Source organism: Pseudomonas sp. Q2-TVG4-2, assembly GCF_013620795.1.
In the GTDB taxonomy this organism is placed as follows: Bacteria; Pseudomonadota; Gammaproteobacteria; order Pseudomonadales; family Pseudomonadaceae; genus Stutzerimonas.
The window spans coordinates 563,984-621,654 of sequence record NZ_LGLW01000004.1 but is presented as its reverse complement, the minus strand read 5'-3'; the positions used below and the strand labels follow the sequence as shown (position 1 = coordinate 621,654).

Sequence of the window (57,671 nt, the reverse complement as noted above, 5' to 3'; positions counted from 1 at the left end):
TGTACATGAGCGCGGTGGAGTCGGCGGCCTGCTTGTTCAGCACCGGGTCCTCGGCGTTCTGCGGCAGCTGGTTTTTTACCGAGTTGGCCTGGCTCAATAGCTCCGTGTAGAGTCGGTCGGTGTCAGCCCCGATACGTGCGTAAACCGAAATGGTCGACACGTTCTGCTGGCTCACCGACGTCATGTAGTCGACCCCCTCGGCGCTAGCCAGGCTCTGTTGCAAAGGTTGGGTGATATAGCCCTGGATGGTTTCCGCATTGGCGCCGGGATAGGCGGTGGTCACGGTAATCAGCGCGCTTTCCATCTGCGGATACTGACGAATGACCAAGCTGTGGAATGCCTGGAAGCCGAGCAGCACGATCAGCAGGCTGATCACGCTGGCCAGCACCGGACGGCGAATGAATGGGTCGGTAAATGCCATAGCGATTTATGTCCCTGTGGTCGGCGCCTCAGCGGGCGCCGGATCCGTTGTCTGTATCGAGCTCGAGCGTGCGCTTCTCGGCGATGGCGACGTGGGCACCGGTGTCCAGCTTTAGCTGGCCGGCGATCACCACCTGCTCGCCAGCTTCGAGTCCTTCGAGGATCACCACCTGACCGTCGCGACGCTCGCCGGTCTCGACGAAACGCCGCTCCACGACCAGATAGGGTTCGTTTCGCCCAGAGGCTTCGGTGTCTTGCTCGGTGCCTTCCTCGGGTTCGGGTGCTTGCCCTTCCTTCACCACGAGCACCGAATTGCCATAAAGCGTGTAGGTAATCGCAGTTTCCGGTACTACGACCCGCGGCTCCTCACTGGGCAACAGCACCTGCAGGTCGGCGAACATGCCGGGCAGCAGGCGCTCGCCGGGGTTGGCCAGCTCTGCGCGGACCTGCACGTTACGGGTGGTAGTTTCCACCTTGGGGTTCAGCGCGACGATCCGGCCTTCGAAATGCTCATCGGGAAACGCAGCTACCCGGACTCGCACGGACTGCCCGATGGCGAGCAAGGGCACCTGCTGTTCGGCCAGGTAGAAGTCAACGAATAGGGTCGACAGGTTCTGCAGCGTCGCGATAGGCGTGCCGGCGGCAACGAAGTCACCAATGTCCACCTGGTTGATGCCGATGGTTCCGGAGAAGGGCGCGAGGATGCGCTTCTTTGCCAGGCTGGCCTTCAACTGCGCGACGGTGGCGGCGGCTTTCTGCGATTCGGCATTGAGCCGATCGAACTCGCTGCGCGAGATTGCCTGGCGGTCGACTAGACTGCGTGCCCGCTCGAACTCCACCTTGGCCAGATGCAAGTCGGCCTGAGCCGCTGCCAGGCTCGCCTGTTCGATCTCGCTGTCGAGCAGAACGACCGGTTGGCCCTCGCGGATCTTCTCGCCCGAGCGGAACTGCACATTGCTGATGATGCCAGCGATCTCCACGGACAGATCAATGCCCTGGGATGCCGTGAGCGTGCCGATAGCCGGGAGCCGGCTCTGCCAAGGCTGACGACTGGACTCGGTCACCTCGACACCTATCGGCGGTTGCGGTGCCTTGAATTGCTGGATCTGTGAATAAATCGAGTTGAACTTAAGGGCGGCGAGGATCAATACCACGACGATCACCGCGCCCAGCATGAGCAGCATGCGGCGCAACATCTTCCGTATTCCTTGGATAGGGATGAGCCGGCTGGCTACTGCCATGAAATGAGGCAGCCGTTCAGGTGAACGAGCGACCGAGTAGCGACCTGATGGGGCCTCGGCCTATGGTTGTTCCGACCAGAACGGCCGGGAAGCAGCGAAAGTAGCTCCGAACCTGGCGTATGTAAAGGGATAGGTAGAGGAGTCTTTGACGTGCTTCGCAGGGCGGCTAACGGCGAGGTAGAGCCCGCCAAGGCAATGCGCAGCAGTGCTTGCCTTTCAACGGCCCCACCGTCGGAGCAGCCGTTGCGGCGGAATACTATGTCAGCCTGCGAGGCGGTGCGTCACTTCGCTGAGCTGGGCCGACAACCCATGCAGGTTTTGGCTGGCTTTCTCGGTGCGCTCGACATTTTCCTGGTTGGTCGTGGCGATGGCGGTAATCTCGGTCAGGTTGCGCGAGATATCTTCCGCAACGGAAGTCTGCTCCTCGGCCGCAGTGGCGATCTGCCGATTCATGTCGCGGATCGCTTCGACCTCCTGGGTGATGCGCTGCAGCATGCTGCCCGCTTCCGTCACCTGCTCCACGCCCTCGTCGCTGCGAGACTGACCGCCCTCGATTGCACGCACCGCATCCACCGCCCCGGTCTGCACGGTATCGATGATTTGATGAATCTCGGCAGTCGAATCCGCAGTGCGCCTGGCCAGCGTGCGCACCTCATCGGCAACGACCGCAAAACCGCGGCCCGCATCGCCGGCGCGAGCGGCTTCGATGGCCGCGTTCAGCGCCAGTAGGTTGGTCTGGTCGGCAATGCCGCGAATGACCTCCAGGACCTTGCCGATGCGTCCGCTGTCGGCCTCCAGGCGGCGAATGACCTCAGCGGTGTTGCTGATCTCACCGCGCATCTGAGTGATCGTGTGGATCGTCGAGCGCATCATGCTCTCGCCTTGCTGCGCCGACTGATCGGCCGCATCTGCGGCGCGCGCGGCGTCGGCTGCGTGGCGGGCCACTTCCTGAGATGTGGCGGACATCTCGTGCATGGCGGTCGCGACTTGATCGGTGCGCGAGAACTGTTCACGAGCACCCTGGCCCATCAGCATGGCGATGGCGTTCAGCTCGCCGCTGGCGCTGTCCAGGTCCGAGGTGCTGCGTTGCAGGCGGGTAAAGGTGTCCGCAAGGAAGTCGCGCAAGATATTTGCGGCCACTGCGAGACGCCCTAGTTCGTCGGCACGAGACGTATCGACGCGTTCGCTGAAATTACCCTGACTGAGCTTGGCGATATGATCGATCAGCTGGCGGATCGGGTCGATCAGGTTGCGGTTGACCAGCCACAGGCTGATCAGCGCAATCAGCGCGCCGGCAGCAAGCATGATCAGCGCGCCAGTGGCGATGGCCCTGTCGGCGGCGGAGCTGATCTCATCGGAGCTACGCAGCGCTGACTCACGCAGCTCGGCGACCAGCGCGCTGAGCTGATCGCTGGTGGCGCGGTCGATGCCCTTGACCGCAGCGTCCCCCGCGAACGGGTCATAGCCAGCAGCAATGTACACATCACGACCGGCGCGATAGGCGACGCCGAGACTGCGATGTTCTTCGCGTAAACCCTGGACCCGGTTGGCAAGGGCGGTGTCCCGATTGCTTAGCTGCTGCACCAGAGTGCCAAGCAGATCCTGCACTTTGTTCTCCTGGGTCTCAAAGCTTCCCCAATATTTAGCAAGGTTGTCGGGGTTCTTGCCACGCAACAGGACGTTTTTCCACTCCTGCACCTGTACCTTGAATTCCAGGTTGGTTTCGTCGATCAGGCGCGACGCTTCGATGGGCCCTTTCAGCAATTTCTGGTAAGCGGAGATGTCATCGGACAAAAAGGAAAAGCTGGCGAGGGCGATTGTCAGCATCAGTAGCAGGCTGCCACCGATAAGCGCCAACAGCTGAGCGCGCAGGGATTTTTTCAGAAACATCAGAGCATCCTCGCATCGAATAGGAAGCGCTTGCGTTCGTCGCAAGTATGAGCCGAGCGCTCAGGCCATTGACCGATCGGTCAGCGGTTATCGACGAGCCGATTCGATACTTGAGAAATTTTCAGACCAGTCGCAAATGGTTATCCCAGAGCCCAGCCGGCAACTGCAGCGGAGTGCTGACAAAGTGCTCGCCCGTGCAATCGACGAGTCTGCAGCGTCCCTGACCGGAACTCACCACGAAGCCCTGTTCGACCGCAGCGACACCGGCGCAGTCTGGCAGGTGAATTTCATCGCGTAGTTCGGCGCTGTCCAGATCCCAGAAGAAAACCTTGTTGCCGCGCGGCGCGGTTACTGCCAGCAGACGCAGGCTGTCGTGTATGGCCAGGCTCGCGGTGTATTGATTCATGGTCTGGCGTTGCGCCTCGCCCAAGGGAAATGCCTGGAACGGTTGGCCGGGACGTTTGATTGCCAGCAGCGGTGCGCGGTCCATGGGGTCGCCTTCGTATTGCTGGCCGGACACTACCGTGCCGTCGGCTGCTACGGCGAGATGACGCACGCTGTTCATCTGCTCGGGCAGCTGCTCCTTGCTCATCAGCGTGCCGTCACGATGCAGTAGTACAAGGCTCGGCTCCATGGCGTCGATGTTCATCATTTCGCGACTGTCGGCTTCGGTGCGGATGCCACCGTTGGCGACCACTAACGTCTCGCCATCCGGCATCCAGAGCAGCTGATGCGGGCCTATGCCATGGGTCGAATGTTCTTCGGCGCGGACCATCCGGCGCGCTTCGACGCGATAGACACCAAGCACGCCGCGGCCGGGATTGGCAGTATCGTTCTCGGTGGCATAGAACCAATCGCCGCTGGCGTGAAATACGCCGTGGCCATAGAAATGTCGATCGGAGGGCGAGGCCAGCACTTGTAGCAACGTGCCGTCACGGCTGTCGATCAGATAGCTCTCACGGCTCGGTCGGCGCCCGACGAACACGGCTAGCGGCAGGTTTGGATGGGCATAGACATCATGGCAGCGCTCGCTGACTGGGGTGGCGAATACACGCGTTCCGTCGAGCCGGTAGCCCACCGCGTAGTGACGACCATCAGCATCGTCGCGCGCGGAAAGCAGCAAGGGGTGCTCGGTGTTCCGGGTAAGCGTCCAGCCGCCGACGGCCGTCGCTGCGACCAGGGCACTGCCTAGGCCGAGAAAGACACGGCGCTTCATGATCAATCTCCGTCGTGGGCGTTGAAGCCGATCTGTACGCCCAGCGCCCGCGCCAGTTCGTTCTGGTGCAGGCGGTGCAGGACGTCGATCTCCTGGTACAGCTCGCTCAGCCGTGCGCGTCCTGCTTCATCTGCAATCAGTTCGCTGAAAGGCAGCATGATGTCGGCCAGCTGTTGGCGGGTTGTGGCATAGGCGACATCGATGCGCTCGATCAGCTCGGTTTGTTCCGCGGGGATCAGCTGCTTGAGGCCATTATCGTCACTGCCTTGCCAGAGCTTTTGAGCACCCGCGAGGGCTGCATCGATGCTGCCAAGCGTGGCATCGCTGCGCCAAGCCTCGGCTTGGAAGGGCTGCGGGAAGCCCTTGCTCTGGCGGCCCAGCGGAGCGCCGAGCTTTTTCTTCAAGCCATCCAGTGCGGTGACCTGCACACGCAGCAGATCGGCGATCGCTTCCTGCGAGTCGGCGTAACGTTCGTTGGGAAACTCGCTCAGTTGGGCGGCCATGCCGTCTTCGCCTTCCCACTCCAGCAGCATGTTGGCGGCGAGCTTTTGTTGGTGCTCTCCGATCGCTTCCAGCAGTCGGCAGTAACGCGCCTTGGCCTGGCTGTCGCCGAGGTCGACCGCCTTGTCGTAGAGCACATATTCATATGCCGAAAGGCCCTGTAGAACGACACTACCGTTCTCCAGATCGGCCTGGGTCAGCTCGGGTTTGTTCTTCAGCAGAGCAGTGACCTGACGCCCCACCAGGTTTTTCTTGTCCGGCCAGAACTGCACCTGCCAGGCTCGGTTGCCTTCGCCCATCGGGCCGACCAACAACGGCTGCAGGCCTGCCCAGGCGAACTGCGCCTGCAAGAAGGCTTCACGCGCGCTCTCCAGCTCTTCATTGCCGGCGCAGAACGCGATGCTGCTGGCGGCCATGCGTCGGTTGGTTTCGGCCCATTGGGTGTACGTCGGAAGCAGGACTTCATCGGCCAGCGTCTTGCTTGTCTCGGCAAGCGGATCGGATGGCGCGCAGGCACCGAGTAGCAGGCCCAGTGCGGTGGCGGTGAGGGCTGAAAGATAGCGATTGGTGTACATATTGCTCCTCGGCAAGGCCGGACAGCGCTGGCTGTTCCGACGCTAGAGTGATTCGAGAAAGGCCAGCAGGGCGCTGCGCTCGTTGCTGTCGAAGCCGAGCACGGACTGCTTGGCCTGTTCCGCTTCCCCGCCGTGCCAAAGTATGGCTTCGAGCAGATTGCGGGCACGTCCGTCATGCAGGAACTGGGTATGGCCGCTCACCGTTTCGGTCATGCCGATGCCCCACAGCGGTGGCGTACGCCACTCGCTGCCGCTGGCCTCGAACTCGGGGCGGTGATCGGCAAGCCCTTCACCCATGTCATGCAGCAGCAGATCAGAATAGGGGCGAATGATCTGATTGGCCTGTTCCGGCTCTGCGGCCTCGCCCGTCGTGAATGCCGGCACATGGCAGCTCTGGCAGCTGGCGCGGTGGAACAGCGTCTTGCCTGCAAGCACCTGCGGATCGCCGACGTTGCGTCGCGCCGGTACGCCAAGGTTGCGGGTGTAGAACAGTACCAGTCCGAGAATGTTGTCGCTGACTTCAAGGTCGCCGCCGTGGGGCATTGCACGACAGTCCTGCTGCCTTTCGGTGCAGCTGCTGCCTGTAAAGAGGCTGGTGGTAAGGCCCATGTCGTTGAAGAAGGCGTCGGCGTTCTGCTGGTTCAGATTCGGTTGTCCGGCCTTCCAGCCAAAGCGGCCGATCGCCGTCTCACGTGTGCTTTGGTCGAAGACTCGGTTGGGGCGGCCGGAAATACCGTTGCCATCGCGGTCGTCCGGATCGGCGTTGGCCAGCAGCGCGGATTCTGGAATCGCTTCCAGTAACCCGAGGCCAATCATGGCCGGCGCCACCCGGACGGAGAATTGAGTGTGTGGATGCATCGGGCCGTAGCCCAACTCGGTTATGTCGAGGTGTGGGACTCGCAGCTCGACTTCAAAACCGTCGGCGAAGCGCTCGGTCCGTGTGCCATAGTTGAGCCGGACCTTGCCTTCGGGCGCCACGCCGGGAATCGCCATATCCTGCAACTGGCCACCGTAAGTGGGCTCCGGCGCGATGCCGCGCTGCCTGACGACTTCAGCATGCTCGGCGCCAGCAGGAATCGATAGCCGCACCAACATCGATACGGCATTGCCGCGCTCGTCTTGTGCCGGACGACCACGCCCGTCCTTGATATGACAGCTCTGGCAGGCGTTGGTGTTGATCAGCGGCCCAAGCCCGTCGCGAGCGGTGGTGGAGGCGGGGGCAATGACCCAGGGATTACGAAAAAAGCTGTTGCCGACACTGAAGTCCAACCGGCGCACCGGCGACAGATTGGCCGATGGCATCGAAAAGGCATTCTGATCGAATTTCATCACCGTGGCGTCGCCTGCGGAAAATGCCTCTCCTGGCTCGGCCTGTGTGAAGTGCGGCGTCTGCTCCCCGCAGCCGACCAGGCCAAAGGCCAGGAGCAAGACAGTAGCGGAGCGAAAAAGCGGGTGCATCGGGTAATACCAGTGCCGTAACAGGGCGGTGATCTTAGCAGGCTAATGGAGCTTGAATAAGAGGGATTTGCATTTAAGGGTATGCTTGGCGGGTCGAACGAATGCTGGACGCGGGCGTTGTAGCGGTAAAAGAGGGGGCGGCATTGCGCCGCCCTCTCTCGTCTTCGCGAACGCAGATCAGAACTGGTGATCGGCCGTGTCCGGGTTCAGATCGCTGATGCCCAACGCGGCAGCGGCTTTCTCGATGGCTGCGGTCTGTTGTACCAGCGCGGCGATCGCGGCACGGACCTTTTCCTGACCCTCACTGTTGTCGGGACCGATCAACTGATCGAAGGCTTCGCCTCCCTCGGCACTGGTGACCAGTGTTTGCAGCTTGGCTTCGGTGGTTTCCAGATCAGTTTTCAGTGTGTTGTTGAGTTGCGGATCGGTGCCTTCGACCAGCGATGCCAGGCTTGGGCCGCTGAGCGTGCTGCCGTCCACGCGCTGATACTCGCCGAGGTAGACGTTACGGATGCCTTTGGCGTTATAGAAGTGCGAGTTATGCGTGTTGTCGCTGAAGCAATCGTGCTCGTCTTCGGGCGAGTTGGCTTCCAGAGCGACCTTCATGCGTTCGCCGGCCAACTCGCCGAGCGACAGGCTGCCCATGCCGAAGAACATCTTGCGCAGGCCGTTTTCGGCAGACTCGCTCTCCAGGCTGGCGCGGTAGTTGTCAGCGACGCCGGCTTTCCACTCGCCGACCATCTCTTCCAGGTCACTGACCAGTAGTTCAGTGGCGGCTTTCAGATAAGCACGGCGACGGTCGCAATTGTCGCCGGTGCAACCCTCACCTTCGATGAAGTCACTGACGGGACGCTCGCCCGCGCCAGCATTGGTGCCGTTGAGATCCTGCCCCCAGAGCAGGAACTCGATGGCGTGGTACCCGGTGGCGACGTTCGCCTCCGAACCGGCCAGCTCGTTCAGGCTGGCCAGCTTCTCGCCGGTGATTTCGCTGACGTCGACCTTGTCCTCGCCAATCTGCAATTCCTTGTTGGCGATGATATTAGCGGTAGCGCCAGGGTTGCCGAGGGCATGCTGATAATCACCCTCGACGTAGTCGATCATGCCTTCGTCCAGCGGCCAGGCGTTGAGCTGACCTTCCCAGTCGTCGACCACCGGGTTGCCGAAGCGGAACACTTCGCTCTGCATGTAAGGAACACGCGCGGCCAGCCAGGCGTCCTTGGCCGCCTGCAGGGTTTCCTCGGTCGGATTGGCGAGGAGAGCGTCGATGGCTTCCTGGAGCTTCAGCGCGGTGCTATGGGCATCGCTGAAGATGGCATGCGCCATGTCCGCATAATGCTTGACCACGGCCTGTGCGGCCTCGTTGTTGACGGCCTCTTCTGGAGCGCTTGCTGCCGCCGGCTCGCTCTGCGTCGTCGCTTGCGGAGCGGAGGCCTGTTCGGCGGGCGCTTTGTCTTCACCGCAACCAGCGAGTGAAATGGCAACAGCCAGAAGGCTGGCAGTGGCCCAGACGGGAGTGCGTAGCATGGCGGGTTCCTTTGCTTACAGGGTGGTATGAGGTGTTCAGCAGCGTGGCTGCGATAAACGGTTGCAGACCATAATGCGAAAGATTTGCATTTTGTGCAAAGAAATCGGGTGGAGCAGATCCCGTATCCCGTTCTCGGCGTGACCTTGTTAACGTCCCTGTTGGTGGGATAAAGCCAGGATGCCCTCGGCGATAGTTGCCGCTTTCAAACACCTTTTCCGCTAATGGCTGGGTCGATTGATGCATCGTTATGCTTCGCTGACCGCGGTGCCTGCCCGGTGGTTGCTTGACCTGGCTTCGCCTGGTACATCGCCTCATCGGCATGCTTGAGTAACGACGTTTCGTCAGTGCCGTTTTCACGAAAATACGCGACTCCGATGCTCGGCTGAATCACCAAGCTCAGCCCCGCCAACTCGATCGGAGCCTGCATGGCGGCGCGAATGTGCTACCACGACCGCCGTATCGGCTTCTGATGGGCTGGCTTTCCAGCAGCACGACGAATTCATCGCCGCCCATCCGTGCAACCGTATCAGCCTCCCGGGTGTTTTGTGTGAGCCTCCCCGCGAAGATTTGCAGCAGCAGATCGCCGACGCAGTGACCATGGCAGTCATTTACCTGTTTGAATTTGTTCAGGTCCAGGTAAAGCAGCGACAAACGCTCGCCGTTGCGACGCGCACGCGCCAATGCGGTTTTCAGCCGGGCAAAGAGGAAAGCGCGATTGGGCAGGCCAGTAAGCTCGTCGTACTGTGCCATCCGTTCGATACGTGCCTGCAGCTGCTTACGTTTTATGACCGTGTCTTCATCGTGCGTACCAGTGAGAGCTGCACGGACAACAATCGGAGCGGACGCTGATTCGTGTGTAGCGGAGCCAAACCAACGCCGCTCAGGAACAGTGGCGTTATGGCATCTGCTTGCTGAGGCGTGATCAGGACCGCTTTTCGGCAATCCAGATGGTATGGCGTGTCCCCCGGTTACCATGAGCGAACACCTGAACCTCCTCGGCCTTGAAGCCCGACTTGTTCAGCCGCTGGGAGAATGCGCGGTCGGCGCTGGCCGACCACACCGCAAGCAGGCCGTTGGGACGCAGGGCCTGGGCGCAGGCGTCGAGGCCTGTTGATGAATACAGCCAGCTGTTGCTCTTGCGGGTCAGCCCTTCAGGGCCGTTGTCGACATCAAGCATGATGGCATCGAAGCCGTGCGGCTCGCTCTTCAGTACCTCGGCAACATCGCTGAGTAGCACCCGTGCCCGTGGATCGGCAATCGGCATGCCGACCTTCTCGCCCAGTGGGCCGCGGTTCCAGTCGATTACGCCTGGTACCAACTCAGCGACCTGAACTTCGGCGTCATCGCCTAGATGCTTGAGTGCTGATGCGAGGGTAAACCCCATGCCCAGTCCACCGATCAGCACGCGTACCCCTGGACGATGAGCGATCCTTTTGCAGGGGATTTCTGCCAACGCATCCTCCGAACCGTGGGTGCGGGTGTTCATGAGCTGATTGCCATTGCCTCCCTGAATCTTGATGACAAAGTCGTCACCATAGGTAAACAGGCAGAGGGCGCCGCCGTCGTCTGGGATTTCGGCGGTGTCGGTCAATACAAAACGCTTCATGCGTATCGCTCGTGGCTGGCAGTAGGGGAGGGCGGCGCGATGGCTACCGCGTTATAGCGGTTCCGAATTGAGTCTGTGCTCGAAACGTAGCGATTGCTGCAGCAGGACGGTCAGTTCAGCCGCCGGCAAGGGCTTGCTGTAGTAGTAACCCTGGCCTTCATTGCAGCCTTCTTCGATGAGATAGCGTTCCTGCTCGGCCGTTTCAACGCCCTCGGCGATCACCAACATGCCGAGGCTTCTGCCTAGCTGGATGATGGCTCTGACGATGGTTGTATCGCCTTCATCCGCTGACATGTCGCGGACGAAGCTCTTGTCGATCTTGATCTTGTCCAGCGGCAAACTTTTCAGATAGCTGAGCGAGGAATAGCCTGTGCCGAAATCGTCGATCGCGATGAGCGCTCCGGAGCGGCGCAGGCTGTGGAGGTTATGCGTGGCGGCTCCGATGTCTTCCATCAACCCTGTTTCGGTCACTTCGAGTTCCAGCGTTTCTGGCGGCAGGCGATGAGTGCTGAGCAGGGTGCTGATCATCAGTGGCAGTTCGGCGTGATGCAGTTGCACCGTGGACAGGTTGACGGCCATGCGCAGGTCGCTGAATCCTTGCTGATGCCATTCGCGCAGCTGCCGGCACGCCTGGTCCAAGACCCACTCGCCGATGGCGATGATGCTGCCGTTCTGTTCGGCCAGCGGGATGAAAATGTCTGGCGGAACCATCTTTCCGCTTGGGTGGGACCAGCGCAACAGCGCCTCGACGCCGGTGATGCGTTTCAACCGATAATCGATTTGCGGCTGGTAGACCAAGTGGAACTCGTTCCGTTTGATCGCTTCAGCCAGGTCGTTCTGCAATTCCCGGCGCGTTCGCATCTCGCTGTCGATACTTGCTACGTAAAATTGGTAACGGTTACGCGAGCGGTTCTTTGCCAGGGTCATGGTCTGTTCGGCTTTCTGCAACAGCTTCTCCGTGTTGCCGCCATCTTCCGGATACAACGTGATGCCGATGGTGGCACGCAAGCGTATGTTCTGCTGATCGAGGGGCACGGGCCGCTCCAGATCGTCGAGTACTTTTTGCGCCAGCTCGGCCGCCTCGTAGGGTTGTTCGAAGCCGAACAGTACCAGCACGAACTGGTCCCCACCCAGACGGGCAAGCGCTCCGACACGACCGCTCAAGCTGCGTAGGCGATCGGCCAGCGCGACTAGCAAGCGGTCGCCGTTCTGGTAGCTGAACTGCTCGTTCACGCCCTTGAAATCATCCAGCCCGAGACAGAGCACGGCCACACGGCGCTGCAGTCGGGCAGCCTCGCTGAGAATATTATCGAGCTGCTGTTGGAGTTGTAGACGGTTGGGCAAGCCCGTGAGCGAATCGTACTGGGTCATGCGCTGCAGGTTGCTTTCCGCTGCATGGCGCAACTGCATATTGTGTTCGATGGAGGCGAGCAGGCGATTGGCGGTTTGGACCCAGAGCCCCAGCTCATTTCGCTCGTGCCCCCTTGGCATCGGCAATGAATGCTCGCCGGGGCGGCCAGGATTAATACGCGAAAGATGGTCGATCAGCTTGGTCAGCGGCCGCGTCAGCAGCCACTCGTAAATAAGGTAGAGCAACAGGCCCAGCACCAGGGCGCGGAGAATGCCAACGACGAAGATCACCACCGAATCGCTTATGAATTCCTGTCCGTACGGCGCGGTATCGAGTGTGATGCGAAGATCACCGTAATACTCGTTGTAGGGCGGGCGACCGATCAGCGGGATCGAGAATTCCTGATCCCGGCCGAGTATCGGGTCGGTCAGCCAGCGTGACGGCAGGGACATAAGTGGGCGCGACTTGTGAGCAAGCGCCTCGTCCCCTGCATGGCCTATCGACGCCTTGCGAATCGACTCGTGCTGAAACAGCCCTTCCATGACTTGGGCGCCCATTTCCCGGTCCAGGCTGTAGATCGCCTGAGTAGAGGGATCGCGGGTCATACGCAGAATTCGCTGCGCCTCGGTATTAATCAGCTGGCGAGTCTTGTAAGCATCGAAAACGATCTGCGCACAGCTTAATACCAATCCAACGGCAAGCGCTGACAGCAAAACGATGCGGAGCAGCTTTCGTGACAGGCTGTTGCGCAATGCGGTCAAAAGAATTTCCTTTTTCCGAGCGGATGCCCAGCGCAAGTAGTAGTCGTCATAGATCAGGCGTCAAAGGCGCGATGCCGCTTATAAGGCAAAACGTTATCAGAACGATGGCTCGCATGGAGCACCTTCCGTCGACCGTTCTTGCCGTGCACAGTATGCCCCAAAGTACGATGCTAGACAGGCTGAAGCCATATCGGCTGGTCCATGTTGGCTCAGGTGATCGTCGGTTCTTCCTTGACCTCACAACCCTTGATGACCATACGAATGATCGTTTCAGCGGCCGCTTCGTAATCGGCATCATCGAGTGCGGCCTTGCCCGTTACGGTGGAAATCTGCCAGTCGAAATCGGCATAGGTCTGGGTCGCAGCCCAAATGCTGAACATCAGATGATGGGGGTCGACCTTCGCCATTAACCCCTTATCGATCCAGTGCTGGATGCAGGCGACATTGTGGCTGGCCTGCGCGTTCAGCTGCGCGGCCCGCTCGGCTGGTAAATGTGGCGCGCCATGCATGATCTCGCTTGCGAATACTTTGGAGGCACAGGCGTGCTCACGTGAAATGCGGATCTTGGTACGGATGTAGGCGCGCAGCACATCGGCCGGTTCGCCAGGCTGATTAAAGGGCGCGGACGCCTGAAGCAACGGCTCGACGATGCTGTCGAGCACCTCACGGTAGAGGTTTTCCTTGCTTTTGAAATAGTAGTAGACGTTGGGCTTTGGCAGCCCGGCGCGGTTGGCGATATCGCTGGTCTTGCTGGCGGCGAAGCCCTTCTCGGCGAACTCTTCGCTGGCAGCGCGCAGGATCAGTTCTTTGTTGCGCTCGCGGATACTGGACATAGGGCCTGTTCGATTCACGACCACCCAGCCTGGTGGCCTGCCGCGGCATGCTAGCACTGGCATCTCGTCTCTCTCAAGGCGTCGCGGTATGCGCAGCGTGTATCGAGGTTCCTCATATGTTGTATACAAAAATAAAGGCATTCTGATACTGTTTTTTAAACTGCCGCAGTTGCTTCGTTGCCCGAAGATGCAGGGTCGGATTGCTGAAGCATCTCATTGGCACAGCAGCGCGTGCGTGGCGGCAACCAATAAAAACTACAAGGAGTTCCCATGAAACGAGTTCTCGCCAGCGTATTGTTCATGTGTCCATTCCACGCCTTCGCCCAACAGACCTATGTCGTCGGCGTCGAGGAGGCCTCCTTCATGCCCCATTACAGCGTGGATTCCGAGGGCAACTACAAGGGTTTCGCGCGGGACTTGCTCGATATGTTCGCCGAGCAGAGCGGCGTGCGGCTCGCCTACAAACCTCTGCCTGCAGACCGTTTGTTGCCGGCGCTGCTCGAAGGCGAAGTGGACTTCAAATATCCCGATAATCCCAACTGGGCTGCTCCTGCGAAGGCGGGCTACCAGCTGCATTACAGCCAGCCGGCAGTCGATATCGTCGACGGGGTGATGGTTGCGCCGCGACGGGTAGGGCTTGGGCTCGAGCAGCTCAGGCGTCTGGCGGTGGTGGATGGCTGGACGCCCTGGGGCTACGAGGCGCGAATCAAGACCAACCAGATGCTGTTGATAAGCAGCGATGATCTGCCACACATGATGCGTCAGGCTCTGCTCAAAGATGCCGACGGTGCCTACTACAACATCGTGGTGGCGACGCATTATCTGGACAACGTACGCGCAAAGCCCGGAGCGCTGGTATTCGATCCGGATCTTCCGCATACACGCAGTACCTACAATCTTTCGAGTATCAAACATCCTGAGCTGATGCGACGCTTTGACCAGTTTCTCAGTGCACGTCAAACGGATATCGCAGCCCTTAAGGCCAAGTATCGAGTGGAGGAAAACCTGTCCTCTGAGTACATCGGCCTGGAGCAATGGAAGATCGACTTCCTCGAGCGGCAGAAGGCTAAGAAGGCTGCAGGGGGCTAGTGTGGCGCGTCCTGCGGAGCGGACGCCGCGGCCAGGCAAACGCGGTTGCGCCCTCCGCTCTTGGCGCGATACAGCGCCTGGTCTGCATTGTGCAGAAGGCTGTCCAGGCTGCCCTGTGGCTGTAGCTGGGCGACGCCGATACTCACCGTGACGCCTAGTGCCGTTCCGTTGAAATCGAAGGCTTCGGCTTCGGTGTGGTTGCGAATCTTTTCCGCCAAGGCCAGCGCGACGTCGAGGCCTGTTTCCTTGAACATAACGACGAATTCCTCGCCGCCCCAGCGCGAAACGACATCCGCCTGGCGAACCTGTCGAGCCAATAGCCCGGCGAAACTGCGCAGCAGGAAATCACCGCCTAGGTGGCCGTGGGTGTCGTTGAAGGTCTTGAAGTGATCCAGATCGAGGATCAACACACATAAGCTGCTGTGCCGGCGACGAGCTTCGAGCAGAGCCTGTTCGGCAACCAGACCGAAGCCGCGACGGTTGAGCAGTTCGGTCAGGGCGTCGTGAGTTGCCATGGCTTCGATGCGCTGCAGATAGCGCCGACTGATCAGGCCCACCACACCGAGTACCGTCGCGGTGACGCTGAGGCAGATCAGCAAGTTGACCCAGAGCGTGCGCCGCACCGGGGCCATGACGCCGCTTTCCTGTTTGTCGACCATCAGGTACCAGTTCAGCTCGGGGAGGTAGCGAATATTGATGAAGTGCTGTTCGCCCTCGCTCTGATACTGGAACGCGCCGGGTTGCAGCTCCGGCAGCTTCGCGTTGAGGTCAGCTAGCGCTGCGATGTCGTCCAGGTGAGCTTCACGAGCCGCGCCGGCTGGCCCGCCCTGACTGCCCGTTGCGACTATGCGGCGTTGACCGTCGACAAAGTAAATGTTGCGTTGGTAACGCCGCTGATAGTTATCCACCAGTTCGAGGACCCGCGTCAGAGTCAGGCCCACCCCGGTCACGCCGAGGAAGCGACCATCGGCTGTGGTCATCCGATAATTGATGAACATGGTCAGCCGCCGGACATCCACCACGACCTCCCATTGCGTGCCGCTTTCTTCGAAACGGTAGAACCAGCCATGCGCAGGATCGTCCGGCTGCATCCGCTGGGTTTCATTGTCGGCGTAGTAAATCTGCGAACGATCGGAAACGAAAAACACAGTAGACGCGTTGTAACGTTGCTTGATGGCCTGCAAATAGCGGGTGATCAGTGATTCATTGCGTTCGCCCTGTTCGACCCAATCGAGGACGAAGGGGTCTTCAGCCATAGCCGATGAAACCTGGACAAGGCGTACCAGATCTTTCTGGATTTCTGAGGAGATGACGTCCGCGGTCAGGGGTAGCTCGGTGTTGATGATGCTGTTGCGGATCGTCTCGCGCGAGGCGTAGTAGCTGCCGAGTGTGGTCAGGATAAAGCCCAGTCCGATGATCAGGCCCAGCAGCGCGAGCAGGGTTGGTTGCTGGAGCTTCAAAGTCGGCAAAGGCATCGGTTACTCCGGCCAGGGTCAAGTGGCTCACACCAGGCGGTTTGCCCTCGCGCTCCAGCATAAGGCCTAACTAGCCAATCGCCCACCCGCCGGACGGTAGCTCAAGATTGAGTGCGCTTGGCCGCTACGTTGATGAAACCTGTAGCTTCATAAATGTATGCACAATGCCATCATTATTGTGTACGGTAGTGATGCGAAGATTAATACAAAAAGGATCGCAGCATGTCTTTCTTACGGCGTAGTATTCAGTGGCAACTGATTGTGAGTATGGGAGCAGCTCTCCTAACCAGCATCTTGATCGTGATCCTTGTGTATTCCTCGGCGGTCAACCGGCTCGCGGAGCGCTACCTTGTAGGCGAGGCGCTGCCGGCCAACATCAGTGCTATTCGTAACGACATCGAGCGCACCCTGACGGCGCCTATTACCGCGACGGCGGGCATCGCCGGAAACGCACTGGTGCAAGACTGGCTAATCAATGGCGAAAGTCCGGAACTGGGCGCGGCGATGGGGCGCTATCTTGACGGTGTGAAGACCCAGCAGAATGCCTTGACCACCTCCATTGCCGTGCTCGATAGCGGCAACTATTACTCCGAGAAAGGCCTGTCGCGCACCCTGCAGCGCCGTGCGCCGGGTGATAGCTGGTTTTACAGCTTGATCGACAGCGGTATCGATCGCCGTTTCGAGATCGACATCGACAAGTCTTCGCGGCTGCCGACATTGTTCATCAATCAGCGCATCACGGCGGGCGGCAAGACCCTTGGCGTTGCCGGACTGGGTTACAGCCTGAAAAGCATGTCCGAGCTGATCAGCAACTTCCGTTTTGGCGAACGAGGCGAGGTGTATCTGATCGATGCTGGCGGCCGGATCAAGGTCCACCCGCGTACCGAGCACAACGATCGCACCGAATTGAGCGCGCTAATTGGCGAAGACGCCGCGAGACGGCTGCTGGCGGGAGAGCAGAAGACCGTAAGGTTCGAGCGCGATGGCGAGGCTTTTCTGGCGCTGGCGCAGCCGCTGGCCAGCCTGAACTGGGTACTGGTCAGTACGGTTCCGGAAGCTGAGATTTTTGCTGAAGCACGAAGCACCCTATGGACCATCAGCCTGATCGCAGCCTGTATTGCCCTTTTCTTTCTGGGACTGGTAGTGCTGCTGGCGCGTGGGCTGGTCAAGCCGATCCGCCAGGTGACTTCGGCGCTGGTGGAGATTGGCGGTGGTGGTGGTGACCTGACCCGCCGTTTGGACGAGAGCCGTGCCGATGAGCTGGGCGATCTGGCGCGTGGTTTCAACCGCTTTATTGGCAGCCTGCGGGGCCTCATTGGCGATGTGCTGAATACCAGTCAGCAGTTGCGCGCCGCAGTAGGGCAGGTGGCCGAAGTGGTTGATAACACGGCGACCCGTGCCGGGCGCCAACATGAAATGACGGACATGGTCGCCACCGCGGTTCACGAAATGGGGCTAACGGTGCAGGAGATCGCCCGTAACGCCAGTAGCGCCGCTCAGGCTTCTCAGGGCGCGCGTGATGAGGCAGTGCAGGCGAGCAAGGTGGTAGGTGATTCCATCACGCACATCGAAAAAATGTCCGGTGAGATCGGCCACGCTGCCGAGTCTGTTACCGATCTCGCGCAGCAGGTCGCGTCGATTGACAAGGTGCTAGCAGTGATCCGCAGCATCTCCGAGCAAACCAATTTGCTCGCTCTGAACGCCGCTATCGAAGCGGCACGTGCCGGAGAAATGGGCCGGGGCTTCGCAGTTGTCGCTGATGAGGTGCGAACCCTCGCCAGCCGCACCCAGGGATCAACCGACGAAATCCAGCAGATGATCCAAGGGCTCAAGAGCGGCGCGGACAGCGCCGTGAGCTCGATGCGTGCAGGACAGGCAGCGACCGGCACAGGTGTCCAAGCCAGTCAGCGTACCGGCCAATCACTCACCGCCATCACCCAACGGGTTGAAGAGATCAGCGATATGAATGCTCAGGTTGCCACCGCGACCGAAGAGCAGAGCAGCGTGACCGAGGAGATCACACACAACGTCCAGGGCATCGCCGACCTCGCTCAGGCGACGGCAAGCGAGGTGCAAAGCTGCCGTGAGGACTGTCTGGCGCTGAGCCGGCTGGCTGATGACCTGAGCCGGCAGATGGGCAGCTTCAAGTTGTGACTGCTGGTGCGCGCCCCGCTCAACGAGCGTCGGCGCGCAGAAACTTCATATTGGTGTAGCGCTTCAGGCGCAGTGCGGGCGCTTCCACCAGCCGCCACGACAGCACGGCAAAGCACAGGGTGACGGCCATGCTCGACAGGGCGAATACCGCCAGGTTTATATCGGCGCCGAACCAGTGGATGATCAGTTGCTGGACCGGAAAACCGAAGATGTACATGCCATAGGAGAAATCCCCGTGCTTGCCGAAATGCGCCACCTTCGGTAGCCGGGCATAGGCGAGGTAGATCACCAGATAGGGCAGGGTGAGCATGTGCACGACGAACCAGGCCGAGCTGCCCAGTGCGAACACCGAGGCGGCCAGCAGCAGCAGGGCGATACGCCCATCCCAGAGAACCTGGTCCTGATAGAAATAGAGCGCTGCTCCGAAGTAGAAGAACAGGCCCAGTCGGAACAGCTTGAGGATGGTCACGCTTTCAATGCCTAGCGCCGGTAGCAAGAAGAAGTGCCCGACCATCAATACGCCTAGCCCAAGCAGCACCATCTGGCGCTTGAGCAGCTTCAGCGCACCGAGCAGCAGCACGCTGCAGTACATCAGGCCCTCCAGGGGCAGCGTCCAGAACGACCCATTGACCACTTCCGGAAACGGATTGCTGGCAAATACGCCCGGCAACTCGTAGCGCGTCATTAGAAATGTGTTGGTCAGGAAGGCCGCCGTTTCGCTGTCGCTGAAGTACTCACTCAGCGGCAGCGGTGTGGTCAGCGGTCCTATCACCAGCAGCGCGAATATCACGGCGAAGGCCAGCCCTGGGAAGATGCGCAGCGCGCGCTTGAGGATGAAGCTGATATTGCTGTTGCCGTGCAGGTACGAGGCTGTAATCAGGAAGCCGCTGATGACGAAGAAGGCATCGACCGCGAGGTCCGCCATATCGGTGCCGCCGGTCAAAGGGCGCAGCGGCTCTTCTGGCAGACGCCCGCTCAGCCAATAGCAATGGCCCATTAGAACCAGCGTTGCAGCCACGAAGCGCAAAAAATCGAAGTTATTGTCCCGAACGCCCAATGACAGCTTTTGCATGGGTACTTCCTTGTTGTGATTGTTTCTATCCGGTCAGCAGTGCCGTAGCTGCCTAAGCTGCGGACTGAATCTCTTCGAGGGTGATACCCGCTAGGGAGTTCCGTTAAAAACAATATCTTTTGGCCATAGGCCTTTAGGCCGTGTGGGTATCGGAAAGCGCCAATACGCGGCTGGGTTGTAAGCAGAACAGCCTGAGCGAAAAAAGGCAGCCCGAGGGCTGCCTTTCGTTCATTCGCATTCGAATTAGCGTTAGAAGTGGGCTTTAACCAACAGACTGGCGGTGTTCTGGTCCGTGGCGCCGACGAAGTTGCGGCTGACGAAACCGCCATCCTCGATGCCGTACTTATCGGACCAATAATCGTATTCGATACCCACATAGAGCTTGCCGGGCTCACCGTCCAGGGCCTTGCCCAGGTCGTATTTGATCTGCGGGTTGATGTGCAGGTTTTTCGAGATGAAGTCACCGCGGCGCTCGGAGCCGGCGTCGTTGACCACCCAGTCGATGAAGCCGTCGAAGAGGATGTCGGACTTGCCGACGGGGAAAGTCATGGCCCAAGTCGGCGTGACCTGCCACTGGCCGCTGGGCTTGCCGGTGGTACCGTCAGGCTTGCGGTAATAGATGTTGATCGCCAGACGATCGAAGCCGGGCACATCGAGATCTACGGCCGGTCCGAGCAGGTAGTTCTGGTTGGGGGTGCCGTCGGCCAGGCTCTCGCCGCGCTCGTAGGTCGCCGCGAGTAGCACGTCCTTTACCGGGCCGAATGACATGCCGCGTCCACTGATCTTGCCCAGCGACAATCGCGGGCTGAACTCGCCGTAATAGGTATGGCCTTCGCCGCCGGAGAGGCCGTTGTACCACTTGTTGTCGACGAACAGGAACATGTCGCCCCAGCTCCAGCCGCTGGCGTGCTCGAAGGTGATGGTCTGCTGAACTTTGCCATCGTCGACTTTGAAGTTCTTGCCGTATAGATAGCTGAGGCTGTTGTTCTGCCAGTGCATCATGCCGTCGGCGAAGGCTGGCGCAGCGAGCATGCAGCCGGCCAGCGCGAGCGAAAGAGGAGCGAGTCTAAGGTTCATGTGGGTGCCCTTTGGTTTTGTTGTTGTGATGAACAGTGTTGCGCCTGGCACCGTGGCAACCAGGCGCTGGTGGCGGATCAGCCCGAGGGGGTGAGATGCTGCGAGGGGTCGTCGGTGGTCGCCTTCGAGGCCGGTTGGGTGTAGCTCGGGATGTTGACCGCCAGGGTGTTGGTGCCAACCGAGTCCTCGATCAGGTTGTCCGGATCGTAGTCATCCAGTTCTTCCGGTTCGCGCGGCAGGAAAAAGTTGAGCAGGATCGCGCTGAAAGCACCGATGGTGATTGGCGAACCGAAGATGTTTTTCAGCACCTCGGGCAGGTGGTTCAGCACATCCGGCACGGCGGCCACACCCAGCCCAAGGCCCAGCGAGATGGCGACGATGAGCATGTTGCGGCGATTCAGGCCCGCTTCGGCGAGAATCTTGATTCCCGCGATCGCGACGGTACCGAACATGATCAGCGTGGCGCCACCGAGGACCGGCTTGGGCATCAGCTGCAGCACGCCACCCACTACCGGGAACAGCGCCAGCAGAATCAGAATGCCGGCGATGTACAGGCCGACATGGCGGCTGGCGACGCCGGTCAGCTGGATCACACCATTATTCTGGCTGAACGTGGTCATCGGCAGGCTGTTGAAGGTCGCCGCCAGCAGAGAACTGCAACCGTCGCCAAGGATGCCGCCCTTGATCCGCTGCATATACAGCGGGCCCTTGACTGGCTGCCGCGAGATCATCGAGTTGGCCGTCAGGTCGCCGGCGGTTTCTAGCGGGGTGATCAGGAAGATCACCGCGATCGGGATGAAGGCCATCCAATCGAAGGCGAAGCCGAACTTGAACGGCTGTGGCACGCTGACCGCCGGAAGTGCGGCGAGGCTGGAAAAATCCACCATGCCCATTGTCCAGGCGGCAAAGTAGCCAACCATCAGCGCGACGATCACAGCGGACAGCCGCAGCAGCGGGATGCCGAAACGGTTGAGCACGATGATGGTACCGAGCACCAGCCCGGCCAGCGCCAGGTTGGGCAACGCGCCGGGATCCTCGGCCCCGTACCCGCCGGCGATATCCGTCATCGAGACCTTGATCAGCGACAGCCCCATCAGGCAAATGATGGTGCCGGTGACGACCGGCGTGATGACCCTGCGCAGCCGATTGATGTACCGGCTGACCGCGATTTCCACGAAGGCGGCACAGAAACCGACCCCGAACAGGGTGGCGAGAATTTCTTCTGGGCTGCCGCCGCGGTTCTTGACGATGAAGCCAGCCGCCAGAATTACGCTGAGAAAACCGAAACTGGTGCCCTGCAGGCAGAGCATGCCGGCGCCGATTGGCCCGACGCGTTTGGCCTGGATAAAGGTGCCGAGACCGGAGACGAACAGCGCCATGCTCACCAGATAAGGCACGTACTGACCTAATCCGAGCACGCTGCCGATAATCAGGGTGGGAGTGATGACGCCAACGAAACTGGCCAGCACGTGCTGTATCGCGGCAAAGGTAGCGGGGAGCGGACCCGGGCGATCCTCGAGTTGATAGATCAGGTCCTGGTTGGGAGCGTCACCGCTCCTGGATTCGGTTGCGGTCATGGTCAAGCCTGCCATTAGTTATTGTTCGGTCATGGGCTTTCGAGGCTGCACGGACCTCTCTCACTGATCGCCGAAAAGCTGTTCGATCGGTCAGGATGCATCCGACTATAACAATCTGTGGACAGGCTTTAAAACAATTAATTTACCAATTGTGCACAATTCAGATGAGCGCCACGTAGGGCTGGTGGCGGCAAGGGGGTAGGAGCATAGCGCTGGCTCAACGCTTGCCGAGCAGTTCCTGGGCCACGTTTTCGGCGAGGCCGGCGCCGGCTTCGGACATGGTGAGGTAGGTGCGGTCGGCGCCCGCCTCTTCGATCTGCTGGGCGATGTCTTCGTACAGCGCATGTGAGACGACCAGGCCATCGAAGCCCTTACCGCGCAGCTTGCGGGTGGAGATGATCTTGGCCTCTGCGTCGTTCATCGCCAGAATCACCGCCTGTACCTTGTTCATCTCCAGGCTCTCCCAGAACATATGATCCTCGGCATCGGCGAAGAGGACGTGGCGGCCATTCTCGCTGCTCTTTTCGACCGTGACGGGGTCGGAGTCGAGACTGATCAGGCGCCAGCCCTTACTCTGCAGATGATCATAGGCGGCGCGCCCGGTACGGCCCATACCCATGATCAGGATCTGCGCATCCCCCAGCGAGACCGGTTGTTCGTCCGGGTGGCGGGTGTTGCGTTCGAGCGGAATCAGCCGCCTGGCCAGCCGATCATAGAGCGGATGGGAGACGCGGTTGAGCTGTGCGGATACGACGAACGACAGCGCTACGGTGATGGCCAGCGGTGTCAGCCATTGCGGCAGCACCACGCTGGCGACGATGAGGCCGAATTCGCTGTAGTTGGTCAGGCTCGAGGCACTGAGAAAGGCACTCCGCGCGCGCAGGCGGAATAGCAGGAAGAGGAAGAAAAACAGCGCGCCTTTTAGCGGCAAGAGCACCGCCATCGCCGCGGCGAAAAGCATGGCGTCCGTATCCGGCAGGCCGCCGATGCCAATCTGCAGGAAAAACCCGACGAGGAAGATCTCCTTGATCGACCAGAGCGAGTTGGACAGTTCGGTGGCGCGCTTGTGCTTGGCCAGCATGGCGCCGAAAGCCAGGGCACCCAGTTCAGAGCTGAGCCCCAGATGCTCAAAACCGAGACCGCCAACCACCAGCGCTAGCGCTAGGCCCAGCAGCACCATCAGCTCTTCGTGACCGCTGTGGTCGAGTAGGCGGAACAACAGCGGACGCAGCAGCGGCAGCCCTAACACCAAAAGTGCCCAGGCCGACGGTACCTTGCCGCTGGCCACGCTCATCACCACCAATGCGATCAGGTCCTGGATGATCAACACGCCAATGGCGACCCGCCCATGGAAGGCGCGCAGCTCGCGCTTACCTTCCAATACCTTGGCTGCCAAAACGGTACTGGAGAATGACAGCGCGATGGCCAGCAGCAGGCTCTCGCGCCAGCCCGTATCGAGAACAAGCAGGAGGATGGGCAGCACCAGAAGGCTGGAAATCAGGAAGTGCAACAGGCCGCCGCCGATGACTTCGCGGCGCAGCAGGTTACTCAGCTTGAGCTTGAGGCCCACGGTAAACAGCAGCAGCAACACGCCGAGATGGGCGAGGTGCGCGAGAATTTCGCTGTCCCGCGGGCCGACGCCGAAGTGACTGCCAAAGCCGGCCAGGGCGAAGCCGGCGCACAGATAGCCGATCAGCGGCGGCAAGCCGACAGTACGAGCGAGGAGGCCGAGAACGAAGGCGAAGGCGATCCAGCTGGCTTCAATCATTGCGAGGTTCTTGGGGCGGGCGGGCCTGCATTTTAGCGGGGGCGAGAGGCTTGTCGAGTTTCGCCGTGGCTGTATACGACGAAACCCGCACAAGGCGGGTTTCATCGAGGTGCAGCGGCTACGGACCAGTTCGGTGCGGCGTTCTGCTATCGATCAGTGCTGAGCCGCACCGGTCAGCGCATTGCGCTCCGGCCCGCCGAGTACGTTGAACAGCAAGTTCAAGGTTACCGCGCTGAGGGTCGCCACAGCGATGCCGCTATGGGTGATGGGCTCCATCCAGTGCGGCAGATGCGCGAAGAACTCAGGACGGACCACCGGCACCATGCCCAGACCGATGCTCACCGCGACCAGCAGCTGGTTGCGGCGGTCACCGATATCGGCTTCCTGCAGGATTTTGATGCCGGTCGCGGCGACCATGCCGAACATGGCGATACCGGCACCACCCAATACCGCGGCGGGAATCGAGGCGACCATGAAGGCGGCCTTCGGCAATAAGCTCAGGCTGATCAGAAACACCCCGGCAATGGCCGTCACGTAGCGGCTACGTACGCCGGTCATCTGCACCAGGCCGATGTTCTGGGCGAAGGACGAATGGGTGAACGTGTTCATGAAGCCGGCCAGGAACGTGGCGCCGGCATCGCACAGCAGGCCGCGGCGCAGCTGGCTGGGGTCGACTTCCTGCCCGGTGATCTTGCCCAGCGCGAGGAACATGCCGGCGGACTCGACGAAAATGATCACCACCACCAGGCACATTGAAAGGATTGGCGCGAGCAGGAACTGCGGTGCACCGAAGTGATTCGGTGTGACCACCTGGAAGGCGGGCGCCGCGCTGATGCCGGACAAGTCGACCATGCCCAGGCTGCCGGCCAGCACATAGCCGAGCGCCATGCCGATAAGCACCGAGACGTTGACCCAGAAACCGCGCATGAACTGATTGATCAGCAGGATCACGGCGAGCACCGCGGCGGCGACGCCGAGGTAGGGCAGGGCGCCGAACTGGCCGGCACCGGTGCCACCGCCCGCCCAGTTCACTGCAACCGGGAACAGCGAGAGGCCGATTGCGGTGATCACCGTGCCGGTCACCAGAGGCGGGAACAGCCGCACGATTTTGCAGACGAACGGGGCGATAAGCAGGCCGAAGAAGCCAGCGGCGATGGTCGCACCGAAGATGCCGGTCATACCGACACCTGGCATGCCGGCCATCACTACCATGCTGCTGACAGCGGCAAAACTGGCGCCCATCATGACCGGCATACGGATGCCGACCGGGCCGATGCCCATGGACTGAACAACCGTAGCGATGCCGGCCACCAGCAGATCGGCATTGATCAGGAAGGCGATTTCCTCACGTGAAAGCCCGGCGGCCTGACCGACAATCAACGGCACGGCCACCGCGCCGCCATACATCAGCAACACGTGCTGCAGACTCACCAGCAGCATCTGCAGCAGGGGCAGTCGCTTTTCCGTAACGGGCGCGGCTTCCCGCTTGGTCACTTCGTTCATGCAAAACACCTCGGACGCTTTTGTTATTGGATGGTCGCGGTAGCCCCGCTGAACGTGCGGGGCTGGTATTCGTGGTGTGGTTCCGGCCTGGGCTGAACCCTGTCACGGTGTTATCGCTGGTGGTTTCTCCTGATTCGTTGGTCGGCTCGATTGGCTTACGCCGTATCGAATGGGCGAAAAAAAGCCGCGCTCGGAAGCGCGGCCTCCGGGCAGCGATCACTCGATCGGCGCGCCCTTGTCGATCCAGGCGCCGAGCAGATCGCGCTCTTCCTGAGTCATGTTGGTCATGTTGCCCAGCGGCATGATCTGGCTGGCGACGGCCTGCGCGTGGATCTTCGCCGCCTGCTGCTGGATCTGCTGGGGCGTATCGAACATCACGCCAGCCGGTGGGGCGCTGAACAGCGGGCTGCTTGGCTGCGCGGCGTGGCAGACGGTGCAACGCTCGTCGATCACACTGCGAACCTTGGCGAACTCACCGTTGGTGCCTTGCTCGGCGGACGCAGCGGCCTGCTGGGCCTCTATGCTCTGCTCGCGAGGGCTGGTGGGAACGGCATTGGGCACGCCGCCCTGGCGATTCGGTGCGGTGACGAAGGCCAGGCAGATCATGCCGACCGCGGCGGCGGGCAAAGCCCAGGCGAAACGGTTGCTCTCGTGGCGGGTGTTGAAGTAATGCCGTACCAATACTGCCAGCACTGAAATCCCTGCCAGGATCAGCCAGTTGTACTGGCTGCCATAGGTGCTCGGGAAGTGGTTGCTGATCATGATGAACAGCACCGGAAGCGTGAAGTAGTTGTTATGGCGCGAACGCAGCAGACCCTTGGCCGGTAGGACCGGGTCCGGGGTGCGGTTCTGCTCGATAGCCGCGACCAGTGCACGCTGTGCCGGCATGATGATGCGGAACACGTTGCCGACCATGATGGTGCCGATCAGTGCACCGGTGTGGATGTACGCCGCGCGCCCGCTGAAAACCTGGGAATAGGCCCAGGCGGCGAAGATCACTAGCACGAACAGCACCAGGCCGAGCAGCGCCGGTTTCTTGCCCAAAGGCGAGTCGCAGAGCAGGTCATAGACGAACCAGCCGACGATCAGTGAACCGAAGCCAATGGCGATCGCCATGGCCGGTGCCATGTCGCTACCAGGTGCGATCAGATAGAGAGAAGGGTTGAGGTAGTAGACCACCATCAGCAGGGCGACGCCCGATAGCCAGGTGGTATAGGCCTCCCACTTGAACCAGTGCAGGTTATCCGGCATCTGGGGCGGGGCCAGCTTGTACTTTTCCAGGTGGTAGATGCCGCCGCCATGAATCGCCCAGAGATCGCCCGACAGGCCGTCACGAGGATTGGCGCGGTTGAGGTTGTTTTCCAGCCAGACGAAGTAGAACGAGGCACCGATCCAGGCGATGCCGACGATCATATGAATCCAGCGAATACTCAGGTTCAGCCATTCGGTCAGATGTGCTTCCACGATAATTACCTCTTGCACGGCTGGCGTACCAACCGTTGTTTCTTCTTATTCGACTCGTCGCAAGTGTCCCGCTTGTTCTGAAGCATGCATGCCCGGTGTCGGCTGTTGCACTCAGCCGCGCTGGGAATGGCCTCGATGATCAGTCGGTCGTTTACTCGGAGTCCCGGTGGGGGTCGAGGAGAACCAGCTCTTCCTCGGTGAAAAAATGCTCGTCGCAGTTGTTGCCAGAACCGCTGCGATCGACCACCAGGAATTCATCCCGCTTTTCGATCGTCAGCACCGGGTGGTGCCAGACGCCGCGGTGGTAATTGACGCCCTGCCTGCCGTTGCTGCGGAAGGCGCGGACGTTACCCGGTACAGGTGCATCGCCAAATGGCGCGACCACGACCAGAAAAGGGTTGCCGAGCAGCGGAATGAACGCCTGGCTGCCCAGCGGATGCCGTTCGAGCATGCGAATGATCAGCGGCATTTCCAGCGCGTCGGCAGCAAAGATGCTGACGATGGCCTGATCGTCCGGCTGCGCGGTCTCGACCGTCGCCAGCTTGTGATAGCGGCGGGTGGAACCGTTGTTGATCATGAAGTAGTCGCTGCCTTCGGTTTCGATCACATCACCGAATGGGGCGAAGGCTTCTTTGGTCAACGGTTCAATCTTGAGTGTGCGCATGCTGTGCTCGTTATTTGAATTACTAAGTTTGTAGGGTGGCCCACCCTATAGCTGCTCTGTTGTAGCCGTAACATGGGTGAAACCCATCGACCGGGCGTTACGCCGGGCTACTTCAATCGTTGTTCTTTCGTCGTGTCGTTCGGGGGCTTGCTCACATCGCCTGCAGACGGAACAGCGCGATCTTGTTGATCTCGGCCAAGGCGCGGGCGAATTCTTGCTCCGGGGAGTTATGCATGCGCTCCTCAAATGCGGCCAGGATCTGGTGCCGGTTGCTGCCCTTGACCGCCATGATGAAGATGAAACCGAACCTGTCCTTGTAGGCGTCGTTCAGCTCGGTGAAACGGGCGAATTCTTCCGGCGTGCATTCGTGAATGCCGGCACCGGCCTGCTCCGCAGTGGAGGAAGCGGTCAGTTCGCCACGTACGGCGGCCTTGCCGGCAAGGTCCGGGTGCGCGTTGATCAGCGCCAGTTGAGTGTCATGAGGGGCCGTCAGCATGGCCTGGGACATGCGCTCATGCATCACTTCGACATAATCGAGCGTCTCGTCGACACCGGCCTGGTAGACGGTATCCGCTACCCATGGCGAATGCTCGTAGACGTCGGCGAAGGTGGCGATGAACGCGTCGCGGTCGAGGGTGGACGGCTTGATGGTCTTGAACGGTGTCATAGGCTGCGTTCCTCGGTAATGGGGTGAGCCGAGTGCCAATGGCGGGCGATGTCGACGCGGCGGGCGAACCACACCTGCTCGTGGCCCTTGGCGTACTCGATGAAGCGCTGCAGTGCGGCCATGCGCGCGGGGCGACCCAGCAAGCGACAGTGCATGCCTATGGACAGCATTTTCGGCGCGCCTTCCGCACCTTCGGCATACAGCACGTCGAAGGCGTCCTTGAGGTACTCGTAGAAGTCGTCGCCCTTGTTGAAGCCCTGCGCCTGGGTGAAGCGCATGTCATTGGTGTCCAGGGTATAGGGGATCACCAGGTGCGGCTTGTCCGGTGTCGATTCCGGGTCCCAGTAGGGCAGATCGTCGTCGTAGGTGTCGGAGTCATACAGGAAGCCGCCTTCCTCGCGCACCAGACGGCGGGTGTTCGGGCCTGTGCGTCCGGTGTACCAGCCCAGTGGGCGCTCGCCAGCGATATCGGTGAGGATGCGGATGGCTTCGAGCATATGCTCGCGTTCTTGCGCCTCGTCCATGTACTGGTAGTCGACCCAGCGATAGCCGTGACTGCAAATCTCGTGACCGTCGGCGACCATCGCCTTGATCACGTCCGGGTGACGCTGCGCGGCCATGGCCACGGCGAAGACCGTCAGCGGGATGTTGTGCTTGCGGAACAACTTGAGCAGGCGCCAGACACCGGCGCGGCTACCATATTCGTAGAGCGACTCCATGCTCATGTGGCGCACGCCTTGCAACGGCTGGGCGGACACCATCTCGGAGAGAAAGGCTTCGGATTCCTTGTCACCGTGCAGTACGCAGCGCTCGCCGCCTTCTTCGTAGTTGAGCACGAAGGACAGTGCGATGCGGGCGTTACCTGGCCATTGCGGATGGGGTGGGTTCTCGGCATAGCCGATGAGGTCACGAGGGTAGTCGGCGCTCACTGTTCTTATTCCTTTGTCGATCGCTGGTCGCTGCCTTGGATGGCAGTGCGACCGTCATGGCGTAATTGTATACAAAACGTTTTGCGCTTTGTAAATCGCAATTCGCTGATTTCTTTCATTGGCGACTGACGGCTTTCCTCATTACGCATCGTTTCCAAGCTGCTACGATCCAGCCAGACGCATCTCTGTGAGCCATCGGGGGAAAAGCGGTTCAGCCAGTGCTGAATTATTGTGTACAATTTCTAAGAAAACTGTCTTTTAAATTTGTTTGCGCATGCTATGCTCAAACCCAGTCCACACCAATCAGAAGAGGAGGCGGGCGTCAGCAGGGATCTGCGGGTGCCGGAATCTATGGGACGTTTGACTACTCATGTACTGGATGCTGCCCACGGTTGCCCAGGCAGCGACATCCGCGTCGAGCTATATCGGGTCGAAGGCGAGCGCCTCGACCTGATCACGACGCGTCAGACCAACGCCGACGGCCGTTGCGATTCACCGCTGCTGGAAGGCGATGACTACCGCTCCGGTGTTTACCAGCTTCAGTTCAGCGCGGGAGACTATTACCGTAGCCGCGGCGTTCAGCTGCCTGAGCCGGCATTTCTGGATGTGGTCGTACTGCGCTTTGGCGTCAGCGCCGAGCAGGATCATTACCACGTGCCGCTATTGATTTCGCCTTACAGCTACTCGACCTATCGGGGTAGCTGATGGCACCTGTCGCGTGCAGCGACGCGGCAGTGACTTCTCCCATGCGTAAACCTTGACTCCCCTGAGTCGTCGGCCCGCCTTTATGGCGGGTTTTTTTTGGCCGGTGGGCAGGACAAAACGTGGCTTCGGTCCGAGGCCGCGACGTCATTGCGAAAAATCCGCCTGGTAGGAGCCAGCTTGCTGGCGATCAGCGGCGTTCAATGCCACCCCGGATCGCCAGCCAGCCGGCTCCTACGAAAAGCATGGTGTTTGGCGAGGGTGGTGCCGGTCTCGATTCATTTCGCCGGAAAGCGCTAGCGGACAAACTCGCCGCCTACCCGATGCGCTGGCGGCTTATCGGCTCAGCAATGACGCGGTCCCCGCGCCCCCGAACAGGGCGGCACTGATGCGGTTGAACCACACTTGCCCCTTACCTGTGCGCAAGTAACGCGCCGCGCCATGAGCGCCGAACCCGTAGGCCAGCTTGCAGCACAGGTCCAGCATCGCCCAAGTCAAAATCATTGCCAGCAACTGCGGCATAAAGGGGCGTTCGGCATTGAGGAACTGGGGGAGAAAGGCTGCGAAGAACAGGATGTCCTTGGGATTGCTGGCACCCAGACCGAACGCATGCCAGAACAGCTGGCGAAAGCGCGGGCTGACCTCAGCGGTGATAGCACTCGGGCCGCTCTGCGAGCGCCGCGATTCCTGCCAGCTCTGCCAGGCGAGATAGAACAGATAGAGGGCACCGATGATTTTCAGTAGGCCGAACAGCTGTTCTGATGCCAACAACAGCGCGCCGAGGCCCAGAGCGGAAGCGCTGAGCAGGCAGATCGACGCACTGACGCCACCAACGAATGCCGGCCAGGAGCGGCGCACCCCATAGTTGAGGCTGTTGCTGATCATTAGCAGCGACAGCGGGCCGGGGATGAGAATCACCACCAGCGCTGCGCTTGCAAATAACAACCAGGTTTCCAGGCTCATTTCGGTGACCCTCGGCCATGACAGGGTTCAGGTGTTTCATCCCGCGTTCTACGCGATGGCAATGATACGGGCCATGGCGCTTTAGAAATAAAACAGGCCCACCGCCGACGCGATGGGGCCCGATCATTCGCCCCGCTTTTAAAGGAAGGCAAACTTGGCGATGAAGATTATGCACAGTACATAAAGACTGATCGATACTTTGTCGCGCTGACCTGTCAGTACCTTCAGCGTCGCGTAGGTAAGAAACCCGAGTGCGATGCCGTTGGCAATGGAGAAGGTCAGCGGCATCATCACCACGGTGACGATCGCCGGAATGGTGTCGGTATGGTCCTTCCAATCGATATGCGCCAGGCCGCTCATCATCAGCATGGCGACGTAGATCAGTGCGCCGGCGGTCGCATAGGCAGGGATCATGCCGGCCAAAGGAGCGAAGAACATGGCGATCAGGAACAGGACCCCGACGGTCACCGCGGTCAGACCGGTACGACCACCGGCGGCGACGCCCGAAGCGCTTTCGACATAGCTGGTCACCGGAGGGCAGCCGACGAAGGCGCCGGCGACGCTGGAGGTGCTGTCGGCTTTCAGAGCGCGGGACAGGTTCTGAATCTTGCCATCCTCGTCCACCAGATTGGCTCGGTGCGCAACGCCCATGAGTGTGCCGGCGGTGTCGAACATGTTCACGAACAGGAATGCCAGGATCACGCTGACCATCGCCACATTCAGGGCGCCGGCAATATCCATGGCGAGCCAGGTCGGCGCCAGGCTCGGCGGCATCGAAACCAGACCGTTATATTCGACCAGGCCCATGCCCCAGCCGATACCGGTCACCACCAGCATGCTTAGCAGGATCGCGCCGAACACGTTGCGATGGCTCAGTACTGCAATCATCAAAAAGCAGATCGCGGCCAGCAGTGCAGTGGGTTCGCTGAACGAGCCCATGGTCAGCAGGGTTGCCGGGCTGTCGACGACGATGCCGGCGGTCTTCAGGCCGATCAGCCCGAGGAACAGCCCGACCCCGGCTCCCATCGCAAAACGCAGGCTCATCGGGATGCTGTTCAGCAGCCATTCGCGCAGGCGCGATAGGCTCATGATCATGAACAGAATGCCGGAGAGGAACACCGCGCCCAGCGCGATCTGCCAGCTGTAGCCCATCTCGCCGACCACCGTATAGGTGAAGAACGCATTGAGGCCCATGCCAGGGGCCAGGCCTACCGGCCAGTTGGCATACAGGCCCATCAGCAAACAACCCAGCGCCGCACCGATGCAGGTCGCGACGAATGCTGCGCCGTGGTCGATACCTGCATCGGCCATGATATTGGGGTTGACGAAGATGATGTAGGCCATGGTGACGAAGGTCGTCAGGCCCGCGAGCAGCTCGGTCTTGACGCTGGTGCGGTGGGTGCTGAGTTTGAAGATCCGGTCGAGCAAACCAGCGTTCTTCGGTTGCAGCCCGAGGGTCTGCTGTTCCTGCTTTGTGGTTTCCACAAGGTGTTCCTCATCGTTCTTGTTGTCTATCACCTAGAGCGGCGCTCTCGAGGGCAGGTGATGGTGAGGGCTCTTTCTGCTCGGTTTTTTGACCGAAAGGTCAGGAAGGCTTGACGCGATTATGCTTTTGTATACAAGAATTGCAACTCAGATTTGCAGCTATTCGCGCTTTCAGACGAATACAGAAGGTTGATGCCGTCCCAGGTGTGTTTCGCTTCAGCTAAGGCGGCACATCGTCAGATGTGGTTGTTCGCCTGATTGTGCACAATAAATAACGATTTATTTCTATGTTTTACCTTCGGCCACTGCCAGCAGGGTGTCGAAAGGCAGTAAAGTTCGATCTGCCGATACTTCCGACGCGAGTCACCATGAACGAACAGTTGCAGCCTTTAAAAAAGCCGACACGAAACGGCAAGGTCCGGAGCGGGACCCAGGACGACATCGTTTACGCCCATATTTTCGACGCCATCCTGGAACAGCGCCTGGCGCCGGGCACCAAGCTCAGCGAGGAAGCGCTGGGCGAAATTTTCGGCGTGAGTCGGACCATCATCCGCCGCGCGCTGTCGCGGTTGGCTCATGAAGGTGTGGTGCTGTTGCGGCCGAACCGCGGGGCCGTAGTGGCAAGTCCCAGCGTCGACGAAGCCCGACAGATATTTTTCGCTCGACGGATGGTCGAGCGGGCCATCACCGAGCTGGCGGTTCAGCACGCCAGCGCCGAACAGCTGGCGGAGCTGCGGCAGATGGTGACCGACGAGCAGGATTGCTTCGCTCGCGGTGATCGCGGCGCGGGTATTCGCCTTTCCGGGGAGTTTCACCTCAAGCTGGCCGAGGCGGCGAAAAATGCACCGTTGGTGAGCTTCCAGCGCAGCCTGGTTTCCCAGACCTCACTGATCATCGCCCAGTACGAGAGCGGCAACCGCTCGCATTGCTCGTTCGACGAACACAACCAGTTGATCGATGCCATCGCCGCACGCGACAGTGAGAAAGCAGTGAGTCTGATGATGCATCACATGGATCACATCGACAGCAAACTCAATCTCGACGAAGACAGTGCATCGGATGACCTGCACGCGGTGTTTTCCCACTTGGTGCTTGGCAAGAAGAAGTCGCGTACCGCTCGGTAAGGGTTCTGCCATTCGGCGCTGGCGCGTTCTGCACCGGCGCCGTCGTCATCGCTCGCATCAGCGGCCCTGGCAACGATTAACCCCGCTAAGCAAGCTGTGCCAGTTGGCCCCTTCACAACAGCCGGGGCGCATCTGACGCTTGCGGCGCGCATAAACATTTTCAGCCATAGCGCGCACGTCTTGAGCAAGCTGTCGCGGTAGGGTGGGCTTTAGCCCACCGTGATCAGGCCCATGCTTCGCCGTCGTGGGCGAAAGCAAGACGTCGCCCGATCCGCTTTGGCGCCGCAGCGGGCCGAGCTAGTCGGGCGGACTTGAGCCCGCCAGATTCAACCCCAACACGCTGCCAGCGCTGTTGCCGTCTTTATGCTTTCTTGTGCACCGAACGGCCTGCCGCGTAGGTTTCTTTCACTGCACGGTCGTCGCCAAGCATGATCAGCGCGAACAATCGCTCTTCCAGCGTCTTGGCCTGCTGCAGGCGATAGTCGATCAGCGGCGTGGCTTTATAGTCGAGCACTACGAAATCGGCATCCTTACCGGGCTGCAGGTTACCGATTCGATCATCCAGATAGAGCGCTCGGGCACCGCCTAAGGTGGCGAGGTAGAGGGACTTGAACGGGTCCAGCTTCTTACCCTGCAATTGCATCACTTTGTAGGCCTCGTTCAGTGACTGCAATTGGGAAAAGCTTGTACCAGCGCCGACATCGGTACCCAGGCCGACGCGCACGCCATAGCCTTCTACCTTCTCCAGGTCGAACAGGCCGCTGCCCAGGAACAGGTTAGAGGTGGGGCAGAAGGCTACCGCCGAGCCGGTCTCACCCAGGCGCTGGCACTCGTCGTCGCACAGATGCACGCCGTGGGCGAATACCGATCGCGCACCAATCAGACCGTGGTGGTCGTAGACGTCGAGGTAGCCGCGTTGCTCAGGGAACAGCTCGCGCACCCATTCGATCTCCTTGCGGTTTTCGGACAGGTGGGTGTGCATATAGAGATCCGGATATTCCTTGTACAGCTTGCCGGCCAACGCCAGCTGCTCCGGCGTGCTGGTAGGGGCGAAGCGAGGTGTGACTGCGTAATGCAGGCGACCCTTGCCGTGCCAGCGTTCGATCAGCGCCTTGCTGTCGGCATAGCCGGATTCGGCGGTGTCGGTGAGATAGTCCGGCGCGTTGCGGTCCATCAGGACCTTGCCAGCGATCATTCGCAGGTTCAGTTTTTCGGCCTGCTCGAAGAAAGCATCCACCGATTCCTTGTGCACGCTCCCGAAGACCAGCGCCGTGGTGGTGCCGTTGCGCAGCAGTTCGCCCAGGAAGACGTCGGCCACTTCGCTCGCGTGGGTCTTGTCGGCGAACGCACGCTCGGTGGGGAACGTGTAGGTGTTTAGCCAGTCCAGCAATTGTTCGCCGTAGGACGCAATCATGCCGGTTTGCGGGTAGTGAATATGAGTGTCGATGAAGCCGGACGTGATCAATGCATCCGGGTATTCGATCACCTCGGTGCCGGTCGGCAGCGAGGCCAGCAGCGATTCCGCCGCGCCTAGCTGAGCAACCTTGCCGCCCTCGACCACGAGCAGGCCGTCTTCGAAGTATTCATAGGATTTCTCCACGCCTACCTCTCTCGGATCGGCGAGGCTGTGGAGGATGGCGGCACGGTAGGCTTTGCGTTGGGACATGGTTGTTCTCGGAATCGTTGTAGATGGAAATAATGTGGGAGGCTCACCGTCGGGGCGCAGCCTTCGACTCTGGCGGGCCTGCTGTCCGCCTTGCCGCGGGCGCGCTTCCGGCAAAAAAACCGCGGCGCTCGATCAGGCCCGAGATGGCGCTAACTCATCGAGCCTGAGTAAAGATTGCTCGATAGGACGGCACCCTTCCTACGGGTTTGGTTCTGACGCTACGATCGCGGTTCATCCTCGACGCGAAGCAGGGACCAGCATGGGTACCGGTTTTTCGCCGTCGTGACTTTTTTCGCCGAAATTGGCGTTGTAGGTGGCGATCACTTCGCCGGCGATGGATACGGCGATCTCGATCGGCAGCTTGCCCTTCACCTCGGCAATACCCATCGGGCAGCGCATGCGCTGGACCGCTTCGGGTTGGAAACCACGATCGCGCAAGCGGTGTTCAAACTTGACGCGCTTGCTCTTCGAGCCAATCAGACCGTAGTAGGTGAAGTCGTTGCGCTCGAGAATCGCCGCAGTCAGTTCCAGGTCGAGCTGGTGATTGTGGGTCATGACGATGAAGTAGCTACCGGCAGGCATGTTCTCCACCTCATCGACCACGTCCTCATTGACTACCTTTTCCACACCTTGCGGAATCTGCTCAGGAAATTCATTTTCGCGCGAGTCGATCCAGCGCACCTTGCAGGGCAGGCTGGCGAGCAGCGGCACCAGCGCACGACCGACGTGGCCGGCGCCGAACACGGCGATATGCGCCTGCGGCTGACCCATGGGCTCGAACAGCAGCACGGTCGCACCACCACAACACTGGCCCAGGCTGGCACCCAACGAAAAGCGCTCAAGGCGTGTGTCCCGCTCGCGGTTTTCCAGCATGTCGCGGGCGATCTGCTGTGCCTTATATTCCAGGTGACCGCCGCCGATGGTGTCGTACAGCCGCTCACGGCTGACGACCATCTTCGAGCCGGCATTGCGCGGCGTCGAGCCGCGCTCTTCGATGATGGTCACCAGCACACAGGGCTCCCCTTGGTGCTGCAGATCGGCGAGCGCTTCGATCCAGGCCGTGTTGCTCATGGTTTTGTCCTTCATCGTACGGATGGCCGTTCCGTGGAAAACCGCGAAGCGTTTTTCCCCAACCGAAACGTTCATGTTGTTCCCGGTGGGCTGAAGCGGAACGCCGCCCGGCCCACACTACGCCTTCGCGAGCACTCTCGCTCCTGAAGGCCACGCGGAGAGGTCGGCTGCCACCGTAGGATGGCCGGACGACGTTCTGCTTCTGCTTGTAGGGGGCTTTAGCCCACCATTCCGGCTCGCCCATTGCTGGGCTGAAGCGGAGCGTCGCGGCCACCCCGCGTCAGGCCGGTGCCGTTTCCGTGACCACTCGTGTTGCGGCAGCCCGATTCAACCTGCGCATCTGCTCCACGCCCCACAGCACCCGCTCGGGCGTTGCCGGTGCATCGATCTTCGGCTGCACCTTGTAGTCGGCCAGGCTGGCGACCGCATCCTTGATCGCGCACCAGACCGAGATACCGAGCATGAACGGCGGCTCACCGACGGCCTTGGAGTGGAACACGGTGTCTTCTGGGTTCTTGCGGTTTTCCACCAGCTTGACCCGCAGATCCAGCGGCATGTCCGCCACGGCCGGCACCTTGTAGCTCGCAGGGCCACTGGTCATCAACTTGCCCTTGTCGTTCCACACCAGCTCTTCCATGGTCAGCCAGCCCATGCCCTGTACGAAGCCGCCTTCCACCTGGCCGATGTCGATAGCGGGGTTCAGCGAGGCGCCGACGTCGTGCAGGATGTCGCTGCGCAGCATCTTGTACTCGCCGGTCAGCGTATCGACGATCACCTCGGAGCACGCCGCGCCATAAGCGAAGTAGTAGAACGGCCGACCACGTGCCTGGCTGCGGTCGTAATAGATTTTGGGCGTGCGGTAGAAGCCGGTAGATGACAGCGACACCTGGCCGAAATAGGCCTGCTGAATCAGTTCATCGAAGGAGACGTACTGGTCGCGGATACGGACCTGGCCATTTTTGAACTCGACGTCTTCTTCGGTGACCTGGTAATGGCGCGCGGCGAACTCGGTCAGCCGCTGCTTGATGGTTTGCGCGGCGTTCTGTGCCGCCTTGCCGTTAAGGTCGGCGCCAGAAGAGGCCGCCGTCGGCGAGGTGTTCGGCACCTTGTCGGTGTTGGTCGCAGTGATCTGGATTCGCTCGACGTCGACCTGGAACACCTCGGCCACCACCTGCGCGACCTTGATGTTCAGGCCCTGGCCCATCTCGGTGCCGCCGTGGTTCAAGTGGATGCTGCCGTCGGTGTAGACGTGTACCAGTGCGCCGGCCTGGTTAAGGAAGCTGGCGGTGAAACTGATACCGAACTTCACCGGCGTTAGCGACAAGCCCTTCTTCAGAATCGGACTGTTGGCATTGAACGCGCGGATTTCCTCGCGACGACGGGCATATTCGCTGCTCGCCTCCAGCTCGGCGGTCATCTCTTCGAGCATATTGTGCTCGACGGTCTGGTAGTAGGGCGTAACGTTGCGCTCGGTCTTGTCGTAGTAGTTGCGCTTGCGCACGTCCAGCGGGTCCTTGCCAAGCTCTCGTGCCACCGCATCCATGATTTCTTCGATGGCGACCATGCCTTGCGGGCCGCCGAAGCCGCGGTAGGCGGTGTTCGAGGCCAGGTTGGTCTTGCAGCGATGGCCGTTGATGGTGGCATCGCCCAGGTAATAGGCGTTGTCCGAGTGGAACATGGCGCGGTCGACGATGGAGCCGGACAGGTCCGGCGAATAGCCGCAGTTACCGGCCAGATCGATCTCGATCCCGTGCAGCAGCCCGTCATCATCGAAGCCGACGTCGTACTCGACGTAGAACGGGTGACGCTTGCCGGTCATGGTCATGTCTTCCATGCGCGGCAGGCGCATCTTGGTCGGCCGACCGGTGAGGTGCGCGATCACCGCGCACATGCACGCAGGGCCTGCGGCCTGGGTTTCCTTGCCGCCGAAGCCACCGCCCATGCGACGCATGTCGATGACGATCTTATTCATCGAGACGCCGAGCACCTCGGACACAAGCTTCTGGACTTCGGTGGGATTCTGCGTCGAGGTATAGACGATCATGCCGCCATCTTCGGTGGGCATCACCGAGGAAACTTGAGTCTCAAGGTAGAAGTGTTCCTGCCCACCGATATGCAGGCTGCCCTGCAGGCGACGCGGGGCGGTCGCTAGCGCGCCAGCTGAATCACCGCGCTTGTGGGTATGGCTGTCGAGTACGAAATGCTTCTTGCGCAGCGCGTCGACCACATCGATCACCGGCTCCAGGTCTTCATATTCGATGATCGCGGCCATCGCCGCCTTGCGCGCCGTTTCCAGGCTGTCGGCGGCGACGGCGATCACCGGTTGCCCGACGAATTCGACCTTTCCGTCAGCTAACAGCGGATCGCCGGGCATCACCGCACCGATGTCCAGCTGCCCCGGCACATCCTTCGCGGTGATGGCGATGGCGACGCCCGGGACCTCGTAGCAAGGCGCCGTATCGATACGCACAATGCGCGCATGGGCGCGGTCGCTCATGCGGGCGTACACATGCAGCTGGTTCGGGAATTCGAGGCGGTCGTCGACATATACCGCTTCGCCGGTGACATGCTTCGGTGCGCTGTCATGCTTGACGCTTCGGCCCACGCCGGTCACCAGATCCTGGGTGAACAGCGCAGCAATTTCTTCCTGAGTCTTGGTTGGCTTATGCATAGGAAGTAACCCTCGTCTCATATGCCGGCGCTTGTTGTTCGTGGAAGCACTTGCGCAGCAGGTTCTGTGCGACCAGCAGGCGGTACTCGCGGCTGGCACGGAAGTCGGTTAGCGGCGTGAAGTCTTTTTCGAGTGCCAGGCAGGCTTGCTCGATGGCCGATTCGGTAAAGGGCGCGCCGATCAGTGCGCGTTCACAGGCAACCGCGCGTTTGGGAATGGCTGCCATGCCGCCGAAGGCGACGCGGGCATCTTCGATGACGCCGTTCTCGATTTTCAGATCGAAGGCTGCGCAGACGGCCGAGATATCGTCGTCCAGGCGTTTGGAAACCTTGTACGCGCGGAACACCCGGTTTGGCTGAGCGCGCGGCACGATGATCTTCTCGATGAACTCGCCCTGTTCGCGTGCGGTGACCTTGTAATCGATGAAGTAATCCTGCAGCAGCAGGGTGCGGCTGGTGGTGCCCTTGCGCAGGACGACCTGCGCACCCAACGCGATCAGGAGCGGTGGGGAGTCGCCGATGGGCGAGGCGTTACCGATATTGCCACCGAGGGTGCCTTGGTTGCGGATCTGCAAAGAGGCGAAGCGGTGCAGCAGTTCGCCGAAATCAGGATATTCGTTGGCCAGCGCTTCATAGCAATCAGTCAGCGGGGTCGCAGCGCCGATCTCGATGCTGCTGTCGGTCACCTCGACCTTCTTCATCTCGGCGATATGGCCGACGTAGATCATCACCGGCAGCTCTCGATGGAACTGGGTAACCTCAAGCGCCAGGTCGGTGCCGCCGGCGAGCAGACGAGCATCGGGGTTGGCGCTGTAGATATCGGCCAGATCGCCCACGGTCAGCGGCGACAGGCAGCGCTTGTCGCCGCTGTTCAGCTCGGCGGTCTCGCGTGGTTCGATGGCTTTCAACTGAGCAATGGTTTCGGCTTCGCGGGCGTCGAACTGGTCCGGCTGCTTGGCGCAACACGCCTGCTCCGCGGCGTCGAGAATCGGGCGATAGCCGGTGCAGCGGCACAAGTTGCCAGCCAGGGCTTCATGGGTATCGGCTTTATCGAAACCGTCCGCTGATTTTTGCAATGCGAACAGGCTCATGACGAAGCCCGGCGTGCAGAACCCGCACTGCGAACCGTGGCAGTCGACCATTGCTTGCTGAACGCTGTGAAGCTGACCCTGATGCTTCAGGTCCTCGACAGTGATCAGCTGCTTGCCGTGCAGGGCGGACACGAAGGTCAGGCAGGAGTTAAGGGTGCGATAGCGCAGACGGTCACCGTCCAGCTCGCCGACCACGACGGTACAGGCGCCGCAGTCGCCAGAGGCGCAGCCTTCTTTGGTGCCGGGTTTGCCGCGATATTCGCGCAGATACTCCAGCACGGTGGTATTCGGATCGAGTGTCTGCTCACGGCGCAGTTCTCGATTGAGTAGGAACTGGATCAAAGAGGGCCTCCGGGGATTTATTGTTCTGGGCTCTGGTGTGAAAATTAGCGTTATCTGACTTTCTGGTCAACAAATACCTGACCCAAAAGTCAGTGCGGCCGACGAGCGCAGGTATCAGCGGTGATTGCGTAGGCCGCTGCCGGTGGATGTTCTTGATCACGAGTATGGATCAGGCGGGCAAAAGTGGCTGCGCGCGGCGATGGACGTGGATTCTGCGAAACGAACTTAGATAGCCGGTTAGCGAATTCAAATGATGCCTGGGTGGGCCGTGAGGTCCCGGGAATACGGTTGGAACCCCACGTGCAGCAGCGCATCAGCCAGCGATCAACTCCCGCGCGGCCTGACTGTGATCGGCAATCAGCCCGGCGATGTCGAGGCCCTCCACCTGACCGTCGATGACGCGCCACCGTCCGCCGACCATCACGCGGTCGGCCCGATCGGCTCCGCACAATAGCAGCGCCGAGACGGGATCATGGCTACCGGAGAAGCGCAGCTCATCGAGCTTGAACAGCGCCAGATCGGCCTGCTTGCCGACCGCCAGCTCGCCGACATCGTCGCGGCCCAGCAGATGTGCCGAGCCGCGTGTGGTCCAGCCCAGCACACGCTCTGGCGTGATCTGCTCTGCCCCGTAGCGTAGGCGCTGAATGTACAGCGCCTGGCGGGCTTCGAGGATCAAGTTGGACGCGTCGTTCGACGCCGAACCATCTACGCCCAGTCCAACGGGCGCCCCGGCGGCTTCCAGTGCTACGGTTGGGCAGATGCCGGACGCCAGCCGCATATTTGAACTCGGGCAATGGCATATGCCGGTACCGGCTGCGCCCAGGCGCTCGATCTCGTCGTCATTGAAATGGATGCCGTGGGCCAGCCAGGTGCGTTCGGATAGCCAGCCGACGCTGTCCAGATAATCCACGGTGCGCAGGCCGAAGCGCTGCCTGCAGAATGCTTCCTCGTCGAGGGTTTCCGCGAGGTGCGTATGCAGGCGTACGTCGTGGTGCTCGGCTAACGCGGCGCTGGCGCGCATGATTTCGGGGGTAACCGAAAAGGGCGAGCAGGGCGCTAGAGCGATCTGTATTTGCGCACCGGCGCCACGCTCGTGGTAACGCCCGATCAAGCGCTCGCTATCGGCCAGGATCTCCTCGGCAGCCTGCACGGTGTGCTGCGGCGGCAGTCCGCCATCGGCTTCGCCCAGACTCATGGAACCGCGGGTGAGCATGGCGCGCATGCCCAATTCCCGCACGGCATCGACCTGCACGTCGATGGCGTTCTCCAGACCACCAGGGAATAGGTAGTGATGATCGGCGGCGGTGGTGCAACCGGAGAGCAGCAGCTCGGCCAGCGCCACTTTGCTGGCTAGCGCAAGGCGGTCCGGCGTCAGGCGTGCCCAGACCGGGTAGAGTGTTTTCAGCCAGGGGAACAGTGGCTGATTCACCACAGGCGCCCAGGCGCGGGTGAGGGTCTGGTAGAAGTGATGGTGAGTGTTGATCAGGCCCGGAAGTATCACGTGTTCGCGGGCATCGAATGTGCTGTCGACGGGTGTGGAGGGGGATTGCCCAGCAGCGAGGAGTTCGACGATGGTGCCATTTTCGGTCACCAGCCCGCCGGAGGCGTCCTGGTCGTTGGCGGTGAAAATAGCGAGGGGATGCTTGATCCAGATACGGCTGGCAGTCATGGCCGGCTTCTCCTGAGTTGAGTTCAGAGATGAGCCAGCTCAGTTATGCCCTGTCTGCTGATCCAGGAGCCTGTGCGGGTGCGCACAGAGGCGGGACACACCATAGCGGCTCCCGGTGGGGTTGTCATCGTCTGCGGTTGCAGGATGCGGATGTCCGGTCCCGGCGAAACCTGTAGGAGCCAGCTTGCTGGCGAAGCTTCTGCATAGCATCTTCACGAGCAAGCTAGCACTCACATTCAGCGCTCAGGCTCGCCAGCAAGAACTCGGCGTCCCTAGCTCCCACGGGACGCGCTCGTATCAGCTCCTGGTCAACCGCCGAGGTAGGCGTCGCGGACCTTGGGGTCGCTCAACAGCTCTTCGCCGCTGCCCTGCATGACGATGTGACCATTCTCCAGCACGTAGCCACGGTCGGCCAGCTTGAGCGCCTGGTTGGCGTTCTGCTCGACCAGGAAGACGGTCACACCATCTCTGCGCAGCTGCTCGATGATCTCGAAAATCTGCTGGATGATGATCGGCGCCAGACCCAGCGAGGGCTCGTCGAGCAGCAACAGCTTAGGCTTGCTCATCAATGCCCGGGCGATGGCGAGCATTTGTTGCTCGCCGCCGGACATGGTGCCGCCGCGCTGCTGGAAGCGTTCCTTCAAGCGCGGGAACAACAGCAGCACTTTGTCCAGCTGCTCCTGAAAATCCGTGCGGTTGGTGAAGAAACCGCCCATGACGAGGTTCTCCTCCACCGTCAGGCGAGCAAAGATGCGCCGCCCTTCAGGTACGACGGCGATGTCCTTGCGCATGATGTCGCAGGTCTGTTTGCCGACCAGTTCCTCGCCCTCGAAGCGGATGCTGCCTTCGGAGGCCATTGGCGTGCCGCAGAGCGTCATCAGTAGGGTCGATTTGCCGGCACCGTTGGCGCCGATCAGCGTGACGATCTCGCCTTTGCGGACCTCAACGTCGACGTTGTGCAGCGCCTGGATCTTGCCGTAGAAGGTCGAGACGTTTTCGAAATACAGCATGGTTACGCCTCCCCCAGATAGGCTTTGATGACGTCCGGATTGTCCCGAATCTGCTCCGGCGTGCCGTCGGCCAGGGGGCAGCCCTGGTTGATCACGACGATATGGTCGGAAATGCTCATGACCAGCTTCATGTCGTGCTCGATGAGCAGCACGGTGACATCGTGCGTGTCGCGCAACATGCCGATCAGTGCCTTGAGGTCCTCGGTTTCCCTCGGGTTCAGGCCGGCTGCTGGTTCGTCGAGCATAAGAATGCGCGGACGCGTCATCATGCAGCGGGCGATCTCCAGGCGGCGTTGCTGACCATAGGCGAGGGTGCCGGCCGGGCGGTTGGCCACCTCGGTGAGGTTGACCTGCTCAAGCCAATGGGCGGCGAAATCCATCGCCTCGTGCTCGCTCTGGCGGAACGCCTTGGTCTTCAGCAGGCCGGACAGGAAGTTGGTGTTGAGATGCCGATGCTGGGCAACCAACAGGTTCTCCACGGCGGTCATGTCCTTGAACAGGCGGACGTTCTGGAAAGTACGGACCACACCCTTGCGGGCGATCTTGTGGCCGGGCAGGCCATGGATCGCTTCTCCGTCGAGCAGGATTTCTCCCGAGGTGGGCTGGTAGAAGCCGGTCAGGCAGTTGAATACGGTGGTCTTGCCGGCGCCGTTCGGACCGATCATCGAAACCACTTGTTTGTCCTGTACGCTCAGGCCCACTCCGTTAACGGCCAAGAGGCCGCCGAAGCGCATGGTCAGGCCGCGTACTTCAAGAATCGGGCGGCTCATCGCTTCAGCTCCAGGTGGGGGCGTTGCATAGGCAGCAGACCCTGCGGACGCCAGATCATCATCAGCACCATCAAGGCGCCGAACATCAGCATGCGGTATTCGCTGAACTCACGCATTAGCTCGGGCAACAGGATCATCACGATGGCGGCGAGAATCACCCCCAGCTGAGAGCCCATGCCGCCGAGCACGACGATGGCGAGGATGATGGCTGATTCGATGAAGGTGAACGACTCCGGCGACACCAGGCCCTGACGGGCAGCAAAGAAGCTGCCGGCGAAACCGGCGAAGGTCGCGCCCAGTGTGAAGGCTGAGAGTTTGATCACGGTGGGGTTCATGCCCAGCGCGCGGCAGGCGATCTCGTCCTCGCGCAACGCTTCCCAGGCACGGCCAATGGGCATACGCAGCAGACGGTTGATCACGAACAGAGTCAGCAGCACCAGCAGCAGGGCGATCAGGTAGAGAAAGATCACCTTGTTGATGGAGGCGTAATCCACGCCGAAGAACTCGTGGAAGGTCTGCATACCCTCGGCGGCGCGACGGTCGAACGAGAGGCCGAACAGTGTGGGCTTGTCGATGCCGCTAATGCCGTTCGGACCACCGGTGAGATCGGTCATGTTGCGCAACAACAGACGGATGATCTCGCCGAAACCCAGGGTCACGATCGCCAGGTAGTCACCCCGAAGGCGCAGCACCGGGAAGCCCAGCAAGAAGCCGAACAGCGCCGCCATGGCGCCGGCAATCGGCAGCGCGACCCAGAACCCGATCCCGTAGTAGTGCGATAGCAGCGCGTAGGTGTAGGCACCGACCGCGTAGAAGCCGACATAGCCCAGATCGAGCAGACCAGCCAGACCGACGACGATGTTCAGGCCCAGGCCCAGCATCACGTAGATGAGGATCAGCGTGGCGATGTCCACCGCGCCGCGCGAGCCGAAGAACGGCCAGGCGAGCGCCACCAGCACCAGTCCGATGATGATGTAGCGCTGAGTCGACGGCAGGGTCAGGAAGCTGCCTGCGCCGGCCGGAATCGTCGGCAGTTTAGGACTGGCGGCCCAGCCGGCCGCCGCGTGGTGGCGGAACAATTGCCAGAAGAACATGGCCACGGCGCAGGCCGCGATGATCCAGAAGGTATTCGCGTCGCTGCCATGGACTTCGAGGCGAATGCCGACGGTGGTGAGTTTCAGACCGAACACCGGTACCGCGACGGCGATGACCAGCAACGCGCTGAAAAAGGCAGTACGAAGATTGCGGGTCATACCTTTTCAACCTCCGGGCGACCAAGGATGCCGGTCGGACGGAACAGCAGAACCAGAACCAGCAGGCTAAAGGCCACCACGTCCTTGTACTGATCTCCGAAGATGTCGGCGCCGAAGGCTTCGGCAACACCGAGCACCAGCCCGCCCAACATCGCACCGGGAATACTGCCGATGCCGCCGAGTACCGCGGCGGTGAAGGCTTTAATGCCGGCCAGGAAGCCGATGTGCGGGTTGATCACCCCGTATTGCATGCTGATCAGCACGGCGGCAACGGCCGCCAGCGCGGCCCCGATGACGAAGGTCAGGGCGATGATGCTGTTGGTATTGATGCCCAGCAGGTTGGCCATCTTCAGATCTTCAGCGCAGGCGCGGCAGGCGCGACCCAGCCGGGAGCGGGAGATAAACAAGGTCAGTCCCATCATGGCAAGGATGGTGACCACGAAGATCAGCACCTGCATGTAAGAGACCACCACACCGTTCATGGCGCTTTCACCGAAGATGAAGTTGCCCGGCATCAGGTTGGGGATCGCCTTGTCCTTCGAATCCTGAGAGAGCAGGACGACGTTCTGCAGGAAGATCGACATACCGATCGCCGAGATCAGCGGAATCAGCCGGTTGCTTCCGCGCAGTGGTCGGTAGGCGACCCGCTCGATGCTGTAACCGTAGGCGCTGGTGACGATCATGGCGGCGGCGAACGCGCCAATCATCAGAATGGGCAGGGCATCGAGCCCCATCATCGAGAGCCCGACGATGGCGATGAACGTGACGTAGGAACCGATCATGTACACCTCGCCGTGGGCGAAGTTGATCATGCCGATGATGCCGTAGACCATCGTGTAACCGATGGCTATCAAGGCATAAGTGCTGCCAACGGTCAGGCCGTTGATCAGCTGTTGGAAGTAGTGGTAAAGCTCAGGCATTACGTTCTCCTGAACACCCAGCAGCCCGTGCTCGACCGCCAATGCGGACCTGCTTCGAACACGCAGCACGGAGAATGCAGCGCCAAGGGCTCCGTGCGGATCACGCACAGTGCCAGCTTCGAGGCGGGCCAGCTATGCAGGCCACTCGCTTGGTTGAAGGTGTTGCGGGGGCGGCCCCATTGCTTGTGGCCGGGTCAGCCCCGATCAGCTAAAACAAAGCCCACAGCGGACGCCGTGGGCTTCGGTTGGGTGGTTACCGGTTCACTTGGCTTCGGTCTTGGTGCCGTCCTGGTGCCATTCGTAAACCACGAAGTTGAAATCCTTCAGATCGCCCTTCTCGTCGAACGAGAGGTTGCCGGTCGGCGTATCGAAGGTGTTGCTGCGCAGCGCTTCGGCGACCTTGTCGGTGTCGGTGCTGCCTGCTTTTTCGATACCCTCGGCAATGACCTGGACCGCAGCGTAGGCTGGGAACACGAATGGGCCGCTCGGGTCCTGGTTCTTCGCCTTGAAGGCGTCGACCAGTTCCTGGTTACGCGGGTCCTGGTCGAAGGACTTCGGCAGGGTCACGTACAGGCCTTCGGAAGCCGGGCCGGCGATGGCCGAGATTTCCTTGTTGCCGACGCCTTCCGGCCCCATGAAGCGCACGTTCAGACCACGCTCTTTGGCTTGGCGCAGCAACAGACCGAGTTCCGGGTGATAGCCGCCGTAGTAGACGAAGTCGACGTCTGCCTGCTTGAGCTTGGAGATCATCGAGGAGAAGTCCTTGTCGCCGGCGTTGATGCCTTCGAACAAGCCGACCTTGACGCCTTTCTCTTCCAGGGTCTGCTTAACGGCGGTGGCGATGCCTTCACCGTACTGCTGCTTGTCATGGATGACGGCAACATTTTTCGGCTTGACGTGATCGGCGATGAAGTTGCCTGCGGTCGGACCTTGCAGGCTGTCCAGACCGATGGTGCGGAAAATCAGTTCATAACCACGGGAAGTGATGTCCGGGCTTGTCGAAGCCGCGGTAATCATCAGAATGCCTTCGTCTTCGTAAATATCGGACGCGGGCTGGGTCGAGCTGGAGCACAGATGGCCAACCACGAAGCTGATTTCGTCGTTGACGATCTTGTTGGCGACTGCGACCGCCTGTTTGGGGTCGCAAGCATCGTCATACACGACGCCTTCCAGTTGCTGCCCGTTGACCCCGCCCTTCTTGTTGATCTGCTCGATGGCCATCTGGGCCCCGATGAACTGCATGTCGCCGTACTGCGCAACGGCCCCTGTGACCGGGCCGGCCAAACCGATCTTGATGTTGTCGGCGGCAAGCGTATAGCTCGCTGCTCCCGTCAAAGCGATTGCCATGAAAAGTTTGGAAAGACGCTGTTTGGTCTTCATATGCGCTCCACTTGCATCATTATTGTTTTGAATCCTGCTGGCTGCAGTGTCGTTCAGGAGCAAACGTCCCCAAACGGTACGGCAACTGTACCGGCACAGTGTAGAAGCGTCAGCACTTGTTTGCACAGTCAGCAATTGGATCCGTTTGATGAGATTCACCCGGACGCTATCATTGCGCCCTTTTTGAATTAGGTGAGTCACATGAGCGAAGATCCAAGCACTCTCTATGCCAAGTTGCTGGGCGAAACCGCGCCGATCTCCTGGCAGGACTTGCAGCCATTCTTCGCCCGTGGCGCGCTGCTACGCGTGGCCAGCGACTTCGATCTGATCGAAGCGGCGCAGGCGGTGGCTCAGGACGACCGCGAAACAGTAGCCGAATGGCTGGCTAAAGGCCACATGGGCAAGATCGAGACTGAGCAGGCGCAGGATTGGCTGGATCGCGATCCGGAGCTGTGGGCGGTAGTGGTAGCGCCCTGGGTGCTGGTGCAGGAAAGAGCAGCGAAGCCCAGCCAGCACTGATCCACGTCAGCGCCTAGCCGCGCACCCAGCGCATCCGCGCCCAGCCACTGAGGGCATCGACGGCCAGCACCATCAACAGCATGGCCAGAATCACCGTCGACGCCTGGGCTTCCTGGAATAGGCTAAGGCTCATGTAGAGCATCTGCCCCAGACCACCGGCGCCGACGAAGCCGAGCACGCTCGCCATGCGGATGTTGTTCTCCCAGCGATACAGCGTGTAGGCCAGCAGCTGTGGCCAGATGATGGGCAGGGTGCCGTAGCAGAACGCGCTGATGCGATTGCTACCTGAAAGGCGCAGCGCTTCGGCGGGGCCGCTCGGCGTGTTTTCCAGGGTTTCGGCAAATAGCCTCCCCAGCACCCCGGCAGTGTGTAGCGCCAGCGCCAGGGTTCCGGCATTCGGCCCCAAGCCAGCCGCCAGAACCATCAATGCAGCCCAAACCAGTTCGGGGATGGCGCGCAATGCGTTGAGCACCAGCCGCGAGCTGGCCATGGCAATAATGCCGACGCGTCCTGACGCCGGTAATGCGAGCGACAATCCGAGCAGTGCGGCCAATAGCGTGCCGATCGCCGACATCGCCAATGTTTCCAGAGCGCCGTAGCCGATCGCTCGCAGATGGTTGGCTGAAAGATCGGGACTGAGGAAGCTCGAAGCGTAATCGGCCATCTGCCCAACGCCGTCACGGCTGAATAATGCGGTGGCCTCGAATTGCAGAAAGGCGAACGAACCGATCACGGCCGCGATCAGCAACAGCGGCAACGCATAGCGCGATAGCGACTTCACATGAATCTCCGGCGCAACGCCTGGCTGATCAGGTCGGCCATCAGCACCAGCGCCAGGAAGGTCAGCAGCATGCTCGCGACTTCACCGCCGGCGAACATGCGCATCGATAGATCCATCTGCTGACCCAGCCCGCCCGCGCCGACGAAGCCCATCACCACCGAGGCGCGCACGGCACACTCCCAACGATAGACGGTATAGGACAGCATCTCGCCCGTGGCCTGTGGCAGCACACCATAGGCGAGCGCCTGCAGTCGTGAGCTGCCGGCGCCTAGCAGGGCGCGGGTGGGCAGCGGATCGACCGACTCGAAAATCTCCGCATAGACCTTGCCGAGCATGCCGGCGTAGGTAATGGCAATGGCCAGCACGCCGGCGGTCGGTCCAAGGCCCACCGCACGCACGAACAGCAACGCCCAGACGATCTCCGGCACGCTGCGCAGCACGATCAGCAGTCCACGCACCGGCCAACGCGCTGCCTGCGCCCACCACCTCGGGCGGCCGGCGCGGCTGAGTGCCGAGATCGACAACGCTCGCGTAGCCACCAGCGCACAGGGCAGTGCCACGACCAGCGCCAGCGCCATGCCCGCAGTTGCGATGGCGAGCGTCTCCAGCGTGGCGCGCCCCAGCAGCGCGAGAAAGGCCTGGTCGTGCGCGGGCGGCCAGAAACCGGAGAGGAATACACCCATGGTTTCGGCGTTGCTGCCGTCAAACAGCACGCCCAGGTCCAGTTCGCTCAGTGACAGGCCCGGCCAAAGCATAGCCAGCGCCAGCAGCGTCGCCACCAGGCGCGGGCCGGCGGCCGGGTCGCGTTGCGTGAGGGTTGGACTCAGCATCGCGGAACGTGCAAGGGCTGGCCTGGCAAGGGCAGCGAGGCCTGCTGGTTGTCCAGCTGCTCGTTCGCGTAGAGCGCTTCGAGCTCGGCCGGTGTCACCGCTGTCGAGGCTTTATCGAACAGGACACGTCCTGCACGAATTCCGATGACCCGCGGGAAATGCTCCAGTGCCAGATCCACCGCATGCAGGCTGGCCAGCAATGTCACCTGACGGTGCACGGCATCGCGATTGAGTACGTTCAGTGAGTACGCGGCAAGCACCGGGTCCATCGCCGACACTGGTTCGTCCGCGAGAATCAGCTCGGGCTGCTGATAGAGCACCCGGGCGATACCGACGCGCTGAAGCTGTCCGCCGGATAGCTGATCGCAGCGCATATAGAGCTTGTCAGCGAGATCCAGCCGGCCGAGGGCTTTGGTCGCACCCTGCTTGTCCAGTGGATAGACCAGGCTGGCGAGACTGCGCCCCAGCGACCAGCGGCCCAGCCGCCCGGCGAGCACCGCAGTGATGACTCTTTGCCGGGGCGGAAGCGGTGGCGCTTGGTGAATCAGACCGATGCGCTTGCGTAGTTTCTGCCGCGCGCCAGTAGATAGCGACCAAGGCGTGCAGCCGAGCAATTCGAGATGCCCATTGCTTGGTTGGATGTGGCTGGCCAGCAGACGCAACAGCGTGGTCTTGCCGGCACCCGACGGGCCGATGACCGCGACTCGCTCGCCTTGCCCTATCTCCAACTCGATGTCCTGCAGGGCCGTCTGTCCGCCCGGATGGCTATGACACAGGCCGGACAACCGCACGCATGATGCCGGCGCGGGTGCGCTGCGGATACCCGGAGGAATAAAGGTGATCGAACTGCTCATCATGACTACCTGGCTTCGCTGGTCAGGCACAGCTGCCTGCGCATCGCCACGAGGGTTTTTGGCGCGGTACGGCTGGGCGAGGAGGCCGAGCCGTGACGGTTCTGGCTGCACCCGACCGTTGCCGATCGAGTGCGAAGGGTTACTTCAGCAGGCCAGCGGCGCGCGCGGCTTCCTCGATGCCTTCGTAGTTTTCCGGACGGGTTTCGATGAAGCGGCTGGCCGCCTGCAGATCGAGAATCTTTTTATGCTCGGGGTTCTTTGGATCCAGCGCGAGGAAGGCGGCTTTGATCTTGCTCACCAGCGCAGGATCGAGGTCGCCGCGCACCGTCCAGTTGTAGTCGTAGTAGGGCGGGGTGGTGTCGATGACACGGACCTTGCTCGTATCTACCTTCCCGGTCTCGACCAGCTTGTCCCACACCGAGGCGTTGAGTACGCCACCGTCAGCTTTGCCGGCCTGGACCCAGGCTGCCGTGGCGTCGTGGGCGCCGGAATAGGCGATGCGCTTGAAGAACTGCTCGGGATCGATGCCGTCTCTGATCATGAAGTAGCGCGGCATCAGGCTACCTGAGGTCGAGGACACAGAGCCGAAGGCGAAGGTTTTGCCTTCGAGATCCTGCAGCGTCTCGACTTCGGGGTCGGCGGTAATGAATTTGCTGGTGAACTTCTCGTCTTGCTCACGCTGCACCAGCGGAATCGCATCGCCGGTCTTCAGTCGGGTTTGGACGAAGGTGAAGCCGCCCAGCCAGGCGAGGTCTATACGGTCTGATGCAAGGGATTCCACCACGGCGGCGTAATCGGATACCGGGGTGAACTTCACCGGCATGCCCAGCTCTTTTTCAAGGTATTGGCCCAGCGGTTCGAACTTGCGGATCAGCTCGGTCGGTGCTTCGTCGGGAATAGCCGAGACACGAAGGACGTCGGCGGCCTGTGCGGTGACAAAAGACAGGGATACGGCAAGGCCGGCAACGGCTGCCAGGGTGCGCTTCAACATTGTGGTTCTCCGGTTCAATAGCGGAAAAAGCGCGCGGATTATAGAGGTAGAGGGGCGCGCTGATGCAAGTCGCGTGGCGCCGGCGCTCTGTTTTTGCAGTTCGCAGTTGTGTAAGCGCGCGGATGATTTGGCACCGTTTTGCGGCTGGTTTGGCATCAGCTGCGCGCCAGATTTTGCGCATTACTTGGCACAAGCGTTCCGAAACCCTATGGTTGTGGCTCTCTGCCACTACCTGGAACACTTATGGCTTCAATACTGATTGGATACGATCTCAATAAGCAGAAGAATTACGCTGCTTTGATCGAGGCTATCGAGGAACTCAGCGACACACGATGGCACTGCTTGGACTCTACCTGGATCATCGTGACCGAAACCCCTTGCAAGGTAATCCGCGATCGGTTGCGTGGCCATATTGACGAGGATGATGAGCTTCTAGTCGTCAAGCTATCTGGCAGTGGCGCCTGGGCTGGGTTCAAAGGTGAATGCAAATCCTGGCTGAAGGAAAATCTCTAGAACAACCCTCCCATCACCTCTGGCCGCCAGTTCATGATCACTAGCTCTGAGCTGGCCGCCTGTCCTCCCTGGCGTTGGTTTGCCACGCTGTATTTGAGACTGGTCTGCTCGATCTGGAAGCCGGTGAACGCCTCACGGATGTCGGGGTGGTCGTTGATGCTGACCATCACCTTGCCCTTGCAGCGGCGCATGAAGTCGGCCATTCGCTGGTAGTTCTCGAACGGGAAGTCGACGCCGTAGCCTTCGGTCTGCCAGTACGGCGGATCCATGTAGAAGAAGGTGTGCGGCCGGTCGTAACGCTCGGCGCAGTCGAGCCAGGTCAGGTTTTCGACGTAAGTGCCCGCTAGACGCAGGTAGGCGGCTGACAGGTTCTCTTCGATGCGGCAAAGGTTGATCGCCGGGCCCGTGGTGGCGGTGCCAAAGCTCTGGCCGTCGACGCGGCCGTCGCGGTCATTGCTCCAGGGCCAGGCCCAGCGCGGCAGCGTGATCAGCCGCCAATCGCCGGGCGCCTGGCTGAAGGGCTGCGGCAGGCCTTGCGTCACGCGGAACGGGAGCGCGAGCGGCACGACCAGCAGGCCGGCCAGAATCAGCAGTACACGCAGCGGCAGCAGGCAGACCCATTGCAGGGCCGCCCGTAATATATGGGTCAGCATTGGAAACCTCGGGATCAGAAACGAAAAGCCCCGCGCAGGGCGGGGCTTTATTAGGGGCGGCGGATCATGCCGGCCAGCCGGTTTCGAGCATGGACGTGTCATAGGTTCCAGCCACAATCTCTTCTAGCAGGGCCTCTTCCCGCTCGAAGCACGCCGACACGTAGGCATAGACCGCATCGCCGATGGCCACCATTTCGGCGTTGGTTGTTGGGCGGAAAACGACAATCCCTGTCGCCAGGTCGATGCACTTCCAGCCCTTGCCGTCGACACGGAGAGCCCGGTCGATGGCGCGAGTTTCCTGCACGATCTTGTCTTGAGATTCGCGGTCGGTGGCGATGCCGTAGCCCTGCCAGGCGATGCCGGCCACCTCCTGATGCCATCGACGGCTGGCAACTGCGGCGCGGTGATCGTCATCGGTCGGCACGTATATCGGCGGGTCAATCAGTATCGGCAAGCCGTCGGCGTCGTGGCTGCGGATCTTGCCGGGGGCAGGGTTGGCGATGACCGACTGATAGCGGTCTTCGGTGATTGGCACTGCGTCAGCAGGCATCTCCGTATGTCGACCTTCAAGGTATGTCGTGCGAGTTGTTTTGCTGTAATGACGCATTCGCTATCTCCTAGTTACCGACGACCCAAAACCTAACCCGCGAAGAAGTCGCAGACCCGAAGTAGGTGACAGGAATACTCGCGCTTCCAAGCGGTTCAGAGGTTGTCACCGCACGCTGATCACTCAAAGGCCAACCACTCGCCGTGAGGAATGCCTGAAAACATTGGGTTGGAAAAGCGATAGGGTACGTCGCAGTAGCAGCCGTGCCGGCTCCGGATACAACGACCGAACCCCATTGGATAATCAAACCGAACAACCAGCGAGGGAAAACGATGTATCCATTCTGAGCAAGACTGACAGAGAACCCCATTTGCAACTTCTTCGGCGTCACAATCGTTGCGTCATCAGTGCCCGCTTCGGTCTGCGCTTGGGTGGCGACTTTTGCGATGCCGAGCACCGTTTCGCTGGCTTGCACGACCTTCTTAGCGATCGCCTGAAATACCCTCAACGGCGTCATACGCTTGGTATTTTCGGTGCCGGCCTCTGCCTCTGCTTGCGTCGCGACCGGCGCCACCTTGTTGATAATGGCCACGACCGCCTGGCGCATCTGTGCGGGGTTGGCCTCGTCAGGCAATAAGCCGCCCTCTTCGATGACGCCGAGGATTTCATCTGTGACATCGTTTGCCCACTTCGCCGGATCCCGCGAAGCGGAAACGCCGAGCAGCGGATTGCCGTCGGTGAACTTGCCGTTTAGCAAGGCCACGCCGGGTTCTGACTTCGGGTAGTCCATTAGTTTTCTCCGTAGTTGAAAAAGAGGATGGAGGCGCCCGGCTTGCGCTTTTGCATGACGCATTCGAGCTGGTTGTCGCCCCATGCCCGGTAGGGTTCGCCCATCGCTGAGCGCCCGTGTCGGCGCTCGATCATCAAGGTCTCTGGCAGGTTGAGCTGCCAGACGTCTTCCCAGTCCTCGCCGCCATAGGCCTCGCCCATGCTGGCGCGGCCGTATCGGCGGGCGTGGTATTCGGTAATGGTGGCGGCGGGGTAGCCCATGGCTTCGGCCAGGGCGAGGAAATAGCTGCGGCTTTGGCCGCCCAGGCCGATGATCTTGGTCACTACGGCGTTGACGCGCTCCTGCACGGTGAGCGAGCCCTGGACGCTGCATTCGTCAGGCAACCCGAGCGCCGCTTCCCAGCGTGTCAGCGTCTCGAACGCCTCGGCGGGATCCGCTTCGCGGTAGAGGTCATCGGCGCGAAGGTGGACGCGCGCGAGCGGCTGGCCCAGCGCGCGCAGCAGTGCCTGCAGCGCGCTGTCTGGATCCTGTGACCAGGCAGCGCCCGGCGGCAGCAGCTGGCTTAGCAGCCGACCGTAGTCTTCGCCTGTCACGACCATGTGATGCCACCGAAGGTCGACATCTCGCCCGTGGTGCGATGCACATCAGCCGTTGGGGAGAGAACGCTGTTGTCACGCTCACCATTCGCGATGCTGACCGCCTCACGGATATGGCTGAGCAACAGTGACCCACCGGGTGCCGCCTCGCGGCGGTGCAGGTCGCGCAACTCGGCCTCAATCGCAGCCTGGACTTCCACGGTGTTTGGCACTGCGCGGATCTGGTACTGCAGCGGAGCGGAAACAGGCGGCAGGACATAAACCGAGCGGCGTCCGGCGGGTCGGCGCTCGGCAATATAGGCCGCGCACGCTTCCAGCACTTCGGCGCTGGGAATAGGGTCGTCCTGGTTGTCGCAGACGATACGGACCACGATGCTGCCGCTGCCCTGCTCATGCTCGGTTGCCCAGGCACGGGTGATCGCAGGATGGGATTCAAGCGCCCAGGTTTCGTAGTCGGTGAGGCTGCCGCCCTGCGGTGGCTCCGCCATACGGCGATGCACGCGGCGGCGCAAACCGTCGAGCGATTCAAGATCGGTGCCGCCCATGAGCCCACCATCGGCCACCGTGGCGGCAGACTGGATTCCAGTCACCGGGCTGAGCAGGGTCAAGCGAGCGCCTGCCGGAAGATTACCTGCAACGCCGAGCGTCTGCGCATCGACCGTAACCAGGGCGGTCGCAGCGGCCAGCGTGACCGACTCACGAACGGTGTAAACCAGTTCCTGACTGTACTGCAGACTGGTGCCGGCGAGCACGGTTGCGCCTATTGCTCCGGAAATGCTCACCGGGCCGGCTGCTCCAACCGGGTCGCGGTACCAGAGTTTGTAACGCCTGGCCCAGCGCTCCACGCCTTCGGCATCGGCCAGTTCGTCCGGCAGCATGTTGCGCCAGCGGTGCTCGATGTGGGCGTGTAGGCCCTGCACAGCGCCGGCCTCGGCGAACGCCAGGACGCCGAGCGTACTGCGGCGGGTTCTGGCCTCGGTGCCGGGTAGATGGGCCTCGATGTCGCTGCCGATCTGCTGTCGGGTCTGCTCAAGCGTGGGGATTGGGAACGGCATTACAGGTTCTCCCACAGGGTGTCGTATTGGTAATTCTCGGTGCGGCCGTCGCGGCGCAGGATGGCCACGTCCAGGCGCAGCCAGCCGCGCTTAGGGACTGAAGCGGTGATCTCGGTGCGTGCGGCGATGCCGTCTTCCAGCGTCCAGCTGACGCTTTCTTTGCCGTAGTCGCGGGCGCGGCGCAGGGTTTCGGCGATTTCCTTTTCGCGGCTGAGCAGCCACAGGCGGGACCCGATCTGGTCGCCCGCAACGCCCGGCCAGGCATCGCCCGGCCAGCCACGACGGTCGCGGGCATCGCCCGGCAGCGCATCGTCTGCACGCGCGCGGCGATCGGAGAACAGGCTAATGACGAGGGGCGTCTGCAGGGTGCCATCGAGCGCAATGTCGCCGTTCTCGATCGCGATGTCGGCCTCACGACCATTCCACTTCAGGGCAATGTCGGTCATTGGGCGGCGTCCGAAGTATCAGAGCCGCGCTGCACACCGCCGTGCGTGTGTTCAATCTGGCTGATGCCGGCCGCGATCTGGTCGCCTGTGGACTCAATGCGGCCGGTCTGGGTAATCACCGGCGTGTCGATATTCACTGCGTCGGTGGCCTTGATATTCAACGTGCCGGTCTGGATGTCGATGATGCGGCCGCGCTTGAAGTGGATCCGGTCGCCTTCATCGGTGTAGATGGCCACCTCGCCGTCCTCGAGGTCGGTCAGGCGATAGCGGCGATCGGCGCAGGCGATGACGACGCTGTGCGCGCGGTGGCCACCGATTGCTACCACCAACGCTTCGGCGCCGGTGTGCGGCTTATAGGTGAAGCCATAGGGCTGCCAATGCTCGGCACCGTCGAGCTGCTCATCGGCCAGCAGGCTCAGCTGCAGGGTCTGCATGCGAGCGGCATCGTTCACCAAGGTGACGACGGCGCGGCTGACGATATGCGCCAAGCCACGGCGGAGCGGGCTCAGCATGCGGTCAATACCACGCATCGGTGACCTCCGGTTCCGGTTGTTGCAGCACGTCGAATGCCTCGCGTGGCATGAGGGTGAGTTCGGTGCGCTCGCCCTGGTCGTCGAGGCTGTACGCGATATCGGTGATGAGCCGCTCGGCGCCCTGCAGGTACTGATAGGCGTCGTGAACGGTGGTCAGGCTGTTGTGCCGCCAGATCTGGCCGTTGGACTGACGGCAACTGGTCAGGCTGTAGGTGAGCGACTGGGAACGACCCCAACGCACGTTCCGCTCCCAGGTGACCTGCTGGCGTGCGCCTGCTGCGTCGAGGGGTCCTTCGGCGATTAGGGTGAGGGGGCGATGACGCTTCATGCGCGAATCCGACGCGCGCGCCACCACGCCGCTGGCCTGCTCGCCGGACAGCCAGTCATCACCCTGGGCCTGCCCCTTGAGGGTGTATTGGCTGAAGACGTCGACGAGGTCCCGGCTGCCTTCCCCCTGATGGATGTTTTTGCCTAGCACTAGGGCATCATTCGCACGGGTGTGACCGGCGCGGCTGATGAGCAGATTGCCGCGACCATCGGTGATGAGCAGCACGCCCCTGATCCGTGCGGCCTGGTCGAGCATCTCGAATACCGTCTCGCCGTCGTTTGGCTTGAGGCTTTTGAACGGTGCGTTGGCACCCACCTGGTCGATGACGGTTATGCCAAAGGGCGCGCAAAGCTCGCGGGCGACGTCGGTCAGGCCACGACCGATCCATTGCGTGGATGGTGCGGAGCAGTCGACCAGATCGCATGTCTTGTCCCGGCCGCTGACGCTTACGCTGTGTTCCTGGGCGTTGTAGGTGGGACTAACACGATCGATGTAGCCAGTGATCAGCAGCTCGCCGTCATAGTGCAGGCTGCACGGCGCGCCTTCGGGGATCTCGCGGCGCTGGGCTTGGCCCGCCCAGCGCTCGGTTAACTGCAGGTCGAATCGACCGGCGAGCTGCTGCATGCCCAGGGCGATGCGGTAGCCTTTCCAGCCGCCCCATTCCTGGTTGCCGACGGTGAGCAGGACTTCAGGCATCCTTCAGCACCTCTAACGACTGGCCGCCCTGGACGAAGCCGGGATGCGCGATGCGATTGCGAGCGACTATTTCATCGGCACGCCGGGCATCCCCGTACAGCTGGTGGGCGATAAGCAGGGCCGGCATGGTGATGCGCGGCTGGAACTGTGTCAGCGACACCAAGGCCGCTGAACGCTGATTCATGTCGCTGACCAGCGCAGCTGTGAGCTTGGCCAGAGCCGCATAGCGGTCCGGGCTGGCCGCGAGTTGCTGGCGGTCGAGCTCGGCGACGACCTGGTCGCGCACCTCCACCGCCTGGTTGCGGTTTTCATACGCCAGGCCAGGCAGGACTTGCCCCTGGCTATCGAGCGGACGACTGGTGCTCAGGCGTGCGGCCTCGGTCACCGCGACACGCTCGATCAGGCGATACACCGCTGCCTGGTTCGCGGCTTGTTGCGCGCGAGCAGGGGTGACATAGCCGCTGCTGCGCACCGGCTTGGCTTTGCTTCCGAGGTTGAAGAGGGCCGCTTGCGCCTGGAATGCGGCGAAGGGATTGGTGCCGCTGGTGATACTGCGTACTACGTCGAGCAGGCTGAAGCTGAGATTACCTGGCGCGAGCATGAGTTG

Annotated in this window: 52 protein-coding genes and 2 pseudogenes (2 of these 54 running past the window's edge); 7 read left to right on the top strand and 47 right to left on the bottom strand. The window is 61.1% G+C overall.

Annotation, left to right across the window (positions count from 1 at the left end; all coding sequences use genetic code 11):
- From H3028_RS11185 to H3028_RS11135, 12 genes are all read right to left on the bottom strand, one after another.
- On the bottom strand, positions 1–421 hold the beginning of the coding sequence (locus H3028_RS11185) for a multidrug efflux RND transporter permease subunit (RefSeq protein WP_181297078.1). It extends 2,633 nt beyond the left edge of the window; the window shows 421 of its 3,054 coding nt (coding positions 1–421); it begins with the start codon at positions 419–421; its stop codon lies beyond the left edge, outside the window.
- 28 nt (positions 422–449) lie between these two features.
- A complete protein-coding gene (locus H3028_RS11180; RefSeq protein WP_181297077.1) occupies positions 450–1,616 on the bottom strand; it encodes an efflux RND transporter periplasmic adaptor subunit in 1,167 nt (388 codons plus the stop codon).
- A gap of 306 nt (positions 1,617–1,922) precedes the next feature.
- On the bottom strand, positions 1,923–2,945 hold the full coding sequence (locus H3028_RS21585) for a methyl-accepting chemotaxis protein (protein ID WP_375154407.1): 1,023 nt from the start codon (positions 2,943–2,945) through the stop codon (positions 1,923–1,925).
- 727 nt (positions 2,946–3,672) lie between these two features.
- Positions 3,673–4,767 (bottom strand): DUF1513 domain-containing protein, encoded by a 1,095-nt coding sequence (locus H3028_RS11170; RefSeq protein ID WP_181297075.1) that lies wholly within the window; start codon positions 4,765–4,767, stop codon positions 3,673–3,675.
- A gap of 2 nt (positions 4,768–4,769) precedes the next feature.
- Entirely contained in the window at positions 4,770–5,843 is a 1,074-nt protein-coding gene (locus tag H3028_RS11165; RefSeq protein ID WP_181297074.1) for an imelysin family protein, read from the bottom strand.
- A 42-nt stretch (positions 5,844–5,885) separates the two neighbouring features.
- A complete protein-coding gene (locus tag H3028_RS11160; RefSeq protein ID WP_181297073.1) occupies positions 5,886–7,301 on the bottom strand; it encodes a di-heme oxidoredictase family protein in 1,416 nt (471 codons plus the stop codon).
- A 177-nt stretch (positions 7,302–7,478) separates the two neighbouring features.
- Positions 7,479–8,825 (bottom strand): imelysin family protein, encoded by a 1,347-nt coding sequence (locus H3028_RS11155; protein WP_181297072.1) that lies wholly within the window; start codon positions 8,823–8,825, stop codon positions 7,479–7,481.
- Between the two features lie 203 nt (positions 8,826–9,028).
- Entirely contained in the window at positions 9,029–9,253 is a 225-nt protein-coding gene (locus tag H3028_RS21275) for a diguanylate cyclase domain-containing protein (RefSeq protein ID WP_258237754.1), read from the bottom strand.
- Positions 9,223–9,576 carry a diguanylate cyclase domain-containing protein gene (locus H3028_RS21270; RefSeq protein WP_258237753.1) on the bottom strand — a complete coding sequence of 118 codons (354 nt, stop codon included), beginning with the start codon at positions 9,574–9,576 and terminating at the stop codon, positions 9,223–9,225. The genes H3028_RS21275 and H3028_RS21270 overlap by 31 nt, the downstream gene beginning before the upstream one ends.
- A 172-nt stretch (positions 9,577–9,748) precedes the next feature.
- The gene (locus H3028_RS11145; RefSeq protein WP_181297071.1) at positions 9,749–10,432 is read right to left on the bottom strand and encodes a spermidine synthase; all 684 of its coding nucleotides are present in this window, start codon (positions 10,430–10,432) and stop codon (positions 9,749–9,751) included.
- Between the two features lie 51 nt (positions 10,433–10,483).
- Entirely contained in the window at positions 10,484–12,544 is a 2,061-nt protein-coding gene (locus tag H3028_RS11140; RefSeq protein WP_219920053.1) for a bifunctional diguanylate cyclase/phosphodiesterase, read from the bottom strand.
- Positions 12,545–12,753: 209 nt separating this feature from the next.
- Positions 12,754–13,377: a TetR/AcrR family transcriptional regulator gene (locus tag H3028_RS11135; protein WP_181297070.1), complete on the bottom strand. Its 624-nt coding sequence runs from the start codon at positions 13,375–13,377 to the stop codon at positions 12,754–12,756.
- Between the two features lie 270 nt (positions 13,378–13,647).
- On the opposite strand from H3028_RS11135, the gene H3028_RS11130 reads away from it, so the two are divergent.
- On the top strand, positions 13,648–14,466 hold the full coding sequence (locus H3028_RS11130) for an ABC transporter substrate-binding protein (protein WP_181297069.1): 819 nt from the start codon (positions 13,648–13,650) through the stop codon (positions 14,464–14,466).
- Here H3028_RS11130 and H3028_RS11125 read toward each other — a convergent pair.
- The gene (locus H3028_RS11125) at positions 14,463–15,941 is read right to left on the bottom strand and encodes a diguanylate cyclase (protein WP_181297068.1); all 1,479 of its coding nucleotides are present in this window, start codon (positions 15,939–15,941) and stop codon (positions 14,463–14,465) included. The genes H3028_RS11130 and H3028_RS11125 overlap by 4 nt on opposite strands.
- A gap of 222 nt (positions 15,942–16,163) precedes the next feature.
- Here H3028_RS11125 and H3028_RS21580 point away from each other — a divergent pair.
- Together H3028_RS21580 and H3028_RS21575 are read left to right on the top strand one after the other, a co-directional pair.
- Positions 16,164–17,237 (top strand): annotated as a pseudogene (locus H3028_RS21580) (cache domain-containing protein); the annotation flags it as partial.
- 120 nt (positions 17,238–17,357) lie between these two features.
- Entirely contained in the window at positions 17,358–18,095 is a 738-nt protein-coding gene (locus H3028_RS21575) for a methyl-accepting chemotaxis protein (RefSeq protein WP_375154406.1), read from the top strand.
- A 19-nt stretch (positions 18,096–18,114) separates the two neighbouring features.
- Here H3028_RS21575 and H3028_RS11115 read toward each other — a convergent pair whose 3' ends face one another.
- From H3028_RS11115 to puuE, 9 genes are all read right to left on the bottom strand, one after another.
- On the bottom strand, positions 18,115–19,167 hold the full coding sequence (locus H3028_RS11115; RefSeq protein WP_181297066.1) for an acyltransferase: 1,053 nt from the start codon (positions 19,165–19,167) through the stop codon (positions 18,115–18,117).
- 249 nt (positions 19,168–19,416) lie between these two features.
- Positions 19,417–20,244: an outer membrane protein OmpK gene (locus H3028_RS11110; RefSeq protein ID WP_181297065.1), complete on the bottom strand. Its 828-nt coding sequence runs from the start codon at positions 20,242–20,244 to the stop codon at positions 19,417–19,419.
- A gap of 77 nt (positions 20,245–20,321) precedes the next feature.
- Positions 20,322–21,821 carry a uracil-xanthine permease family protein gene (locus tag H3028_RS11105; RefSeq protein WP_258237752.1) on the bottom strand — a complete coding sequence of 500 codons (1,500 nt, stop codon included), beginning with the start codon at positions 21,819–21,821 and terminating at the stop codon, positions 20,322–20,324.
- Between the two features lie 217 nt (positions 21,822–22,038).
- Entirely contained in the window at positions 22,039–23,589 is a 1,551-nt protein-coding gene (locus H3028_RS11100) for a cation:proton antiporter family protein (protein WP_181297063.1), read from the bottom strand.
- 153 nt (positions 23,590–23,742) lie between these two features.
- Entirely contained in the window at positions 23,743–25,092 is a 1,350-nt protein-coding gene (locus tag H3028_RS11095) for a nucleobase:cation symporter-2 family protein (protein WP_181297062.1), read from the bottom strand.
- A gap of 216 nt (positions 25,093–25,308) precedes the next feature.
- Positions 25,309–26,556, bottom strand: a complete 1,248-nt coding sequence (locus tag H3028_RS11090; RefSeq protein ID WP_181297061.1) for a urate hydroxylase PuuD — start codon at positions 26,554–26,556, stop codon at positions 25,309–25,311.
- A gap of 151 nt (positions 26,557–26,707) precedes the next feature.
- Positions 26,708–27,220 carry an ureidoglycolate lyase gene (locus H3028_RS11085; protein WP_181297060.1) on the bottom strand — a complete coding sequence of 171 codons (513 nt, stop codon included), beginning with the start codon at positions 27,218–27,220 and terminating at the stop codon, positions 26,708–26,710.
- A 151-nt stretch (positions 27,221–27,371) separates the two neighbouring features.
- Positions 27,372–27,887 carry a 2-oxo-4-hydroxy-4-carboxy-5-ureidoimidazoline decarboxylase gene (gene uraD / locus H3028_RS11080; protein WP_181297059.1) on the bottom strand — a complete coding sequence of 172 codons (516 nt, stop codon included), beginning with the start codon at positions 27,885–27,887 and terminating at the stop codon, positions 27,372–27,374.
- Positions 27,884–28,816, bottom strand: a complete 933-nt coding sequence (gene puuE / locus H3028_RS11075) for an allantoinase PuuE (protein ID WP_181297058.1) — start codon at positions 28,814–28,816, stop codon at positions 27,884–27,886. Before puuE ends, uraD begins: the two co-directional genes overlap by 4 nt.
- A 351-nt stretch (positions 28,817–29,167) precedes the next feature.
- Between puuE and uraH the strand changes: the two genes are divergently transcribed.
- Complete coding sequence (uraH, locus tag H3028_RS11070) at positions 29,168–29,521, top strand: hydroxyisourate hydrolase (RefSeq protein ID WP_181297057.1); 354 nt, start codon at positions 29,168–29,170, stop codon at positions 29,519–29,521.
- 333 nt (positions 29,522–29,854) lie between these two features.
- Here the strand turns inward: uraH and H3028_RS11065 are convergent, their stop codons facing one another.
- Positions 29,855–30,481: a LysE family translocator gene (locus tag H3028_RS11065; protein ID WP_181297056.1), complete on the bottom strand. Its 627-nt coding sequence runs from the start codon at positions 30,479–30,481 to the stop codon at positions 29,855–29,857.
- A 138-nt stretch (positions 30,482–30,619) separates the two neighbouring features.
- Entirely contained in the window at positions 30,620–31,966 is a 1,347-nt protein-coding gene (locus tag H3028_RS11060; RefSeq protein WP_181297055.1) for an NCS2 family permease, read from the bottom strand.
- Between the two features lie 368 nt (positions 31,967–32,334).
- Here H3028_RS11060 and H3028_RS11055 point away from each other — a divergent pair, with 368 nt between their 5' ends.
- Positions 32,335–33,090: a GntR family transcriptional regulator gene (locus H3028_RS11055; RefSeq protein WP_181297054.1), complete on the top strand. Its 756-nt coding sequence runs from the start codon at positions 32,335–32,337 to the stop codon at positions 33,088–33,090.
- A 361-nt stretch (positions 33,091–33,451) separates the two neighbouring features.
- Here H3028_RS11055 and guaD read toward each other — a convergent pair whose 3' ends face one another.
- From guaD to H3028_RS11005, 10 genes are all read right to left on the bottom strand, one after another.
- On the bottom strand, positions 33,452–34,756 hold the full coding sequence (gene guaD, locus H3028_RS11050; RefSeq protein ID WP_181297053.1) for a guanine deaminase: 1,305 nt from the start codon (positions 34,754–34,756) through the stop codon (positions 33,452–33,454).
- A gap of 231 nt (positions 34,757–34,987) precedes the next feature.
- Entirely contained in the window at positions 34,988–35,827 is an 840-nt protein-coding gene (xdhC, locus tag H3028_RS11045; protein WP_181297052.1) for a xanthine dehydrogenase accessory protein XdhC, read from the bottom strand.
- Between the two features lie 280 nt (positions 35,828–36,107).
- A complete protein-coding gene (xdhB, locus tag H3028_RS11040; protein WP_181297051.1) occupies positions 36,108–38,498 on the bottom strand; it encodes a xanthine dehydrogenase molybdopterin binding subunit in 2,391 nt (796 codons plus the stop codon).
- Positions 38,491–39,930 (bottom strand): xanthine dehydrogenase small subunit, encoded by a 1,440-nt coding sequence (gene xdhA / locus H3028_RS11035; RefSeq protein ID WP_181297050.1) that lies wholly within the window; start codon positions 39,928–39,930, stop codon positions 38,491–38,493. The genes xdhB and xdhA overlap by 8 nt, the downstream gene beginning before the upstream one ends.
- 313 nt (positions 39,931–40,243) lie before the next feature.
- Positions 40,244–41,599: an 8-oxoguanine deaminase gene (locus tag H3028_RS11030; protein WP_181297049.1), complete on the bottom strand. Its 1,356-nt coding sequence runs from the start codon at positions 41,597–41,599 to the stop codon at positions 40,244–40,246.
- A 308-nt stretch (positions 41,600–41,907) separates the two neighbouring features.
- A complete protein-coding gene (locus tag H3028_RS11025) occupies positions 41,908–42,609 on the bottom strand; it encodes an ABC transporter ATP-binding protein (RefSeq protein WP_181297048.1) in 702 nt (233 codons plus the stop codon).
- A gap of 2 nt (positions 42,610–42,611) precedes the next feature.
- Entirely contained in the window at positions 42,612–43,379 is a 768-nt protein-coding gene (livG, locus tag H3028_RS11020; protein ID WP_168425041.1) for a high-affinity branched-chain amino acid ABC transporter ATP-binding protein LivG, read from the bottom strand.
- Positions 43,376–44,632 (bottom strand): high-affinity branched-chain amino acid ABC transporter permease LivM, encoded by a 1,257-nt coding sequence (locus tag H3028_RS11015; protein WP_181297047.1) that lies wholly within the window; start codon positions 44,630–44,632, stop codon positions 43,376–43,378. Before H3028_RS11015 ends, livG begins: the two co-directional genes overlap by 4 nt.
- Positions 44,629–45,552, bottom strand: coding sequence for a high-affinity branched-chain amino acid ABC transporter permease LivH (gene livH, locus H3028_RS11010; protein WP_181297046.1), 924 nt, complete (start codon positions 45,550–45,552; stop codon positions 44,629–44,631). The genes H3028_RS11015 and livH overlap by 4 nt, the downstream gene beginning before the upstream one ends.
- Positions 45,553–45,813: 261 nt before the next feature.
- Positions 45,814–46,932, bottom strand: coding sequence for a branched-chain amino acid ABC transporter substrate-binding protein (locus H3028_RS11005; RefSeq protein WP_181297045.1), 1,119 nt, complete (start codon positions 46,930–46,932; stop codon positions 45,814–45,816).
- Positions 46,933–47,133: 201 nt separating this feature from the next.
- Here H3028_RS11005 and H3028_RS11000 point away from each other — a divergent pair, with 201 nt between their 5' ends.
- A complete protein-coding gene (locus tag H3028_RS11000) occupies positions 47,134–47,451 on the top strand; it encodes a DUF2288 domain-containing protein (protein WP_181297044.1) in 318 nt (105 codons plus the stop codon).
- 13 nt (positions 47,452–47,464) lie between these two features.
- Here the strand turns inward: H3028_RS11000 and phnE are convergent, their stop codons facing one another.
- The 4 genes from phnE to H3028_RS10980 all read right to left on the bottom strand — a co-directional run bounded on the left by phnE (position 47,465) and on the right by H3028_RS10980 (position 50,907).
- Positions 47,465–48,232, bottom strand: a complete 768-nt coding sequence (gene phnE, locus H3028_RS10995; protein ID WP_181297043.1) for a phosphonate ABC transporter, permease protein PhnE — start codon at positions 48,230–48,232, stop codon at positions 47,465–47,467.
- Positions 48,229–49,062, bottom strand: coding sequence for an ABC transporter permease (locus H3028_RS10990; RefSeq protein WP_181297042.1), 834 nt, complete (start codon positions 49,060–49,062; stop codon positions 48,229–48,231). The genes phnE and H3028_RS10990 overlap by 4 nt, the downstream gene beginning before the upstream one ends.
- Positions 49,056–49,916 (bottom strand): phosphonate ABC transporter ATP-binding protein, encoded by an 861-nt coding sequence (locus tag H3028_RS10985; protein WP_181297041.1) that lies wholly within the window; start codon positions 49,914–49,916, stop codon positions 49,056–49,058. The genes H3028_RS10990 and H3028_RS10985 overlap by 7 nt, the downstream gene beginning before the upstream one ends.
- Before the next feature lie 139 nt (positions 49,917–50,055).
- A complete protein-coding gene (locus H3028_RS10980) occupies positions 50,056–50,907 on the bottom strand; it encodes a putative selenate ABC transporter substrate-binding protein (RefSeq protein ID WP_181297040.1) in 852 nt (283 codons plus the stop codon).
- A gap of 243 nt (positions 50,908–51,150) precedes the next feature.
- On the opposite strand from H3028_RS10980, the gene H3028_RS10975 reads away from it, so the two are divergent.
- Complete coding sequence (locus H3028_RS10975; RefSeq protein WP_181297039.1) at positions 51,151–51,420, top strand: SinR family protein; 270 nt, start codon at positions 51,151–51,153, stop codon at positions 51,418–51,420.
- On the opposite strand, the pseudogene H3028_RS10970 reads toward H3028_RS10975, so the two are convergent.
- From H3028_RS10970 to H3028_RS10930, 9 genes and pseudogenes are all read right to left on the bottom strand, one after another.
- Positions 51,417–51,863, bottom strand: a pseudogene (locus tag H3028_RS10970) (DNA adenine methylase); the annotation flags it as partial. The gene H3028_RS10975 and the pseudogene H3028_RS10970 sit on opposite strands and share 4 nt — an antisense overlap.
- 274 nt (positions 51,864–52,137) lie before the next feature.
- Positions 52,138–52,680 (bottom strand): DUF4376 domain-containing protein, encoded by a 543-nt coding sequence (locus H3028_RS10965; RefSeq protein ID WP_181297038.1) that lies wholly within the window; start codon positions 52,678–52,680, stop codon positions 52,138–52,140.
- A 10-nt stretch (positions 52,681–52,690) separates the two neighbouring features.
- A complete protein-coding gene (locus tag H3028_RS10960) occupies positions 52,691–53,410 on the bottom strand; it encodes a hypothetical protein (protein WP_181297037.1) in 720 nt (239 codons plus the stop codon).
- A complete protein-coding gene (locus tag H3028_RS10955; RefSeq protein WP_181297036.1) occupies positions 53,410–54,009 on the bottom strand; it encodes a YmfQ family protein in 600 nt (199 codons plus the stop codon). Before H3028_RS10955 ends, H3028_RS10960 begins: the two co-directional genes overlap by 1 nt.
- Positions 54,000–55,061: a baseplate J/gp47 family protein gene (locus H3028_RS10950; protein ID WP_181297035.1), complete on the bottom strand. Its 1,062-nt coding sequence runs from the start codon at positions 55,059–55,061 to the stop codon at positions 54,000–54,002. The genes H3028_RS10955 and H3028_RS10950 overlap by 10 nt, the downstream gene beginning before the upstream one ends.
- Positions 55,061–55,507: a phage GP46 family protein gene (locus H3028_RS10945; protein ID WP_181297034.1), complete on the bottom strand. Its 447-nt coding sequence runs from the start codon at positions 55,505–55,507 to the stop codon at positions 55,061–55,063. The genes H3028_RS10950 and H3028_RS10945 overlap by 1 nt, the downstream gene beginning before the upstream one ends.
- On the bottom strand, positions 55,504–56,037 hold the full coding sequence (locus tag H3028_RS10940) for a phage baseplate assembly protein V (protein WP_258237751.1): 534 nt from the start codon (positions 56,035–56,037) through the stop codon (positions 55,504–55,506). The genes H3028_RS10945 and H3028_RS10940 overlap by 4 nt, the downstream gene beginning before the upstream one ends.
- A complete protein-coding gene (locus H3028_RS10935; RefSeq protein WP_181297033.1) occupies positions 56,024–57,064 on the bottom strand; it encodes a phage baseplate assembly protein in 1,041 nt (346 codons plus the stop codon). The genes H3028_RS10940 and H3028_RS10935 overlap by 14 nt, the downstream gene beginning before the upstream one ends.
- Positions 57,057–57,671, bottom strand: the final stretch of a protein-coding gene (locus tag H3028_RS10930) for a DNA circularization protein (protein ID WP_181297032.1). 687 nt of this gene lie beyond the right edge of the window; only the last 615 of its 1,302 coding nucleotides appear in the window; the start codon falls outside the window, past its right edge — the gene reads right to left on this strand; the stop codon is at positions 57,057–57,059. The genes H3028_RS10935 and H3028_RS10930 overlap by 8 nt, the downstream gene beginning before the upstream one ends.

Coding starts and splice junctions, on each gene's coding strand:
- H3028_RS11180 (WP_181297077.1), bottom strand. CDS start 1,616: ATGTTGCGCCGCATGCTGCTCATGCTGGGCGCGGTGATCGTCGTGGTA.
- H3028_RS11170 (WP_181297075.1), bottom strand. CDS start 4,767: ATGAAGCGCCGTGTCTTTCTCGGCCTAGGCAGTGCCCTGGTCGCAGCG.
- H3028_RS11165 (WP_181297074.1), bottom strand. CDS start 5,843: ATGTACACCAATCGCTATCTTTCAGCCCTCACCGCCACCGCACTGGGC.
- H3028_RS11160 (WP_181297073.1), bottom strand. CDS start 7,301: ATGCACCCGCTTTTTCGCTCCGCTACTGTCTTGCTCCTGGCCTTTGGC.
- H3028_RS11155 (WP_181297072.1), bottom strand. CDS start 8,825: ATGCTACGCACTCCCGTCTGGGCCACTGCCAGCCTTCTGGCTGTTGCC.
- H3028_RS21275 (WP_258237754.1), bottom strand. CDS start 9,253: ATGCAGGCTCCGATCGAGTTGGCGGGGCTGAGCTTGGTGATTCAGCCG.
- H3028_RS21270 (WP_258237753.1), bottom strand. CDS start 9,576: ATGGCACAGTACGACGAGCTTACTGGCCTGCCCAATCGCGCTTTCCTC.
- H3028_RS11145 (WP_181297071.1), bottom strand. CDS start 10,432: ATGAAGCGTTTTGTATTGACCGACACCGCCGAAATCCCAGACGACGGC.
- H3028_RS11135 (WP_181297070.1), bottom strand. CDS start 13,377: ATGTCCAGTATCCGCGAGCGCAACAAAGAACTGATCCTGCGCGCTGCC.
- H3028_RS11130 (WP_181297069.1), top strand. CDS start 13,648: ATGAAACGAGTTCTCGCCAGCGTATTGTTCATGTGTCCATTCCACGCC.
- H3028_RS11125 (WP_181297068.1), bottom strand. CDS start 15,941: ATGCCTTTGCCGACTTTGAAGCTCCAGCAACCAACCCTGCTCGCGCTG.
- H3028_RS21575 (WP_375154406.1), top strand. CDS start 17,358: ATGACGGACATGGTCGCCACCGCGGTTCACGAAATGGGGCTAACGGTG.
- H3028_RS11115 (WP_181297066.1), bottom strand. CDS start 19,167: ATGCAAAAGCTGTCATTGGGCGTTCGGGACAATAACTTCGATTTTTTG.
- H3028_RS11110 (WP_181297065.1), bottom strand. CDS start 20,244: ATGAACCTTAGACTCGCTCCTCTTTCGCTCGCGCTGGCCGGCTGCATG.
- H3028_RS11105 (WP_258237752.1), bottom strand. CDS start 21,821: ATGACCGCAACCGAATCCAGGAGCGGTGACGCTCCCAACCAGGACCTG.
- H3028_RS11100 (WP_181297063.1), bottom strand. CDS start 23,589: ATGATTGAAGCCAGCTGGATCGCCTTCGCCTTCGTTCTCGGCCTCCTC.
- H3028_RS11095 (WP_181297062.1), bottom strand. CDS start 25,092: ATGAACGAAGTGACCAAGCGGGAAGCCGCGCCCGTTACGGAAAAGCGA.
- H3028_RS11085 (WP_181297060.1), bottom strand. CDS start 27,220: ATGCGCACACTCAAGATTGAACCGTTGACCAAAGAAGCCTTCGCCCCA.
- uraD (WP_181297059.1), bottom strand. CDS start 27,887: ATGACACCGTTCAAGACCATCAAGCCGTCCACCCTCGACCGCGACGCG.
- uraH (WP_181297057.1), top strand. CDS start 29,168: ATGGGACGTTTGACTACTCATGTACTGGATGCTGCCCACGGTTGCCCA.
- H3028_RS11065 (WP_181297056.1), bottom strand. CDS start 30,481: ATGAGCCTGGAAACCTGGTTGTTATTTGCAAGCGCAGCGCTGGTGGTG.
- H3028_RS11055 (WP_181297054.1), top strand. CDS start 32,335: ATGAACGAACAGTTGCAGCCTTTAAAAAAGCCGACACGAAACGGCAAG.
- guaD (WP_181297053.1), bottom strand. CDS start 34,756: ATGTCCCAACGCAAAGCCTACCGTGCCGCCATCCTCCACAGCCTCGCC.
- xdhC (WP_181297052.1), bottom strand. CDS start 35,827: ATGAGCAACACGGCCTGGATCGAAGCGCTCGCCGATCTGCAGCACCAA.
- xdhB (WP_181297051.1), bottom strand. CDS start 38,498: ATGCATAAGCCAACCAAGACTCAGGAAGAAATTGCTGCGCTGTTCACC.
- H3028_RS11030 (WP_181297049.1), bottom strand. CDS start 41,599: ATGACTGCCAGCCGTATCTGGATCAAGCATCCCCTCGCTATTTTCACC.
- H3028_RS11025 (WP_181297048.1), bottom strand. CDS start 42,609: ATGCTGTATTTCGAAAACGTCTCGACCTTCTACGGCAAGATCCAGGCG.
- livG (WP_168425041.1), bottom strand. CDS start 43,379: ATGAGCCGCCCGATTCTTGAAGTACGCGGCCTGACCATGCGCTTCGGC.
- H3028_RS11015 (WP_181297047.1), bottom strand. CDS start 44,632: ATGACCCGCAATCTTCGTACTGCCTTTTTCAGCGCGTTGCTGGTCATC.
- livH (WP_181297046.1), bottom strand. CDS start 45,552: ATGCCTGAGCTTTACCACTACTTCCAACAGCTGATCAACGGCCTGACC.
- H3028_RS11005 (WP_181297045.1), bottom strand. CDS start 46,932: ATGAAGACCAAACAGCGTCTTTCCAAACTTTTCATGGCAATCGCTTTG.
- H3028_RS11000 (WP_181297044.1), top strand. CDS start 47,134: ATGAGCGAAGATCCAAGCACTCTCTATGCCAAGTTGCTGGGCGAAACC.
- H3028_RS10990 (WP_181297042.1), bottom strand. CDS start 49,062: ATGCTGAGTCCAACCCTCACGCAACGCGACCCGGCCGCCGGCCCGCGC.
- H3028_RS10985 (WP_181297041.1), bottom strand. CDS start 49,916: ATGAGCAGTTCGATCACCTTTATTCCTCCGGGTATCCGCAGCGCACCC.
- H3028_RS10980 (WP_181297040.1), bottom strand. CDS start 50,907: ATGTTGAAGCGCACCCTGGCAGCCGTTGCCGGCCTTGCCGTATCCCTG.
- H3028_RS10975 (WP_181297039.1), top strand. CDS start 51,151: ATGGCTTCAATACTGATTGGATACGATCTCAATAAGCAGAAGAATTAC.
- H3028_RS10965 (WP_181297038.1), bottom strand. CDS start 52,680: ATGCGTCATTACAGCAAAACAACTCGCACGACATACCTTGAAGGTCGA.
- H3028_RS10960 (WP_181297037.1), bottom strand. CDS start 53,410: ATGGACTACCCGAAGTCAGAACCCGGCGTGGCCTTGCTAAACGGCAAG.
- H3028_RS10955 (WP_181297036.1), bottom strand. CDS start 54,009: ATGGTCGTGACAGGCGAAGACTACGGTCGGCTGCTAAGCCAGCTGCTG.
- H3028_RS10950 (WP_181297035.1), bottom strand. CDS start 55,061: ATGCCGTTCCCAATCCCCACGCTTGAGCAGACCCGACAGCAGATCGGC.
- H3028_RS10945 (WP_181297034.1), bottom strand. CDS start 55,507: ATGACCGACATTGCCCTGAAGTGGAATGGTCGTGAGGCCGACATCGCG.
- H3028_RS10940 (WP_258237751.1), bottom strand. CDS start 56,037: ATGCGTGGTATTGACCGCATGCTGAGCCCGCTCCGCCGTGGCTTGGCG.
- H3028_RS10935 (WP_181297033.1), bottom strand. CDS start 57,064: ATGCCTGAAGTCCTGCTCACCGTCGGCAACCAGGAATGGGGCGGCTGG.